The organism is Jiella soli, from assembly GCF_020615385.1.
GTDB lineage: Bacteria > Pseudomonadota > Alphaproteobacteria > Rhizobiales > Rhizobiaceae > VKMB-3413.
Genome location: NZ_JAJAVB010000002.1, coordinates 577,164 through 634,622 on the forward strand (window position 1 = coordinate 577,164; position 57,459 = coordinate 634,622).

The following is a 57,459-nucleotide window of genomic DNA, read 5'->3' on the forward strand; positions in this document are numbered from 1 at the left end:
GCATCACCATGACCATGGCGGCCCCGGCGGCCTCGGCCGCCTTGCAGCGCGCGACGCAGATGTCGGTCGAGAAATGGCTCGTCGTGACGATGACGGGGACGCGGCCCGCGACATGCTCCAGCGCCATGCGCATCTGCTCGTCGCGCTCGGCGTCAGACAGAAGGAATTGCTCGGAGAAGTTTGCGAGGATGCACAGGCCGGTCGAGCCGGCATCGATCATGAAGTCGAGCGCGCGCTTCTGGCCGGCGAGATCGGGCGTTCCATTCTGTTCGAAGATCGTCGGCACGACCGGGAAGACGCCCCGATACGGGCGGACGGGCGATGAAGACGTCATGGTCGTTGGACCTCCCAGGCAGTGACGCGGTCGACATGGCGACCCACGCGATAGCCGATAGGACGCCATGCGAAAAGCGCTTCGCGGCTTACGTTCGCCGAAATAAGCGCGGCCGCGGAGAAGAGGGAGCGGGTGAGTGTCGGACGAGCCCGCTGCTCCACCAGGTTGCGGAGCCTTCTGCCGGCTTCGGGGCGCCGCAGCACGCCGGCCGCAGCTCACGCATGAACAACCGGCGTTGGCGACTCCGCTCAGTCACTCGACGTACCGCGCAGGGCGTCGACATAGCGGCGTATGCCCTCATCGAAGAGGACGAGGCGCTCGAAGCCGAGTTCGCTCTCCGCCCGCCTCCGGTCGAAGCCGCAGGGCCCGTTCTCCTCCCATTCGGATTTGCCGAAGGTGACGTCGAGCTCGGGCAGAACCGAGCGGACGATCTCGACCATGCGCGCGAGCGAGGCGGTCTTGCCGGTCGCGATGTTGAAGATCCCGGAGGCGGGCCTCGCCGCCGAAACCGCACGCACGACCGCCTGCACCGCGTCGTCGATGAAGAGATAGTGCGTCGGGTCCCTCGGATGACCGTCGAGGACGGTGCCTCGGCCGGCAAGGGCGTTGCGCAGCAGTGATTCCAGAACGGTCGGCGTCCGTCGTCCGGGTCCGTAGATCCGGGCGAAGCGGAGGGCCAGCGCGTCAAGGCCGTGCTCCCTGCGATAGCCGAGAAGCGCCTGTTCGGCAGCGGCCTTGCTGGCACCGTAGATCGTGTCCGGATCGGGTCTCGCGGTCTCGTCGACCATGCCGCGATGGGCGCTGCCATAGACGTCGATGCTCGAACACAAAACGACGCGGGCGACACCGGCGCGGCGCGCCGCCTCCAGGAGATGAACACTCCCTTCCGTATTGACCTGCCAGACCGTCAGCGGCTGGTCGGCAAGGAACACGGGTCCTGCCACGGCGCCGCAATGGACGATCGTGGCGAAGCTGCCCTCGCTGACCAGCGCGTTCACGGCGGAAATGTCGCAGACGTCGAGCCTGACGATCGGCCCGACCCCCTCGCAATGGGTGACGATGTCGGCACCGACGGCAGTCTGCCCCCGCGCCTTGAAGCGCTTCATCAGTTCGGAGCCGAGGAAACCGGCCGCGCCGGTGACGAGAATGCGTCCGGGATCGCGCTGCGCAACGGGCATCAACGGCCTCCCGCGGAGGCGGCCTCGGCGCCGGCAGTCGCGCAGCCGGAGCGGCCGCCGGCCGTAACGGCGAGGCGACCCGTCCTGACGATCCGCTCAAGCATCCGGCATCGCTCCGACCTTCTCCTCGAGGTGCCGCAGATAGGCATCCGTCCGCAGCCCGTCGCCGGTCACCCGGACCAGCGTGTCCTCCGGCAGGGACGAGCGGCCGTGACGATGGACGTTCTCGTTCAGCCAGGTCTTCAGCGGATCGTAGGCGCCCCGATCCAGCCCCTCGGCGACCCCTGGGGCCTCGAGCGCGGCCTCGAACAGCTGCGCCGCCATCACGTTGCCCAGCGTATAGGTCGGGAAGGAGCCGATCATGCCGGACGACCAGTGCACGTCCTGCAGGACGCCGAGCGTATCCGTCGGCACGTCGAGGCCGAGCGTCGCCTTCACCTTTTCCGCCCAGAGCGCCCGGACGTCCTTCACCGAAACCTCGCCGGCGATCAGCGCCGCCTCGATCTCCGAGCGCAGGATGATGTGGAGGTCGTAGGTCATCTCGTCGGCCTCGACGCGGATGAGGCTCGGCTTCACCCGGTTCACCGCGCGCCAGAACTCCTCGGCAGAGACGTCGGCGAGCTGATCGGGAAACACCGCGCGCAGCTCGTCGAAATGGAGTTCCCAGAACCGCCGCGACCGGCCGACCCGGTTCTCCCAGAGCCGCGACTGCGATTCGTGCATGCCGAAGCTCGCGCCGCCCACCGCGTAGAGATTGACGAAATCCGTCGTGAAGGCCGAGCGCGTGAAGGCCGGATCGATCCCCTGCTCGTACATGCCGTGGCCGACCTCGTGCCAGACGGCAAACAACCCGCCAGGCAGCCAGCGCTCCTGGAACCGGCTGGTGATGCGCACATCGCCGCGGGTGAAGGAAATCTCGAAGGGATGCACGGTGTCGTCGAGGCGGCCGCGCGAGAAATCATAGCCCATGCGCTCGGCGATCATCCTGGCGAAGCGCTTCTGGCTCTCGACCGGATAGGCTCGTTCGAGGAAGTCCGTGCGCGGCTGCGGTTTTGCCAGGGCCCGCTCGATCAGCGGCAGCAGGCCCGACTTGATCTCCGCATAGAGGCCCTGGAGGCGCCGCCAGGTCATGCCGGGCTCGTATGTGCCGACCAACGCGTCGTAGGGGTGGTCGTCATAGCCGATCGCCTCGGCGACCTGCCGCTGGATCTCGACCGTGCGTTCGAGGGTCGGCGCGAAGGCGTCGAAGTCGTTGGCGGCGCGGGCTCTCGCCCAGACCGCCTGGCCTTCCGTCTTCAACGTCGCGGCCTCGGAGAGGAGCGCCGGCGGGATGCGGCTGAGAACGCCGATGCCGGCCGAAGCGGCGCGGACGGCCCTCACCCGCGGATCGTTCGGCGAAACGCCGTCCAGCTCGCGCTCCGCCCCCTCGATCGCCCGGCGCATGGCGTCGCCCGTGGCAAGCTCGCGGGCACAGTCGGTGACCGTGGCGAACTGCTGGCCGCGCGCCGTGACCCCGCCCGGCGGCATCATCACCCGCGCGTCCCAGGACAGGAGATTGGCCGTGCAAAGCAGGTCGTTGATCCGTTCGACCTCGCGGGTGAAGGCGGCGTAGCTCAATCTGTGACTCCAACAGGACGTGGCGGGATAGGCGGAGAGGCCACCGGCGGTCCTCCGCAAAGGGGGCATACCCGAGCACCGCCATGCCGAAGGTCAGCAGAGCGACGGCCGTTCCGAAGATCTCTGGAACTCTCCGTCAGCAGCAAACGCTCGGCACACGGCGTCCAGGCATGCGGACCAGCGCATTGAACCGACAGCCCCGCGGCCGGTCAATGGGCTGCGCCGGCCGCCCACGACCAAGCGCGAGGAGCGACCGCTCGGCCGACGTCTACAAAAGCCACCCTGAAAACCGAATGGATACATTTTTCTCAGCGGCGGCGTCATCACTGTCAGGAATCTCCGCCGATTTTGCCAATATCAGCACGCACGACGCGTGACCGCTACTTTTGAACACTTTCAGATTTATGATTTGCATACATTTTTGTCGCCCTGTATACGATGTGGAGATTGGGAGATCGGCTGCCGCGACGAATCCGTCGCGCACGGCCACATCAAAGGCCTGACGGGAGGAGGCTTTCAATGGCAATGTCCGAGCCTGGCCTCAGCCGCTCGCCGCTGCAGTCGCACAATGCTGCGATGGAGCTGCGAGACCTCATCCTCGGTGGCGGTTTCGCCGCCGGTGAGCGGCTTTTGGAAGTGCAGCTCGCCGAGCGGCTCGGCGTGTCGCGGACTCCGTTGCGCAGCGCGCTCGCGCAGCTCGAGCAGGAGGGCCTCGTCGAACGCAAGTCGACGACCGGCTTCGTGGTGCGCCAGTTCACCTTCAACGACGTCGTCGACGCGATCGAACTGCGCGGCGTCCTCGAAGGCACGGCCGCGCGGCTTGCCGCCGAACGCGGCATCTCCGAGGTCCAGCGCGCCGAGATGGGCCAGATCCTGGACCGGCTCGACCAGTCGCTGGGCGAAGGCCCTGACGACATGGATCTCGACCGCTACGTCGACGCCAACGGCACGTTTCACGAGATGATCCTGGTTCTGTCTCAGAGCGCGATCGTGCGCCGCGAGGTGGAGCGCGCCGTACGCCTGCCCTTCGCCTCGCCGAACTCGTTTCTCGAGCGGCAGCGGGAGGTGCCGGCCTTCCGCCGGTCCATCGGCAGCGGCCAGATCCACCATCGCGCCGTGGCCGACGCCATCTGGCGCCGCGAGGGCGCCAGGGCCGAGGCCGTCATGCGCGAGCATGCGCGTCTCGCCCGCACCAACCTCGAATATGTCATGACCCGCGACCGGAGCCTGATGAACAAGGTGCCGGGGCTCTCGCTGGTCGTCACCTGAGCCAATGGGAGGCCCATCATGCTGAAGACGCTCGAACGCGTTCCGCTGGACGACGCCATCACCTTCGATCAGCTGACGCTCGATCCCTATCCGATCTACAAGCGGCTGCGTGCGGAGGCGCCGGTTCTCAAGGTCGAGCAGATCGGACGGATCTTCCTGACCAAGGCGGACGACACCAAGCTGGTGAAGGACAATCCCGTCCTGTTCTCCTCGGATGATCCGAAGACGCCGATGGAGCCGGCCTTTCGCGCCCACACGCTGATGCGCAAGGACGGGCCGGAGCACATGGCCGAGCGCATGGCGATGGCCAGATCCCTGTCACCGAAGACGATCACGCAGGTCTGGGCGCCGCTCTACCGGCAGCTCGCCGAGGACTATGTCGGCCGCCTGCCGCGCGGCGAGACGGTTGACCTCTTCTCCGAACTCTGCGGCCCCATCGCTGCCCGCATCCTCGCGCATATCCTCGGCATTCCCGATGCGAGCGACGAGGAGATGCAGCGCTGGTCGCAGACGCTGATCGACGGCGCCGGCAATTTCGCCTGGCGCCCGGAGCCCTTCGAGCGCACCGACATCGCCAATGCCGAGATGAACGCGCATATCGAGGCGATGGCCGGGACGCTGAAGGCCGAGCCTGACGCCTCCGCCCTCTCGGTAATGGTCAATGCCGAGAACCCGATCCCCTGGAGCCAGATCGTCGCCAACATCAAGATCGCGATCGGCGGCGGCATCAACGAGCCGCGCGACGCGCTGGCGACGATCGTCTACGGCCTCCTGACCGAGCCCGAGCAGTTCGAGGAGGTCAAGCGCCAGGAAAACTGGGGCGCCGTCTTCGAGGAGGGCGTGCGCTGGGTGGCGCCGATCCAGGCGAGTTCCCGCCTCGTCACCGAGGACACGGAGATCCGCGGTTTCGCCATCCCGAAGGGTGAGACGGTGATGACCATCCAGGCCTCGGCGAACCACGACGAGGAGGTGTTCGACCACGGCGAGCGCTTCGACGTCTTCCGCAAGAAGAACCCGCACCAGGCCTTTGGCAGCGGCCCCCACCATTGCGCCGGCGCCCATATCGCGCGCCGCACCGTCGGCCAGATCATGCTGCCGGTGCTGTTCGACCGCTTCCCGAACATGACCCTGCCCGACCCCTCGGTGGTCAAGTGGCGCGGCTTCGGCTTCCGCGGCCCGATCAACATGCCGGTTACGCTGAACTGACCTGCGCCCGCCTTACCGGAGCGATCGGCTCGGCCTGATAACCTCCGATCGCAGCAGGGCGCGCTCCCCATCATCAGAAGAAGAGACTGTGGAATGACCAAGATCGTCTACGTCGCCGCCGACGGAACCCGCACCGAGATCGAGGCCGAGGACGGCTCGAGCGTTATGCAGACTGCCGTATCCAACGATGTCGACGGCATCGTCGGCGAGTGCGGCGGCTCGATGGCCTGCGCCACCTGCCACGTCTATGTGGACGAGGCCTGGGCCGATCGCGTCGGGCCGCGCAATCCCGGCGAGGAGGACATGCTGGACTGCGCCGCCTCCGAAATGAAGCCGACAAGCCGGCTCTCCTGCCAGATCAAGATCTCCCCGGAGCTCGAGGGCCTCGTCGTCCACATGCCCGAAGCGCAGTTCTGAGCGACTGGCGCGGCGCCCGCAGCCTGCGGCGCAGTCGACATCGCACAGAGACCGAAGACCGAGAAGGCATCAATCCTCATGCTGAAGACGCTCGAACACGCGCCGCTCGACGAGACCATCACCTTCGACCAGCTCGTCCTCGACCCCTATCCGATCTACAAGCGCCTCAGGGCCGAAGCGCCGGTGCTGCGGGTAAAGGCAGTCGGGCGCACCTTCCTCACCAAGGCAGCCGACACCAAGCGGGTGAAGGACGATCCGGTCCTGTTCTCCTCGAACGACCCCGACACGCCGATGCAGCCGGCCTACCGGGCGCATACGCTGATGCGCAAGGACGGGCCCGAGCATCTCGCCGAGCGCATGGCGATGGCGCCCGCCTATTCGCCGAAGACGATCAGCCAGGTCTGGGCGCCGCTCTACCGGCAGCTCGCGGAAGAATACGTCAGCCGGTTGCCGCGCGGCGAGACGGTCGATCTCTATGCCGACCTCTGCGGCCCGATCGCCGCGCGCATCCTCGCCCATATCCTCGGTATCCCCGAGGCCACGGACAAGGAGATGCAGGACTGGTCGCAGATCCTGATCGACGGCGCCGGCAATTTCGCCTGGCGGCCGGAGCCGTTCGCCCGCACCGACGCGATCAACGACATCATCGACCGGCATGTCGACAGGATGGCGGAACGGCTGAGGGCAGAGCCGGACTCCTCGGCGCTTTCCTTCATGATCAATGCCGACAATCCGATCCCGATGAGCCAGGTCTATTCCAACATCAAGATCGCCATCGGCGGCGGCATCAACGAGCCGCGCGACGCGCTGGCGACGATCGTCTACGGTCTTTTGACGGACCGCGAACAGTTCGAGGAGGTCAAGCGCCAGGAGGCCTGGGGGCCGGCCTTCGAGGAAGGCGTGCGCTGGGTGGCGCCGATCCAGGCGAGTTCCCGGCTCGTGACGGAAGACACGGAGATCCGCGGCTTCGCCATTCCGAAGGGCGACGTCGTGATGACCATCCAGGCCTCGGCCAATCACGACGAGGAAGTCTTCGATCACGGCGAGCGCTACGTCGTGTTCCGCAAGAAGAACCCGCACCAGGCCTTCGGCAGCGGCCCGCACCATTGCGCGGGCGCACACATCGCGCGCCGGACCGTCGGCCAGATCATGCTGCCGCTCCTGTTCGACCGCTTCCCGAACATGACCCTGCCCGATCCTTCGGGGGTGAAGTGGCGTGGCTTCGGCTTCCGCGGTCCGATCAATTTGCCGGTGACGCTGAACTGATGCCATGAACGGGCCGCGTCCCCCGACCGGGGTCGGCCTGCCAAGTTCGAGAAGAAGAAGAAGAGAAGACGACATGACGACGATCACCTATGTCGCTGCCGACGGAACCCGCACCGATGTCGAGGCCGAGGACGGCTCCAGCGTGATGCAGACCGCGGTCTCCAACGATGTCGACGGCATCGTCGGCGAGTGCGGCGGCGCCATGGCCTGTGCCACCTGCCACGTCTATGTGGACGAGGCCTGGGCCGACAAGGTCGGCGCCCGCCAGTCGGGCGAGGAGGACATGCTGGACTTCGCCGCTTCCGAGATGAAGCCGACGAGCCGGCTCTCCTGCCAGATCAAGATCTCGCCGGAGCTCGACGGCCTCGTCGTCCATCTGCCCGAGTCGCAGATCTGAGCTGACGCGAAGGGCGGCGGCCCGGCCTCACTAACCGGGCTGAGGTCGCGAGCGAGACGCATCGCCGACGCGGCCCGCCGGTCCGACGGCTGAGGAAGGGCATGGGAGGAGACGCATGGAACAGAACACGATGACCGATCGCCTGGCGATCCGCGATCTCGTGGAGAACTGGGTTGTCTGGCGAGACGCCGGCGACTGGGAGCGGTTCAGGACGGTCTGGCACGCTGACGGCCGGATGATGGCAACCTGGTTCCAGGGAAGCGCCGACGAATTCATCGCCGTCAGCCGCGCCGGCTTCGAGAAGGGCGTGCGGATCCTGCACTTCCTCGGCGGCACCGCGATCGATCTTGCCGGGACCCGCGCGATCGCCCAGACCAAGATGACGATCAACCAGCGGGCCCCAGTGGAGGGCGTCCTCTGCGACGTCGTCTGCACCGGCCGGTTCTACGACTTCCTGGAAAAGCGCAACGGGCAATGGGGCCTCGTGCTGCGCCAGCCGATCTACGAGAAGGACCGGCTCGATCCCGTCGATCCCGCCCAGGTCCCGGATCTCGATCGCGCGCTGCTCGAAAGCCTGCCGGAGGGCTACCGGCACCTCGCCTATCTGCAGATCGGGATCGGCTACGACGTCAAGCGCGACATGCCCGGCCTCGTCGGGCCCGAGGTCGAAGCGCTCTATGCGCGTGGCGCGGAGTGGCTGGCGGGCAACTGAGAGAACCCGGCCACTTCCAGCCCGCCGATCGTGCGTCGGGCCGGGCTGGGAAGGTAACGAAGCGGCCGCCGCCCACCAGAGGGCGACAGCCTGACAGCTGCAATGAAGCCGCGCCGGTTTAGACCTTCGCCATCACCGCCTCGACAGCGTCCTTGGCGCGGCTGACGACGATGTCTGCCTCCTCCTTCGTCAGGCAGAACGGCGGGGCGAAGCCGAGGATGTCGCCTTCCGGCATCGCCCGTCCGATGACGCCGCGCTCGGCCAGCGCCGCGGCGATCTGCGGCCCGACCTTGCGGGCAGGATCGAAGAACTTGCGGTCGTCCCGATCCTCGACGAACTCCACGGCCGCCAGCATGCCGTCGCCGCGCACTTCGCCGACATGGGCGTGGCTGCCGAGCGCCTCCTGGAGATTGGCGCGGAAATAGGTGCCGACGGACTTCACATTCTCGATCAGGCCGAGATCGTCGATCAGCTTGAGGTTGGCGACACCCGCCGCCGCGCAAAGCGGATGGGCCGAATAGGTCCAGCCATGGCCGATCGCGCCGAGCTTGTCCGACCCCTCGACCAGCACCTTCCAGACCTTGTCGCAGACGATCGTGCCGGACAGCGGCAGATAGGCGGAGGTCAGGCCCTTGGCGATGGTGATGAGGTCCGGCTTGATGCCGTAGTGATCGGAGCCGAACATGGTGCCGAGCCGGCCGAAACCGGTCACCACCTCGTCGGCGACGAGCAGGATGTCGTACTTGTTCAGGACAGCCTGGATCCTCTCCCAATAGCCGGCCGGCGGCGGCACGATGCCGCCCGTGCCGAGCAGCGGCTCGCCGATGAAGGCGGCGACGGTCTCGGGTCCCTCGGCGAGGATCATCTCCTCGAGCTTCTCCGCGCACCAGGTGGAGAACTCCTCCTCGCTCTGCTCGCGGTTCGGCCGGCGGAAATAATAGGGCGCCTCGGTGTGCATGACCGGCGCGCGCGGCAGGTCGAACTGGTTGTGGAAGAGCGCGAGGCCGGTCATCGAGCCGGTCATGATGCCGGAGCCGTGATAGCCGCGCCAGCGCGAGATGATCTTCTTCTTCTCAGGCCGGCCGAGCACGTTGTTGTAGTACCAGATCAGCTTGATGTTGGTCTCGTTGGCGTCGGAGCCGGAGAGGCCGAAATAGACCCGGCTCATATGCTCGGGCGCCCGGTCGATGATCATCTTGGCGAGCTGGATCGAGGGCTCGGAACCGTGGCCGACATAGGCGTGATAATAGGGCAGCTTGTGCGCCTGTTCGGCGATCGCGTCGGCGATCTCCGTGCGCCCGTACCCGACATTCACGCAGTAGAGGCCCGCGAAGGCGTCGAGGCTTTCCTTGCCGTTGCGATCGACGATCGTCGCGCCCTTCCCGCCGGTGATGACGCGGGTCGGAGTCTCGCCGCGGGCATGGGTGCCCATATGTGTCGAGGGATGGAAGAAATGGTCGCGGTCGAAGGCATTGAGTTCGTTGTCGCGGTCGAGCATTGAAGGCTCCTTCTTCTGGTTCTGGCTTTAGTGTTCGGAAAGGGTCAGACCGCGTCGCGGCAGACATATTTGATGTCGGTAAAGGCTTCGAGGCCATGGCGCGAGCCCTCGCGGCCGAGGCCCGACTGCTTGACGCCGCCAAAGGGGACCGGCGCGCCGGTGATCTTCACCCGGTTGACCGCCACCATGCCGTATTCGAGCTCGGCGGTCATGCGGGAGATCCGGGCGGCGTCTTTGGTCACGAGATAGGCGACGAGGCCGTATTCGGTGTCGTTGGCGCGGGCAAGCACCTCATCCTCCGTATCGAAGGGCGTCACGGCGGCGACCGGCCCGAAGGTCTCCTCGCGCATGATCAGCGCGTCGTCGGACACGTCCGCGAGAAGCGTCGGCTGGTAGAACAGCGCTCCTGCGGGATGGCGCGAGCCGCCGACGAGGCAGCGGGCGCCGCGCGACGTCGCGTCATGGACCTGAATCTCGACCTTCTCGATCGCCCGCTCGTGCATCAGCGGGCCGATCTCGGTGCCGTCATCGAGGCCGGCACCGACCTTCAGCGCAGCGATCCTCGCGGTATAGGCGGCGAGGAAGGCCTCGTAGATCGGGCGCTGGACATAGATGCGGTTGGCCGCAAGGCAGTCTTGGCCGGAGGTCGCGAATTTGGCGGCCACCGCGATGTCGACCGCCTTGTCGAGATCGGCGTCGGCGAAGACCATCAGCGGCGCATGGCCGCCGAGTTCCATGATCAGGCGCTTGACGGTAGGGGCGCACTGCCTGGCGATCAGCCGGCCGATCTCGGTCGAGCCGGTGAAGCTCATCGCCCTGACGCGGCGGTCTTCGCACATCCGCCCGACGATGGTCGCGGCATCGCCGGTCACGACGTTGAAGACGCCGGCCGGCATGCCGGCGCGCTCGGCGAGTTCGGCAAGCGCCAATGCCGAGAACGGCGTCTCGGCCGAGGGGTGGGCGACCACCGTACATCCGGCGGCAAGCGCCGCGGCGGCCTTGCGCGTCAGCATGGCCGAGGGAAAGTTCCAGGGCGTGACCAGGCCGACCACGCCGACCGGCACGCGTGTCAGCGTCATCTCCGCGTCCGGCAGATGGCTCGCGACGCTCTCGACGGACACGCGCTTGGCCTCCTCGGCATAATATTCGACGAAGGAGGCGGCATACTCGATCTCGCCGGCGGATTCGGCGAGCGGCTTGCCCTGTTCGAGGGTCATGATCAGCGCGAGATCGTCCTTGGCGGCGAGGATCAGATCGTGCCAGCGTTTCAGGACTGCCGTGCGCTCCTGCGGCAGGAGCCGGCGCCAGGGGCCGAGCGCCGCATCGGCCGCATCGATCGCGCGTGCGGTCTCGGCGGCGCCGAGCGAGGCGAGGAAGGCGAGCGTCAGCCCGCTCGCGGGATCGGTGACCGGAAAGGTCGCCCGGTTGCCCGCGGCGATCCAGCGGCCATCGACGAAGGCCTGCTCGCGCAGCAGCCTGACGTCGCGAAGCCCGTCGAGGGCGGGATGGAATTCGGGGCGGGCGAAGACGGCGGCGCGGGACGGCATGGCGAGACTCCTGTCGGAGAGGGGCGACAGGCGCGAGGATAGGGGCGGAGCCTGCGAGACATGGTCCGTTCTGGTCCGCCGGGCCGGACGAAGTCTCCAAAGTGCGGGCGGCTGCGAGAGAAAGTCTCTTTCGGGGCCGATCCGCTCACACCGTCGGGGCCAGCGCCTCCACCGGCGGGTCGACCGCCTCCTTCACCGTGCGGGTCACGATGTAGGTGAAATAGCGGGCGATGCCGATCTCGCGCTCGAGCCAGCCGTCCATCAGCCGCTGATAGGCGTCGACATCGGGCGCGGCGACCTTGAGGATATAGTCGACGCCGCCGCCGACGGCCCAGCAGGCAACCACGGCCGGGCTGTCGCGCACCGCCCGTTCGAACCGCTCGAAATCGCCCTGCCGATGATGACCGAGCGTCACCTCCACCATGACCGTCGTCACCTTCGCCACCAGCCGCAAATCGAGGCGCGCGGTGTAACCGGTGACGATCCCCGCCGTTTCGAGCTTCTTCAGGCGGACCCAGCAGGGCGTCGGCGACAGGCCCACCTTCTCGGCGAGGGCGAGCTTGGTGATCCGCCCTTCCCGCTGGATGGCGGCCAGGATCTTCAGGTCGAGTGCGTCGAGCTTCATGGATGACATGTTCGGTCCGTCGGGCAAGTTTGTCCGCCGGCGCGGAACAAACCCTTGATCCTGTATTGTGGATTGACATGATTTCAGGAAAACTGGTGTCATGACAATGTGGTTTCTGAACCGGGACGCTTTGAAGCGTCCGGTCTATCTCTCACTCGCCGACCAGATCGCCCGCGCGGTCCTGGATGGCAAGCTGGCGGTCGGTGCCCGGCTGCCCCCGCATCGCACGCTGGCCGACGATCTCCACGTCTCCGTGCAGACCGTCAGCCGCGCCTATGAGGAGCTGATCCGGCGCGGGCTCCTCTCCGGCGAGACCGGCCGCGGCACCTTCGTGCGGCCGCAGCGCAGCGAGGCCGCCCTGCCCTATCTGCCCGAGCGGCTCGGCGAACTCGTCGACCTGTCGATCCTGAAGCCGATCTGCGAGGACATGCATCTCGACAGGATGCGCAAGGCGCTGGTCTCGCTGGCCGAGAGCCTGCCGCCCTCGACGGTCCTGTCGTTTCGGCCGAACGTGATCTTCCCGCGCCACCGCTCGGTCGCGAGCGAATGGCTTAAGCTGTGCGGGCTCACCGTCCCGCCCTCCAACATCTGCCTGACCAACGGCGCGACCGGCGGCATGACCACGGCGCTCCTCGCCGTCGCGACGTCCGGCTCGACGATCGCCACCGAAGGCATCGGCTGCCACACGCTGATCCCGCTGGCGAGCTATCTCGGCCTGGAACTTGCCGGCCTCGAACTCGACGACGACGGCATCGTGCCGGAAGCCCTCGCCGAGGCCTGCGAGAAGAGCATCGTGCGGGCGCTCTTCGTCCAGCCCAACGTGATCAACCCCACGGCGACGCTGATGAGCCTGAAGCGCCGCGAGGCGCTGGTCGAGATCGCGCGGAAATACGATATCGCGATCATCGAGGACGACGTGCTCGGCCCGCTGGTCGAGAAGCGGCCGCCGCCGATCGCTGCGCTGGCGCCCGAGCGCACGATCTACATCACCTCCTTCACCAAGACCGTCATGCCCGGGCTTCGCACCGGCTATCTCGCCGTTCCCGATCGCATGCTGTCGGCGGTCGTCAACCGGCATCTCGTGACCAACTGGATCGCGACGCCGATGGTCGCCGAGATCGCGACGCGCTGGGTCGCCAACGGCACCGCGATGGAGCTCGTGAAGTGGCAGCGCCAGGCGATCCGCAAGCGCCAGGCGATCGCCCGCGAGCTGCTTTCCGGGATCGAGTTCAAGGCCCATCCGGAAGCGCTTCACGTCTGGCTGCCGCTGAGCGGCGGGCGCGAGGAAAGCCTGTTCATCGCGCAGGCGCGCCTGCGCGGCGTCGCCATCGCCCCCGGCAGTTCGTTCCGCACGGGCGAGGTCCGCCAGACGGCGGTCCGCATCTCGGTCGGCTCGACCAGCGAGGAGGAATTTCGCACCGGAATGGGGGTGATCTCCAGCCTGATCCGGTCCGATCCCGAGCCGTTGCTGCTGGCGATCTGAGCAGGACCCGCTCAGGAAACCGGCAGGCCCACCGAAATCGTCATGATTTTATTTTCCACATTGACATGATTTGAAGCCCGCTAGATCGTAAGGTCACGCAGCTTCGATCAACCGGAACCACGCCGTGGCGGATCCCATCATCCAGCTCGACCATGTCGTCAAACGCTTCGGCGAACTCGTCGTGCTGGACAATCTCACCTTCGACGTCCAGCCGGGCGAGAAGATTGCCCTGATCGGGCCCTCAGGCTCGGGCAAGACGACGATCCTGCGCCTGTTGATGACGCTGGAGACGCTGTCGGGCGGACACATCATCGTCGACGGTGAACAGCTCTTCCACATGAAGAAGCGCGATGCGCTGGTTCCCGCCGACGAGGCGCATCTCCACCGCATGCGCGCCAAGATCGGCATGGTCTTCCAGCACTTCAACCTCTTTCCGCACAAGTCGGTCCTCGACAATGTCACGCTGGCGCCGATGCTGACGCAGAAGGTGAAGCGCGCCGACGCCGAAAAGCGGGCGATGGAACTCCTCGACATGGTCGGCATGGCCGAAAAGGCCAAGGCGATGCCGGCGCAGCTTTCCGGCGGCCAGAAGCAGCGCGTCGCGATTGCCCGCGCGCTGGCACTCCAGCCGGAGATCATGCTGTTCGACGAGGTGACCTCGGCGCTCGATCCCGAGCTTGTCGAGGAGGTGCTGAACGTCATGCGGCTGCTCGCCAGCGAGACCGACATGACCATGCTCCTCGTCACCCACGAGATGAACTTCGCCCGCGACTTCGCCGACCGCGTCCTGTTCTTCGATCGCGGCCGGATCGTCGAGCAGGGTCCGCCCGGCGAGATCTTCACCAACCCGCGAGAGGAACGCACGCAGGGCTTCCTGCGCAAGGTCCTCGCGGCGCATTGAGCCGTCCCCGACGGGACACGACCAGACCAAGCACTGGAGCAATTATGACAGCATCGACCCGACTGATCCGTAGCGCCCTTCTCGGCGTCTCCTTCGCAGCCGCGGCCCTCGCGGGCGCCACCGGCGCCTCCGCACAGGATGCGCTCCAGGCTCTGAAGGAGAAGGGCGAGGTCCGGATCGCCATCGGCAACGAGCCGCCCTATACCGAGCTGAAATCCGACGGCACGGTGTCGGGCGCGGCCCCGGACGTCGCCCGGGCGGTATTCAAGAAGCTCGGCATCGACAAGCTGGACCCCGTCGTCTCCGAATATGGCGCGATGATCCCCGGCCTGCAGGCCGGCCGCTTCGACGCGGTGACCGCCGGCCTCTTCATGAAGCCGCAGCGCTGCAACGCGGTCGCCTATTCCGAGCCGGTGCTGTGCGATGCCGAGGCCTTCCTGGTGAAGAAGGGCAATCCGAAGAACCTCACCAGCTTCAAGTCGATCGCCGACAGCCCCGACGCCACCATCGGCGCGCCGGGTGGCGGCACCGAGGAGCGGCTCTCGCTCGAGGCCGGCGTGCCGCGCAGCCGCGTCATCGTCGTCCCTGACACCCAGAGCGGCCTGACCATGCTGCAGCAGGGGCGCATCGACGCCTATTCGCTGCCCGTCCTGTCGATCAATTCGCTCGCCGAAAAGGGCGGCGACGGCGTCGAGGTGATCGCGCCGGTCGAGGATTCTCCGATCGCCTGCGACGGTGCGGCCTTCCCCAAGGGCGAGACGGCGCTCCGGGACGCCTTCGACGAGAAGCTCGCCGAGCTGAAGGAATCGGGCGAGTTCGCCAAGATCATCGAGCCCTACGGCTTCTCGGCCAAGGCCGCGATGGCGACCTCGCGCGAAAAGCTCTGCGCCGCAGCAGAGTAAGGGGCGGAGGGAGAGCGCCGATGGGGACGTCCTCCCGTCGGCGCGACGCTTCGATAGCAAGCCGATGCCAAGGAGCATCTACGGGGACGGATAGCCGCGGATTTTGAGGCTTCGTCATTCTCGGCACCGTCCCGGGAATCCATGGGTGGCAGTTCAAGCGCCTGATCGAAGCCGCGAAATGCACGGCCTCCGACGTCCGACTGGATTCTCGGGACGGGGCCCGAGAATGACGACGCGTTGAGGCTGGCGCCTCCACTGTCTTGGCCGGGCTCGCCGTACGGCCCACCATCGTGCATCAGCACATCAACCCGCAAGGACCAACCGCTTCCATGGACATGTGGCTCGGCTATCTGACGCTGATCCTGGAGGGTGCCTGGATCACCATCCAGCTGACGATCTATGGCTGCGTCTTCGCGCTTGTGGTCGCGATCGTGGCGGGGCTCGGCCGTATCTCGCGGTTCGCGCCGGTGCGCTGGCTCTCCGTCGCCTATGTCGAGTTCTTCCGCGGCACCTCGATCTTCGTCCAGCTGTTCTGGGCCTATTACGTCCTGCCGCTCGCCGGCTTCACCCTGTCGCCGATGCAGGCGGGCGTGCTCGCCCTCGGCCTCAATGTCGGCGCCTACGGCGCGGAGGTCGTGCGCAGCGCGATTCAGTCGGTCGATCGCGGTCAGCGCGAGGCCGGCATCGCGCTCAACCTCACCCGCGGCCAGCGCATGCGCCACGTGATCTTCCCGCAGGCCTTTGCGGTGATGCTGCCGACCTTCGGCAACAACGCGATCGAACTCTTGAAGGGCACCGCCATCGTCTCCCTGATCTCGCTCTCCGACATGACCTTCCAGGCGCAGGTCGTGCGGGCGCAGACCGGCAACACGGCCATCCCCTTCGTCACCATTCTGATCCTCTATTTCGCGATCTCGTCGGTCATCTCCTTCGGCGTCAGGAAAGCCGAGAAGCGCGTCTCGCGCGGTCTCGAAGGCGTGAGGGGCTAAGCCGATGGATTGGGACTGGGGATTCGCCTGGCAGATCCTGCCGACCCTGCTCGAAGGCGCGAAGATCACCATCATCGCGACGCTGCTCGGCTTCGTCCTTGCGGCCGTGGCCGGCCTGATCCTCGCGGTGCTCCGCCGTTCGAAGACCCAGATGGTCTGCGTCCCGGCAAAGGCCTTCGTCGAGTTCGTGCGCGGCACGCCGCTGCTCGTGCAGCTCTACTTCCTGTTCTACATCCTGCCCGATGCCGGGCTGACGCTTCCGCCGCTCGTCGCCGGCGTCATCGGCCTCGGCCTGCACTATGCGACCTACACGTCCGAGGTCTATCGCGCCGGCATCGAGAACGTGCCGCGCGGCCAGTGGGAGGCTGCCAAGGCCTGCAATCTCACGGTCCGGCAGACCTGGCTCCACGTGATCTTCCCGCAGGCGATCCTTCCGATGATCCCGGCGCTGGCGAACTATCTCATCGCCATGTTCAAGGAAACGCCGCTGCTTTCGGCGATCACCGTCCTCGAACTGATGAACCAGGCGCGCTCGATCGCCAACTACAATTATCGCTATCTCGAGCCGATCACCCTCGTCGGCGTCTTCTTCCTGGTGATCAGCCTGATCTCGGTGATCGGCATCAAATATCTCGAACGGCGCTTCGGGGCCGGCGCCGGCCGCGGACGGGCCCTGTCATGACCCCCGACATCGTCACGGCGAAGGCCCCCCTCACCTTCGATCCCCGCGCGATCGAGAAGCGCGTCGGCCTGATCCTGCTTGCCACCGACCACTCGACCGAGGCCGATTTCTCGCGTCTCGTCGCTTCGGCGCGCGTCGGCCTGTTCGCAACGCGCATCGCCTACGCGAACCCGGTGACACCCGAGAACCTTCGCGCCATGCAGCCGCGGCTGGCGGAGGCGGCGGCGCTGATCCTACCGGAGGAAGACCTCGACGTCGTCTGCTTCTCCTGCACCTCGGCCTCGGTGGTGATCGGCGACAAGGCCGTCGCGGCGGCGATCCGCTCCGCCAAGCCAAATGTTCCGGTCGTCACGCCGGCCGACGCCGCCGCAAGGGGACTGCGAACGCTCGGGGCCAACCGCATCAGCGTGCTGACCCCCTATACGCCCGAGACCAGCGCTCCGATGGCGCGCTACTTCACCGAGGCGGGCTTTTCGATCGCGAGCTTCACCTGCCTCGGTCTCGAGGACGACCGCGAGATGGCCCGGATCGCCGAGGCGTCACTGGTGGAGGCCGCCGTGGCGGCGACGGCGCCGGACGCCGAAGCGCTGTTCATCTCCTGCACGGCTCTCCGTTCGGCGAGCGTCGCCGCCGAGATCGAGGAGCGGATCGGGCGTCCGGTGGTGACGTCCAACCAGGCGAGCGCCTGGGCCTGCCTCGCCCATTGCGGCATCCTGCCGGACCGCCCCGATGCCGGCCGGCTGTTCGCCAACGCCCTTGCGGTCACGGTCTGATCCGATGCCCATCGTCGCCCTGCCAGAGATCCAGGAGGCGGCCAGCCGCATCGCCGGGAACGTGAGGCGCACGCCGGTGGAGCTGTCGCACAGCCTGTCGGACCGGGCAGGCGTGCCGGTATACCTGAAGCTCGAACACCGGCAGATCACCGGCGCCTTCAAGCTGCGCGGCGCCACCAATGCCGTCCTCAGCCTCTCCGCAGCCGACCGGGCGCGCGGCGTCGCCTGCGCCTCCACCGGCAATCACGGCCGGGCCCTTGCCCATGCTGCCTCGAATCTCGGCATACGCTGCATCGTCTGCATGTCGAAGCTGGTGCCCGAGAACAAGCGCGACGCGATCGCCGCGCTCGGGGCCGAGGCGCGCATCGTCGGCAAGAGCCAGGACGAGGCGCAGCGCGAGGTCGACCGCCTCGTGGCGGAGGAAGGCTTCACCGACATCCCGCCCTTCGACCACCGCGCCATCGTCGCCGGCCAGGGCACGATCGGGCTGGAGATGCTGGACGACGTGCCGGAAGCCGAGACGATCCTCGTGCCGCTCTCCGGCGGCGGCCTGATCGCCGGCATCGCCGCGGCGGTGAAGGGCCGCAAGCCCGACGCCCGGGTGATCGGCATTTCGATGGAACGGGGTGCGGCGATGCAGGCAAGTCTTTCCGCCGGCCGCCCGGTCGAAGTCGAGGAACTGCCGACGCTTGCCGATTCTCTCGGCGGCGGCATCGGCCTTGCCAATTCATGGACCTTCGAAGCGGTGCGCGATCTCGTCGACGAAGTCGTGCTCCTCTCCGAAGCCGAGATCGCGGCGGGCATCCGCCACGCCTATTTCGAGGAGCGCGAGATCGTCGAGGGGGGCGCCGCCGTCGGCATCGCCGCGCTTCTCGCCGGCAAGGTGAGGCCGCAGGGACCCGTGGTGACGCTCCTGTCCGGCCGCAACATCGCCATGGACCTCCACCGTTCGGTGGTGAACGGCGCCGACAGCTTGGAGGCGCCTCGCTGATGCCCGATATTCGCATTCTCACCGAAGCCGAGCTTCGGCAGTTCGTCACACTCGACCTCGATGTCGTCGCCGCCATCGAGGACGCCTTCGCGGCGCTGGCGACGAAGCCGGTCGCGATGCCGCCGATCATGCGCCTCGACATTCCCGAACATCGCGGCGAGGTCGACGTGAAGACCGCCTACGTGCCGGGTCTTTCCGGCTTCGCGATCAAGGTCAGTCCCGGCTTCTTCGACAATCCCAAGCTCGGCCTCCCGAGCGTCAACGGACTGATGATGCTCCTGTCCTCGACCACCGGGCTCGTCGAGGCACTGTTCCTCGACAACGGCTATCTCACCGACGTGCGGACCGCCGCCGCTGGCGCCGTCGCCGCAAGACACCTTGCCCGGCCCGATGCCGCGGTCGCGGCGATCCTCGGGGCCGGCGTGCAGGCGAAGCTGCAGCTGAAGGCGCTGACCCTGGTGCGCCCGATCGCCGAGGCGCGGATCTGGGCGCGCGATCCAGCCAGGGCGGAAGCGGCCGCCCGCGAGGCTTCGCAGGAACTCGGCATCGCCGTGACAGCCTCGCCCGACGCCCGCATGGCCGTGAAAGGCGCTGATATCGTCGTCACCACGACGCCCTGCGACACGCCTCTCCTTCTCGCCGACTGGCTGGAGCCCGGCCAGCACGTCACCGCCATGGGCTCTGACGCCGAGCACAAGAACGAGCTCGACCCGGCGGCGCTCTTGAGGGCCGACCTCTATGTCGCCGACAGCCTCGCCCAGACCCGGCGGCTCGGCGAACTCCACCATGCGATCGCCGCCGGCCTCGTCTCTGCGGACAAGGTCTTTCCGGAACTCGGCGCGATCGTCGCGGGTCGTGTCCCCGGCCGCCCCTCCTCCGACGCCGTGACCATCGCCGACCTCACCGGCACCGGCGTCCAGGACACGGCGATCGCGACCCTTGCCCATTCCCGCGCGCTCGCAGGCGACCGCGGCACCCGTTTCGCAACCTGACAGGAAAGACGGCCCGATGACCGGCCCGCAACTGAACTTCTCCCGCGAAGAATACGCCGCCCGGCTGGATAAGACGCGCCGCGCCATGGCCGCGCAGGGCGTGGACGCGCTCTGGGTCTCCGATCCCTCGAACATGGCCTGGCTCACCGGTTACGACGGCTGGTCCTTTTACGTCCATCAGGGCGTTCTCGTCCTGCCGGAGGGCGAGCCGGTCTGGTTCGGCCGCGGCCAGGACGCGAACGGTGCGAAGCGCACCGCCTATCTCGCCCACGACAACATCGTCGGCTATGCCGACCACTACGTCCAGTCGACCGTCCGCCACCCGATGGAGGTCCTCTCGCAGATGATCGCCGATCGCGGCGCGGACAGGCTGACCATCGGCGTCGAGATGGACAATTACTGGTTCTCGGCCAAGGCCTTCGCGGTCATGCAGGCGGGCCTGCCTAACGCCCGCTTCGTCGACGCGACGGCGCTGGTGAACTGGCAGCGCGCCGAAAAGAGCCCACGCGAACTCGACTACATGCGGATCGCCGGCCGGATCGTTGGCGCCATGCACCAGCGCATCGTCGAGAAGATCGAGCCCGGCATGCGCAAATGCGATCTCGTCGCCGAGATCTACGACGCCGGCACCAGGGGCGTCGACGGCCATGGCGGCGACTACCCGGCGATCGTGCCGCTGCTTCCCTCGGGTGCCGACGCCTCGGCGCCGCATCTCACCTGGGACGACAGGCCGATGCAGCTCGGCGAAGGCACGTTCTTCGAGATCGCCGGCTGCTACAAGCGCTATCACTGCCCGCTGTCGCGGACCGTTTTCCTCGGCAAGCCGAGCCAGGCCTTCCTCGACGCGGAGAAGGCGACGCTCGAAGGCATGGAAGCGGGCCTCGCAGCGGCGAGGCCTGGCAATCTGACCGAGGACATCGCCAACGCCTTCTTCGGCGTCCTGAAGAGATACGGGATCGCCAAGGACAACCGCACCGGCTATCCGATCGGCCTTTCCTATCCGCCGGACTGGGGCGAGCGCACGATGAGCCTGCGTCCCGGCGACAAGACCGAGTTGAAGCCGGGCATGACCTTCCACTTCATGACTGGCCTCTGGCTGGAGGACATGGGCCTGGAGATCACCGAGAGCCTCGCCATCACCGAGACCGGCTACGAACTCCTCGCCGATGTTCCGCGCCAGCTCTTCGTGAAGGACTGACGCTCATGTTCGGACCGGCCGCTATCGAGAACCTGCCGCCCTCGCCGATGGTGGCGAAGGTCGAATTCGACAGGGACGGAATCCATCACGGTTTCCTGCGCATGCCCTACAGTCGGGACGATTCCGCCTGGGGCTCGATCCTCATCCCGATCGCCGTCGCCAAGAACGGCGACGGTCCGACGGCGCTTCTGACCGGCGGCAATCACGGCGACGAATACGAAGGGCCGATCGCGCTGTTCGACCTCGCGCGATCGCTGAAGCTGGACCAGGTCTCCGGCCGGATCATCATCGTGCCGGCCCTGAACTATCCCGCGTTCCGGGCCGGCACGCGGACCTCGCCGATCGACAAGGGCAATCTCAACCGGTCCTTCCCGGGCCGGCCCTTCGGCAATCCGACGGAGAAGATCGCCGACTTCGTCACCCGCGACCTCCTGCCGATGGCCGACATCGTGCTCGACTATCATTCCGGCGGCAGGACTCTCGACTTCCTGCCCTTCGCCGCCGCGCACATCCTTGACGACAAGCGCCAGGAAGCGGCCTGCTTCGCCGCGGTCGAGGCGTTCGGCGCGCCCTATTCGGTGAAGATGCTGGAGATCGACGCGGTCGGCATGTTCGACACGACGGCCGAGACGATGGGCAAGGTGTTCGTCACCACCGAGCTCGGCGGCGGCGGCACGGCCTCGGCCCGCACGGCGCAAATCGCAAAGCGCGGTGCGCTGGGCGTCCTCAGGCATGCCGGCATCCTCAAGGGCGCGCCCGAGAAGCGGCCGACGAAATGGCTCGACATGCCGGGCGACGACTGCTTCACCTTCTCCGAGATCGACGGGCTGATCGAGCCGCTGGTCGACCTCGGGGACGCGGTGGTGAAGGGGCAGCCGATCGCCTGCGCCCACCCGATCGATCGCACCGGCGTCGAGCCCTTCACCTACACCGCCAAGATGGACGGCGTGCTTGCCGCCCGGCACTTCCCCGGCCTCGTCAAGGCCGGCGACTGTATCGCCGTCCTCGGCGTCCTGGAGACCTGAGGCTGGCGATCGCGCCGAGGCCAAGCCCTCGGCCCGGGCCTCAGCGCAGGCTGGCGATATAGGCGACGAGTTCGCGGATCTCGCGCTGGGTCAGGTTGATATCGGCCATGACCGGATGCGGGTTCGCCAGGAAGGCCGCGAGGGAATCGACGTTATTCCCCGTCTTCTTCGCGATGGCCATGAAGGTGAGGACGTCTGCGGTTCCCGTCTTCTGCTCCGGCCCGACGATGTGGCAGCCGGCGCACCAGCGTTCGGCGATCTTGCGACCGGCGGCTGCGTCGAGCGCCGTCTGCGCGTTTGCCGGAGCGAGGAACATGAACCCGGCGAGGAGTGCTGATATCGAGCGCTGCATGGCTTCGTCCAGGATGTCAGGCGTTACGGAAAAGGGGCTTCCACCCCCTCAGGCGTTGCGGATGGCGTTGACGACGTCCTCCACCGGATGGGTAGTGAGGTCCTTCGCCAATTCCCCGACGATCCTCTCGGAGAGCTTCGCGTGGAAATGCCGGCGCAGCTCGCCGAGGGTCCTCGGATCGGCGATCACCATGAGGTGCTCCAGCCCGCCCGAGAGAGCCCAGCGGTTCAGATAGTCCGCAGTCGCCGCCGCAAAGCCGTCCTCGCCACCACGATCGGAGTCCGGATTGGCCGAGCTGTGGCGGTGCCTCGCTCCCGATCCCGGATTGGACGCGGCGAGATGGGGATCGTGCAGGGCGACGAGATCGACATGCGGCTCGGCGGCCCGGTTGCGGAAAAGCTTGAGGGTCGCGCCATCGGCGACCGCGACGACGGTACCAGTGGGAAGGATCATGAATCGCTGCTCCGGTTCGGCGGTAAAATCCGCCCGTGCCCTGACAACACCACGGCGGAGCGGCCGCCGCCTTGCGTCAGATCAAGACGATCCGCGCCGCGGCACGGCATGATACCTGCGACGAGGCATGAACGGGGAAACCTAATGAGCGAGACGCGCGTGGTCTGCACACGGTGCGGCGGCGTCAACAGGCTGCCGCCGGCGCGGCCGGCCGAAGGCGCCAAATGCGGCAAGTGCGGTGCCCGGCTGTTCGCCGATCACCCGGACGATGTCGACGGGGCCAATCTGGACCGCCAGATCGCCAAGGGGACGATCCCCGTCCTCGTCGACGTCTGGGCGCCCTGGTGCGGCCCCTGCCGCATGATGACCCCGGCCTTCGAGGCCGCTTCACAGCGTTTCGGCCCGAGGGTCCGCGCGGTGAAGCTCAATTCCGAGACCGAGCAGGCCGCCGCCGCGCGGCTCACCATCCGCAGCATTCCGACGATGATCCTGTTCCTCGGAGGGCGCGAGATCGGCCGGTCCTCCGGAGCCATGACGACCGGGCAGATCGTCGAATGGGTGAGCGCGCGACTGCCTGCAGCGGCAGCCTGATTCAGCCGAGACGCGGCGGTCAGTCGCCGGCGATCGCCTTCAGGCAGTGCCGGGCGATCACCGTCTCCTCGTCGGTCGCGACGACGAGAACGGCAACCCTGCTCTCCGGCGCCGCGATCCGCTCGGCGCCGGCCGCATTGGCGGCCGGGTCGATCGCAACGCCGAGCCAGCTGAGCCGCTCGCAGATCGCCGCCCGCACGGAGGGCGAATGCTCGCCGATGCCGCCGCTGAAGACGAGGGCGTCGAGCCCCCTCAGGCTGTTCGCCATCGCCGCGGTCTCGCGCGAAGCCCGGAAGGCGAAGAGATCCAGCGCCTCCCTGGCGCGCGGATCCCCGCTTTCGGAGAGCTTGCGCACGTCGCCTGAAATCTCCGAGACGCCGAGAAGGCCGGACTGGTGATAGAGAAGGTCCTCCAGATCGTCCGTATCCAATCCGTGGACGCTCTGGAGGTAAAGGAGGACGCCCGGATCGATCGCACCGCAGCGCGTGCCCATGACGAGGCCGTCCAACGCGGAAAATCCCATCGTCGTGTCGACGCTCCGGCCGTTCCGCATGGCGCAGAGGCTGGCGCCGTTGCCGAGATGGGCGACCACGATCCGGCCGCCCGCAAGCTCGGGCGCCGCCGCGGCGATCCGCCCGGCGATATACTCGTAGGAAAGGCCGTGGAAGCCGTATTTGCGCAGGCCCTCCGCCTCGAAGCGCCGCGGGATGGCGTAGCGGCTGACCGGCGGCTCCAGATGGTGGTGAAAGGCCGTATCGAAGCAGGCGACCTGGCTGAGGTCCGGCCTTTGCCGCCGCATCTCGTGGATCGGCTCCAGCCCGCGCGGCTGATGCAGCGGCGCGAGCGGCGTCAGCTTCCCGAGCGCTGCGAGCACATCGTCGTCGATCAGGAGCGGCTCGCTGAAGTCCGGTCCGCCATGGACGATGCGGTGCCCTACGGCAAGGAGTGTGCGCCCGTCCAGCCGCGCCTCGATCGCCGAAAACAGGGCGGCGAAGAGCTGTTCGAGCCGCCGCTCCTCGGATGCGCCGGCATCGAGCCGAATCGGCTCCTCCTCTCCGGAGACCGACAGCGAGGGAGCCTCGCCGGTATCGTCGATCAGTCCCTTGGCGACGAGGCTCGGCTCGCCCTCTCCCTTCACCTCGAAGAGGGCGAACTTGATGCTCGATGAGCCGGCATTGATGGTCAGGACGGCGAACGTCATCGCGCTTCCTTCAAGAGCGGGACCCTTCAAGAACGGCCCGGACCCGTTTCAGTCGCCGGCCCTTGCCGCCGTGCCGTAGGGCCAGCTCCACTCGCGGATCTCCGGCAGGTCCTCGCCGTGCTCGCAGATATAGGTCCGGTGGCCGGCAAGGCGCCTGCGCAGTTCCGCCACGGCCGCACGCCCGGCCTCGCCCTGGTCCGGAAGCCGGTTGATCGCCTCCAGCGCCAGATGGAAACGGTCGAGCTCGTTCATGACCACCATGTCGAAGGGCGTCGTCGTCGTCCCCTCCTCCTGATAGCCGCGGACATGGATGTTGCGGTGGTTGGTCCGCTTGTAGGTCAGGCGGTGGATGAGCATCGGATAGCCGTGATAGGCGAAGACCACGGGCTTGTCGGTGGTGAACAGCGCATCGAACCGGTCGTCCGGCAGGCCGTGCGGATGCTGCTCCGGCGCCTGCAGCGCCATCAGGTCGACGACGTTGACGAGCCGCGTCTTCACCTCCGGCAGAAGCTCGCGCAGGAGCCCTGCCGCGGCGACCGCTTCAAGCGTCGGCACGTCGCCGGCGCAGGCCAGCACCAAGTCCGGCTCCTCGCTGCTGTCGGCCGTCCCAGCCCAGTCCCAGATGCCGGCACCGGCCGCGCAATGGGACTTCGCCTCCTCCATAGTCAGCCATTGCGGCGCCGGCTGCTTGCCGGCGACGATGACGTTGATGCGGTCGTAGGTCGCCAGGCAATGGTCGGCGACATAGAGCAGCGAATTGGCGTCGGGCGGGAAGTAGATCCGCACCACGTCGGCCTTCTTGTTGGCGACGTGGTCTACGAAGCCCGGATCCTGATGGCTGAAGCCGTTGTGGTCCTGCCGCCAGACATGCGAGGTCAGGAGGTAGTTCAGCGAGGACACCGGCGCCCGCCACTCCAGCTGCCGCGTCACCTTCAGCCATTTGGCGTGCTGGTTGAACATCGAATCGATGATGTGGATGAAGGCCTCGTAGCAGGAGAAGAGGCCGTGGCGGCCGGTGAGGAGATACCCCTCCAGCCAGCCCTGGCAGAGATGCTCGCTGAGGATCTCCATCACCCGCCCGTCCTGGGAAAGCGACACGTCATAGGGCTCGATACCCGCCATCCACACGCGATCAGTCGTCCCGAAGACCGGGTCGAGGCGGTTGGAGGCGGTCTCGTCGGGTCCGACCAGCCGGAAGTTCTTCGTTTCGGCGTTGAGCTTGAAGACGTCTTCCAGATAGCGGCCGAGGGTGCGCGTCGCCTCGGCGACCGTCCTGCCCGGCTCCGGCACGTCGATGGCGTGCGCGTCGATCGACGGCTGCTGCAGTTCCTTCCGCAACATGCCGCCATTGGCATGAGGATTGGCACCCATCCGGCGCTCGCCACTCGGCGCGAGCGCGGCGAGTTCGGGCCTCAACCGCCCGGTCTCGTCGAACAGCGCCTCCGGCTCATAGCTCTTCATCCAGTCTTCGAGGATGATGCGATGATCCGCATCGCCCCGGGCATTGGCGACCGGCACCTGATGGGCGCGCCAGAAGCCCTCGACCTTCTTGCCGTCGACCTCCTTTGGGCCGGTCCAGCCCTTGGGGCTCCTGAGGATGATCATCGGCCAGCGCGGCCGGTCGCTCGCGCCGCCCGTGCGGTGCGTCTCCTGGATCGCCGCGATCCGGTCGAAGGCCTGGTCGAGTGCGGCCGCCATCTTGCGGTGCATCGGCCGGGGATCCTCGCCCTCGACGAAGATCGGCTCGTAGCCATAGCCGACGAAGAGGTCCTTCAGCTCCTCCTCGCTGATCCGCGCGAGCACGGTCGGATTGGCGATCTTGTAGCCGTTGAGATGGAGGATCGGCAGGACGGCGCCGTCGCGGGCGGGATTGAGGAACTTGTTGGAATGCCAGGAGGCGGCCAGCGCGCCGGTCTCCGCCTCGCCGTCGCCGACGACGCAGGCGACGACGAGGTCCGGATTGTCGAACGCCGCGCCATAGGCATGGACGAGCGCATAGCCGAGTTCGCCGCCCTCATGGATCGAGCCCGGCGTCTCCGGCGCCGCATGGCTCGGAATGCCGCCAGGGAAGGAGAACTGGCGGAACAGCTTCCTCATCCCCTCGGCATCTTCGGAGATCTCGGGATAGATCTCGCTATAGGTGCCTTCGAGCCAGGTGTTCGCGACCATTCCGGGGCCGCCATGGCCGGGGCCGCAGATATAGAGGACAGACGCGTCGCGGGCTTTGATCACCCGGTTGAGGTGGGCATAGATGAAGTTCAGCCCCGGCGTCGTGCCCCAGTGGCCGAGCAGCCGCGGCTTGACGTGCTCCGCCTTGAGCGGCTCGCGCAGCAGCGGATTGTCGAGCAGGTAGATCTGTCCGACAGAGAGATAGTTCGCCGCGCGCCAGTAGCGGTCGAGAAGCTGCAGCTCCTCATCGCCGAGCGCCTGCGCCGTCGCTTCGGACACGGAACCAGTTCGCGTCATGCCGTTCTCCTCGTTTCCTTGCGCGGTTGAAACACCGGCCGCGCCCGGCGACCTTGATCGCGGTCAACGTTCACCCGGCTCACTCTGAAGTTCGCGTGGGGGCGACGTATCGTCGCCGGCCTCGCATCGTGCGGCTCGCTCGGCAAGGACGGCGCCAGCGCGTGCAGCCACCGCCTCCGGATCACCCTCGCCCGGCACGATCGTCCAGTCGAGCGAGCCGTGGTCGCGCGCCAGCTGACGGCGGACCACCGCCTCGGTCGCGTCGGAGGGATCGCCCCTGCGCTTTCCGACGCGGCGCAAAAGCTCCTCGGCAGGCACGTCGAGCCAGAGCCCGTGGAAGGACGTGGCGGCTGTCCGCGCGACGGCGGCCATGCGGTCGCGATCGTCCTTGCGCTCGAAGGTCGCGTCGGCAACGACGGCATGCCCAAAGCCTAGGATGGCGGCGCTCGCCTCGGCGAGCCGATCGTAAACCCGCGCGGTGACCTCCGGCGCATAGGCTTCGGCCGCAAGCCGCGTGTCTGGCGACACGCCGAACAAACGCTTGCGCAGCCTGTCGCTCGACACCGTCCGGGCGCCGGGAACGGGTCCGATGCCGGCGGCGAGCCTGGCCGCGACCGTCGACTTGCCGGAACCGGACAGGCCGCCCACGGCGACGAGCCGCGCCTCCCGCGGGCGAAGGAGATCGACGGCGAGGTCGAAATAGCTCCGCGCCGCCGCAGCAAGCTCCTCGCCGTTCTCGTCCGCCCCTTCCGCCGCCGTCGCGCCGACATGCGCCCGCACGGCAGCACGCACCGCCATGAAGAAGGGCAGCGCCGGCAGCCCGGCCTCGTCGCCCGTCAGGTCAAGATAGCGGTTCAAGACGAGATTGGCGAAGTCCGGCAGGTCGCGATGCCACAGATCCATCAGGAGGAAGGCGAGATCGTAGAGGACGTCCGTTGTCCCGAGGGTCTCGTCGAATTCCAGGCAGTCGAACAGCACCGGCTCGCCGTTCACAAGACAGATGTTGCGAAGATGGAGATCGCCATGGCCGCGCCGGACTAGGCCTTCCCCGGCGCGACGATCCAGGAGAGGCGCAAAACGGGCGAGTTCGGCCCGAAAGGCGGCGTTGAAACGGCGGGTCTCCGCCTCGCCGAAAAGCTCGGTAGTCGCCAGCGCCGCCTCGTTGACGTCGAGGACGACCGCCATCCGCCGGGCTCCGCCGCTCCGGTCCTGCGGCGGCAGGGACGCATGGAAGGACGCGATGGAGGCGCCGAGCCGCGCCATCAGCGGCTCCGTCAGCGCGCCATCTTCCGCCATGCGATCAAGAAGCGTCGTCTCGTCGAATCGATGCATGACGACGACCGCGTCCACGAGCTTTCCCGCACCGTCGAGCTTCAGGGCGCCGTCATCCTCCAGCGTGACACGGTGGACGCCGCGATAGAGCTGCGGAGCGGTGCGGCGATTGAGTTCCAGTTCGCGTTCGCAGGCGGCCAGCCGCAGTTCCGGCGTCGAGAAGTCGACATAGGGGAGACGGACCGGCCGCTTCAGCTTGAGTGCCGTTTCGCCGCCGAGAAGCAGCAGCGAGATATGCGTCGTGACCGTCTCGATCGCCTGGCGATCGTCTCCTTCGAAGCAGGACGTCTTCAAGAGGCGGACGACCCCCTGGTCGGGCATGTCGGTCATGGTGCGCTCCCATAGGGTCACCGTCGTCAACGCGGCTCCCTGCCTCTGGTTCGCACCGCCGGGACGCTTTTCCGAGCGCATCCTATGCGTGACTGACGATATCGCCTTGATCGGCATCAAGGTCGAAGGCGGCCCCCCGGCTATCCTGTTGAACAAACGCAAGGGGGGACCGGAATGCGCATGCCGATAGTTTCGATGAGCCTGCGACTGGCGGCCGTCACCGCCTGTCTGGCCTTCCCAGGCTCGCCCGGCCACGCGCAGCAGGCATTCGCCGGGGACGCCGGCCACGCGCTCATCGAGAGGCATTGCGCGCGGTGCCACGCCGTCGGTTCCACCGGGGAGAGCCCGCATCCCGACGCGCCGCCCTTCCGCACCCTGTCGCGGCGATATCCCGTCTCACAACTCAGCGAGGCGCTGGTCGAGGGCTTGCTGACCGGCCATCCGGACATGCCGGAATTCGTCTTCTCGCCCACCGAGGCCGCGTCGATCATCGCCTATCTGCAGAGCATTCAGGAGTGATCGGCACGGGCGAAGCGTATTGACGGCGGGCGCAGGCATCCCGGCATCACTCGACGAGCCTCTTCGGACCTGCATACGAACTCGCCCCTGGGAAGGCCGGTGCTGTGGCAGGGCTGCACCGCAGCGCCACAATCGCCAAACGGAAATGAAGAAGCGGATGGTTGGACCAGGCCGGCCGATTGACTCTCGACCGGCCGCAACGGATGCATTGTCCAACGTCTTCTGCATCACCGTCACAAATGCTTCGGATTGCACGCTTATCGGCAGTTTCCCTTGCGGCCGTCCTGTCCCTGTCCGCCGCAAGGGCTGATCCCGTGCCGCGCAACGCGCCTGCCGCCGGCTCGGTCATCTCGACCCGGCTCGGCGAGGAGATAGAATTCGTCGAAACGCCGCAGTGGCGCGGGCTCGAAGTCCTGCAGGACGTCAAGTCCGGCGACGTCATCCGCACCAATCCCAGCGGCCAGATCGCGATCCTCTTTTCCGACCAGACGCAGATCCGGGTCGGCCGCAATTCGACGCTGGTGGTGAAGGAACGCGTCGCCAACGGCGATACGCGGCTCGTCCTCCAGTCCGGCCAGATCTTCGCGCGCGCCGCCAGGGGTGGAACCGGCGTCTATGTCGAGACGGCGGCGGCGACGGCGGCCATCCGCGGCACGGACTGGACGATGCGCGTCGACGGCGACCGGACTTCGCTGACCGTCCTCGACGGGGCGGTCGAGTTCAGCAATCCGCAGGGCTCGCTCACCGTGCGCCAGGGCGAGGCGGCGGCCGCGACGCTCGGCTCGGCGCCGCAGAAGATCGTCATCGTCGCCAGCGATCTGCGCGAGCAGATGCTGGTCAATCTGTCGCTGCGGGAGGTGCTGTCCGAGTTTCCGACGCTGCTTATCCGCAATGCCGAGGTCCAGAGGCAGCGGCAGCGCCTCGAAACCATCGCGCCGGCGATGCGGTCGGCGGAAGACCGGGTCCTTGCCGCCGAGATCGCGATCGATCGCGACGGACGCGAGGCGGCAATCGCAGCGCTCGCGGAAGCCCGCCGGGCAAAGCTGACGGTCTCGCAGGACGCGCGGCTGACGCGGATCGAGGCGATGATCGCGGGTTCGGCGGGAAGGTATGACGAGGCGGTCCGTCTGTTCGAAAAAGCATTGCCGCATCTTCAGGGCGAGCAGAGGACGGCCACCGCCTACCAGATCTATTTCTCGCGTTCGCTCGCCGAGCCTCAGCATGCCATCGCGCCGCCGCGTCCCGAGCAGGAAAACCGGATGTCGGTGATCGGCGAGGCCGTCACCGCCGCCTTCCTACAATCGCCCAAGGAAGCGGTCGCGCTGATGAAGCGGGCCGAGCCGCGCTTCCACGACAGCGCGCTGTACCAGTCCCTGCTGTCGCAGCTGGCATTCGCCGCGAGCGATTTCCGCACGGCCGAAACCGCGATGCAAAGGGCGATGGCGCTCGAGCCGGACAGCCCCTACGCGCTTGCGGCGCGGGCGACCTACCGGGCGAACGTCGTCTGGGACAGCGCCGGCGCGCTCGCTGACATCGAGGCCGCCCTGAAGCTTGCCCCCGGCGATGCCGACCTGTGGAACGAACTTGGCCTCATCCAGAGCGATCGGGGCGCGGATCGCGAAGCCGAATTCGCCTTGAAGAGGGCGATCGCGCTCGATCCGGAAGATCCGGTCGCCAAGGCGAACTACGCCATCATGCTGCTCGACCAGGGCCGCGTCGCGGAAGCGCGGGCCGTCGTCGAGGCCGCCTTCGCCGCCGATCCCTCCTTCGAGATCGGCTATTTCGCCCGCGGCCGGGAGCAGATTCTTTCCGGCGACGACGACAAGGCGCTCGAAAGCTTTCTCAGGGCGACGACCGCCAATCCCGCCTTCGCCAACGGCCTTCTCGCGCTCGGCGTCGCCCATGCGGCGCGCGGCGAGATCGACCTCGCCAAGCAGGCTTTCGGAAACGCCGACCGGATCGATCCGAACGACCCGGTGACCGCGCAGTACCGGGCCGCCCTCGCGATCGACCAGTACGAAGCGGACGAGGCGATCCGCTTCGCGCAGGAATCGGTGAAGCGCACGCGAGCCCGGGGCGGCGACTATGCCTCGATCCAGTCGACCCGCGAATACGGCTCCGTCCTCGGCAGCGTCTACCGCTTCCTGTCGCTCGACGCCTGGGGCCGGTACTGGAGCGACGTCGTCTTCGATCCCTTCGATTCAGGTGGGTATTTCGACCAGGCGATCACCGGCAGCGCGCCGCAGATCCTCGTCGATCGCGCCGACCAGGTTCCCAATGTCGAGACCGAGGCGAATGCGACGGTGTTCTCGCTGCTCGCCCGGGGTCTGCTTCTCGATCCGATGTCGCTGGCGAGCTCCGACCTGCGCCCGGCCTTCGTCCAGACGCCTTTCACCGAGGCGACGCTGACCGGCGGCGCGTCGTTCATGGATGGCGACTGGGGCGGAATCGGCGGGGCCTCCTTCCAGTCGCTCGGCTACGATCCGCTGCCCTATTCGCTGCTGGCGTCCGTCGATATCGACTTCCGCTCGCCGCACTATGCCGACCAGATGGAACGCACGCTCACGGCGACGCTCGGCTTCGGCTTCCAGCCGACCGCCTATGACCGCATCGTCGGCTTCGGCGTCGGCAATTGGGGGATCGGCGACCTCGCCGTCGAGCCGCAGTCCGAGACCTATTTCGATCGCGCGGAGAATCGCAGCTTCACCGGCTTCGTCGGCTGGAGCCACACCTTCGCCTATCACAACGTCCTCAACGCAGCCGTCTTCGGCGCTATCGGCAGGTCGTCGACGGATGCCGAGCGGACGGACCCGATCTTCGGCGTCTTTCCGGCCAGCTATTCGAACGACGGCGATGTGGACCATCTGAAGCTCAGCGTCGCCCATACGGTCGGATGGGGACCGCTCACCCTCGACTATGGCGGCGAGTTCGGCCGCACCTGGCAGACCGCGACCCAGAGCGTCGTCGCCGACGTCTTCGGCGAACCGTCGGTCCTTCTCGACGAGACCGCCACCACCCGAAGCGATGTCGGGCGCGCCTGGATCGACGGGCTTTACGAGGTCTCGCCCTCCCTGAAGTTCGAGGGCGCCGTCTTCGCCACCCGGTCGAACGTTCCCGGCGACGAGGAAACCCATTTCGATCCGCGGGTCGGGGCCGCAATCATGCCGGTCGACGGCCAATGGCTGCGCGCCGCCTTCCTGCGCCAGCGGCCGGGCGAGGACAGCGATACGCTGGCGCCCGTCGGCGTGGTCGGCCTCAGGGCGAACGCCCTGCCGCAGGGTACCGACCGGGTCGACACGGCCATCCTCCATTGGGACAGCGAATGGACGCCCTTCCTGTTCTCGGCGGTCGACTACCAGCATCAGGACGTGCGCGGCCTGTCGCTGGCCGTGCCGACTTACATCGACACGGTCGACATTTCCGAGGCGACGCTCGACCGCCTGGCCTTCACCGCGAACCTTTGGATCGGCGGCGGGCTCGGCGCCTCGGCGACGGTGGCGCGGACCTGGTCGAGCGGTAATGAGGCCGGGACCGAGGGCGCCCTGCCCTTCGTGCCGGACTACACCGGCCGGCTGGCACTGACCTATGTCGATCCAAGCCGGCTGCGATTGACCGCGGCCGAGACCTATCTCGGCGAGCGGTCTTCCAATATCGACGGCGTCAGGCTGGACGCGGCATTTGTCACCGACGTCTTCGGCGGCTGGGAGACGCCGGACCGGCGGCTGGCTGTCGACTTCGGCGTCTACAACGTCTTCGACGAAGCGGTCGAGGCGGCGCCGCTGGTGCCGATCGCCCAGCGCACGGTCCGCGCGACGTTCACGGCGCGCTTCTGATGGCCGGCAAATGGCGGCGGCGGCTTGCCGAAACGGCGGGGCTTGTCCTTCTCGCCGCTTGCCTCGGCATCGCCTTGAGCGTCTGGCCCGCCTTCCGGCTCGCCGAGACGCGGATCTTCGACGCCTTCGTCACCCTGTCCCCGCCCGAGCTCGCCGAAATCGGCGCGGACGACGTCGTGATCGTCGCGATCGACGAGCCGTCCTTTGCCGAACTCGGGCTGCAATGGCCCTGGCCGCGCGACCTGCACGCCGGGCTCGTCCGCTCCCTGCGCGCGGCGGGGGCAAAGGCGATCGGCCTCGACCTCGTCTTCGCCGAGGCCTCCACGCCGGACGCGGACGCCGCGCTCGCCGAAGCGCTCGGTCCCGACACCGTGCTCGCCGCCGACCAGAGCGTCATCGAGACGCCGCAGGCGCTGCAGATGGTGCGCACCGATCCGCTGCCCGCCTTCGTGGAACGCGGGGCCGGCGTCGGCCTCGCCTCGGTGGTTCTCGACGGCGACAACGTGCTGCGCCGGATCCCGCCATGGGAGGATGGGTTCGCGGCGCAGGTGCTGAAGACGGCCGAGCCGGCGACCGACCTGTCCGGCCTGACCCGAAACCTCCTGATCCAGCCCTTCGGCCCGGCCCGCAGCTATCGCACCATTTCCTACTATCAGGCGCTTGAACCGGACGCCTTCCTGCCGCCGGACTTCCTCAAGGACAAGATCGTCTTCGTCGGCCGCAGCCTGCAGATGGCGGTGAGTGCGCAGACCGGCGGCGCCGACAGCTTCGCCACCTCCTTCACCTCGCGCACGGGCATGCTCGTGCCGGGTGTCGAGATGCAGGCGACGATCCTCGACAATCTGCGCCACCATCTCTTCATCGTCTGGTCCGGCCCGTGGGCGACGGGCCTTCTCGCATGCGCCTCTGCCATCCTTGCCGGGCTCGCGGCGTGGCGGCCGGCCGGGCTCGGCACCCTCATCGCCGGGATCGGCCTCGTCCTCGCCGTCTTCGTGCTCAGCCTCGTCGCGCTCGACCTGTTCAAGGTCTTCCTGCCGCCGCTCGCGCCCGCGATCGCCATTGCGGCCGTGCTCGCGCCGCTCGGCGCCCGCGACATCACCGAGGAGCGGCGGATGCGGCGCGAGGTGACCCGCGCCTTCGGCCATTATCTGGCACCCGCCCTGGTGGCGCGCCTCGCGCAGGACCCGTCGGCCCTGAAGCTCGGCGGCGAGAAGCGCGAGCTGACCATCCTGTTCAGCGACATCCGCAACTTCACCGCGCTCGCCGAATCGATGAAGGACGAGCCGGAGCGCCTGACGGCGCTGATCAACCGCCTGCTCACGCCGCTCTCCGAAGCCGTTCTCGAGCGCGGCGGCACGATCGACAAGTTCATCGGCGACTGCATCATGGCCTTCTGGAACGCGCCGCTCGACGATCCCGACCATGCCGTCCACGCGGTCGAGGCCGGGCTCGACATGCTCGCTGCGCTCGACCGGCTCAACGCGGAGCTTGCCGCGGAGATGGGGGACGCCGCGCCGAAGCTCGCGATCGGCGTCGGGATCAACACCGGCGTCTGCGTCGTCGGAAACATGGGTTCGGCGCGGCGGTTCGACTATTCGGTGCTCGGCGATGCGGTGAACTACGCTTCCCGGCTGGAATCGGCGTCCAAGCCCTGCGGCGTCCCGCTGCTGCTCGGGGCAACCACCGCCGAGATCGTGCGGGCGCGATTCGACCCGGTTCTGGTCGACCGGATCGCCGTGAAGGGCCGCAGCGGCACGGAGCCGGTCTATACGGTGACGGCCGGAGATGCAGCGCCGCCGCGTGTCGCGGCGCGAGCGAAGGCATAGGCACCCTCCGGCTTCGGCCCATTCAACGTCGGATCCGCTCCGCTGCGGATCCGCGGCGCGCGCGCGGCCCTTGCCGCCAGCCGAACGCGATGGTCGTCGGCCCTTCCCCTTCGGGTGAAAACTTGATTGTATCTGTTCCATTCAACAGACGGGGGACGCCGCCATGTCGCGCTTCATCAGGAATTTCGGACGCATCCGGCTCGGCCGCAGCGATCTCGAGAACCACGTGATCGACGAACTCCTGGCCGGCCGGCTCGGCCGTCGCGATTTCCTGCGGCACGGCGCCCGGGTCGGCCTGTCGCTGTCGGTCATGGCCGGCGCGCTGAAATACGCCGGCTTCGACCCGATCGGCAGCGCGATGGCGCAGGGTGGCACGCCCGGCGGCACCATCCGCATCGCGCTGATCGCCCCTCCCGGCAAGATCGATCCGGTGACGGTGGCCGATCAATACGGTCTTCTCGTGCTGCAGCAGGTCGGCGACTTCCTGGTCCTGGACGGCCCGGACCTGACGTTGAAGCCGATGCTCGCCACCGAATGGTCGCCCAATGAGGACGGCACGGTCTGGACCTTCAAGCTGCGCGACGACGTCAAGTTCCACGACGGCCGCACCATGACGGCGGACGACGTCGTCGCCTCGATCGAGCGCCTCGCCGACCCCGCCAACGGCTCCAACGCGCTCTCGGCCTTCAAGGGCGTCCTGTCGAAGGGCGGAACGAAGAAGGTCGACGACCACACGGTCGCCTTCCATCTCGACGCGCCGAACGGCAATTTCCCCTATTATCTCTCCTCGGACAATTACAACGCGATCATCGTGCCGGCCGACTATTCCGGCGACTTCGAGGCGGAGATGAACGGCACAGGTCCGTTCAAGCTGGAGAAGTACACGCCGAAGGTCGGCGCGACCTTCGTGAAGAACCCGGACTATTGGGGCGGCGCGCCAAAGCTCGACCGGATCGAGATGAGCTTCTACGCCGATCAGCAGCCGCAGGTGCTCGCCCTTCTCGGCGGCCAGGTCGACGTCATCCAGCAGGTGACGGTGCAGGGCTCGCAGAGCCTGTTCAACAATCCGGCGGTGAAGATCCTGGAGCTGCGCTCCAACGCGCATCGCCAGATCCACATGAAGTGCCAGTCCGGCCCCTTCGCCGACAAGCGCGTGCGCCAGGCCATGGCGCTGACGCTCGATCGTCCGCGCCTGATCCAGGGCCTGTTCCGCGGCATGGCCGACATCGGCAATGATTCGCCCTTCGCGCCGGTCTTCCCGTCCACCGATCCGACGGTCGAGCAGCGCGCCAAGAACATCGAGAAGGCCAAGCAGCTGATGGCGGATGCCGGCACGTCCGGCTTCGACACCACCTTCACCACGATGCAGATCCAGGAACTGCCGGCGCTGGCGAGCCTGATCAAGAACGCCGCCGCCGAGATCGGCATCAACGTCTCGCTGAAGATCGAGGATCCCGGCGCCTATTACGGCGATGCCGTCCCCGGCAAGTCGGACTGGCTGGATTCCGAGTTCGGCATGACCGACTACGGCCATCGCGGCATTCCCAACGTCTTCCTGACCGCGCCCCTGAAGAGCGACGGCACTTGGAACGCGGCCAACTTCCAGAACGTCGAATACGACAAACTGGTCGAGACCTACGTCGCCGCCCTCGATCTCGATGCGCAGAAGGACGCGGCCGGCAAGATCCAGCGCCTCCTCCTCGACGAGACGCCAATCATCTTCCCCTATTTCTACAACTGGCTGACCGCCACCGCCCCGAACGTCTCCGGCGTCCAGCCGACGGCGATGGGCCAGCTCTTCCTCAAGGATGCGACGGTCGGCTGACGCTGGTGCAGTCGGCATTCCTACGCTTCCTGCTGCGTCGGCTGGGCCTCAGCCTCCTCACCTTGTGGCTGGTCAGCATCGTCGTCTTCTTGGGAGCACAGGTCCTGCCCGGTGATCCGGGCCGGGCCATCCTCGGTCCGCTCGCCGATGCGCGAGCGGTCGCCGCACTCAATGCCGAACTCGGCGCCGACAGACCGCCGGTCGAGGTCTATTTCTCCTGGGTCGGCGGCATGCTGCAGGGGGACATGGGAGAATCCTATGCCTACCGGGCGCCGGTCGCGCCCTTCGTCGGCGACGCGCTCCTCCGCTCGCTGAAGCTCGTCGGGGTGATCTTCCTGATCGTCGTGCCGCTCGGCGTCGGCGCCGGCGTGATCGCCGCGCTCAACGCCGGCAAACCGCTCGACCGCGTCCTCTCGGTGGCGAGCCTCTCCCTGACGGTAATTCCCGAATTCGTCTCGGCCATCGCGCTGATCCTCGTCTTCGCCGTCATCCTGCGCTGGCTGCCGCTCTCGGCGACCTGGCCGGAGGGCGCCGGCCCGCTCGTCCAGCTGAAATACCTGATCCTGCCGGCACTGCCGCTGGTCATCGTTCTCTTCGGCTACATCGCCCGCATGGCACGCGCCGGCACGGTCGAGGCGCTGTCCTCCGACTACACCCGCACGGCGATCCTCAAGGGCCTGCCGTGGCGGACCGTGCTGACGCGCCATGTCCTGCGCAACGCGCTGGTGCCGACCATCACCGTCATCGCCGCCCAGACCGGCTATGCGCTGGGCGGTCTCGTCGTCGTCGAGACGCTGTTCCGCTACCAGGGCATCGGCAATCTCGTGCTGGGTGCCGCCAAGGCCAAGGACTTCGCCATGCTGCAGGCCGGTATCCTGACCATCGGCGCCTTCTTCATCCTGGCGACGCTCGTGGCGGACCTCATCACGGTCATGCTCAATCCGCGTCTCAGGGCGGAGCTCGGCCAATGAGCGCCGCCGCCGAGACCAAAGAGCCCGCCGAGGGCGCGGCGCCCGCCCCCCCAATCCGCAAGGAGCGCTCGACCCTCGGGATCCTCCTGCGCAGCCCGGCCTTCCTGGTCGGCCTCGCGATCGTCGCCTTCTGGGCGTTCTGCGCGGCCTTCGCGCCCGCCTTCGTGCCCTACAATCCGCTCGCCGACGATCTCCTCAACACGCTTGCGCCGCCCTCGGCCGAGCACTGGTTCGGCACCGACCAGATCGGCCGCGACGTCTTCTCCCGCGTCCTCGTCGGCGCGCGCGACATTCTCACCATCGCGCCACTCGCGACGCTGCTCGGGACCACGCTCGGCACGGTTGTCGGCCTCGTCATGGGCTATTTCGGCGGCTGGGTCGACGCGGTCATCGGCCGCCTGATCGAGGTGCTCCTGTCGCTACCCCTGATCATCGTCGCCCTGCTCGTCCTCGTCGCGCTCGGGCCCTCGACACCGACGGTCGTCGTCGTCGTCGGCCTCGTCTTCACCCCGCTCGTCGCCCGCACCGTGCGTGCCGCGGTCCTGTCGGAGCGCCATCTCGACTATGTGCCGGCGGCCGCCGTCCGGGGCGAAGGCGCCATCCACATCATGTTCGTCGAGATCCTGCCGAACATCTGGCCGCCGATCATCGTCGAGGCGACGGTTAGGCTCGGCTATGCCATCTTCACCATCGCCTCGCTCTCCTTCCTCGGCTTCGGCGTGCAGCCGCCCTCGCCCGACTGGGGCCTCGCCATCGCCGAGAATTACGGCGTCCTCGTCGGCGGCTTCTGGTGGACGGTGGTGCCGGCGACCGTCGCCACCGCCTCGCTCGTCGTCGGGGTCAATCTCGTCGCCGAAGGCCTGCAGAGGGCGGTTGCCGAATGACCGACACGAAGCGCGCCGTCTCCGACGCCGTCCTCGAGCTCGACGATCTCAGCGTCTCCTACACCGTCCGGGGCCGCGACCTGCCGGTCCTGTCCGACGTCAACCTCAAGATCGCCCGCGGCGAAGCCTATGGTCTCGTCGGGGAATCGGGCTCCGGCAAGTCGACGGTCGCGCTGGCGCTTCAGCGCGTCCTGCCGCCAAACGGCCGGATCTCCGGCGGCCATGTCCGCGTCGCCGGCAAGGACGTGATGGAACTCGGCGCCACGGCACTGCGGCAGATGCGCTCCAAGGACGTCGCCATGGTCTTCCAGGACCCGGGCAAGGCGCTCAACCCCTCGCTCACCGTCGGCCGGCAGATGGCGGAGGTCTTCGAGGTTCTGGGCGCCTCGCGCGCCGAGGCGAAGGAGCGCGGCGAAGCGATGCTCGGGCGGGTCCGCATTTCCGATCCTGCCCGCGTCATGGCGAGCTTTCCGCACGAATTGTCCGGCGGCATGCAGCAGCGCGTCGTCATCGCCATGGCGCTGGCGAAGGACCCGGCCCTGCTCATCCTCGACGAGCCGACGACCGGCCTCGACGCGACGATCGAGGCCGAGGTGCTCGACCTCGTCGACACGCTGCGCCAGGAGTTCGGCGCCTCGATCCTGTTCATCAGCCACAATCTCGCCGCCGTCGCCTCGCTGTGCAGCCGCGTCGGCGTGCTCTATGCCGGCAAGCTGGTCGAGGAAGGCCCGGCACGGGAGCTCTTCGCCGACCCGCGCCATCCCTATACTGCGGGGCTCCTGCGCTGCCTGCCACGGGCGGGCTTCAAGGGCGGCGCCGCGCTCGACAACATACCGGGCTTCCCCCCGGTGCCGGGTTCGATCCGGCAGGGCTGCGTCTTCGCGCCGCGCTGCGGCCTCGTAGAGGAGCGCTGCCGCGTGGATGCGCCGCCGCTCTACGATGTCGGCGCAGGCCGCGGCAGCCGCTGCCACTTCCACGACCGGGTCGACGAGCTCCCACGCATGAGCGAGGTGCCGCCGGTCAACACGCCGGAGCGGGGCCCGAACGTCGAACCGGTGCTGAGGCTCGAATCCCTCTCGAAGACCTACGACCTGCCGGGCAACCGGCATGTCTACGCCCTGCGCGATGTTTCCCTCACCCTTGCCCCCGGCGAGACGCTCGGCCTCGTCGGCGAATCCGGCTCCGGCAAGTCGACGCTCGCCAATGTCGTGCTCGGCCTCGTCGAGCATGACAAGGGCGGCCGGATCGCACTCGACGGGACGGAGATTGCGGCAAGCGTCCACGATCGGCCGCGCGAGGCGGTGAAGGCGATCCAGATCGTCTTCCAGAACCCCGATTCGGCGCTCAACCGCGCCCACACGGTCAAGCATCTCATCGGCCGGGCGGTGGAACGGCTGGCCGGCATTTCCGGAAAAGCCCGCGACAGCCAAGTGAAGAAGCTCCTGGAGGCCGTGCGTCTCACCCCGCGCCAACTGCCGGCCAAGCCCCGGCAGCTCTCCGGCGGCATGAAGCAGCGCGTCGCCGTCGCAAGGGCCTTTGCCGCCGATCCCCGCGTCATCGTCTGCGACGAGCCGACCTCGGCGCTCGACGTATCCGTGCAGTCGGCGATCCTCAACCTCCTGACCGAGCTCCAGGCCGAGCGGCAGGTGAGCTACATCCTGATCTCGCACGATCTCGGCGTCGTCAGGCATCTGTCGGACCGGATCGCGGTGATGTATCTCGGCCGTCTGATGGAGATCGGGCCGGCAATGAGCGTCCTCAAGGGCCCGCATCACCCCTATACCGAAGCGCTCCTGTCGGCGGCGCCGACGGTCACCGGCGAGCGCGGCGAGCGGATCCGTCTCGAAGGCCAGATCCCGAGCCCGGTCGACCCCCCGTCCGGCTGCGTCTTCAACACCCGCTGCCCCAGGAAGTTCGGCCCGGTCTGCGAGACCGAGGAGCCGCCGCTGGCGAGCGACGAGTTCGGCCACGCCATCCGCTGCCATTTGCCGCGGGAGAAGCTCGGGCGGGGACGCGAGGCGGAGCGTGCCGCGCCGCAGGAGAGCCTCTCATCATGACATCGGCAGAAGCCGGCAGCGCCGGGTCCGGGGCGGGCGGGTTCGCCGAACGCATCCGCGAGATCACACTCCGTCTCGTCGCCTGGCCGAGCGTTACGGGGAGCTCGGACGAAGCTGCCTTCGGGCCCCTTTTGCTTGAGTTCCTGGCCGAGCTGCCATGCTTCCGCGACCGGACTGACCGGCTCCGGCTGATCCCCGCCACCGGCCTTCCCGGCTGCTCCAGCGTGGCCGCGCTGGTGCGTGGGCGCGGCCGGCGGACGCTGGTCCTCGCAGGTCACTTCGACACGGTCGGCATCGAGAACTACGGAGCGCTCGCCCCGCTCGCCTGCGATCCACTTTCGCTCCGGGAGGCCCTGCGCGCAGAACTCGCAGGCACCGAAACCGACGCCGAGCGCCTCGCTGCACAGGATCTTGCCGGCGAAGACTTCCTGCCCGGCCGCGGCATCCTCGACATGAAGAGCGGCATCGCCGCCGGCATCGCCGTGCTCGAAGCCTTCGCCAAGAATGGCGTGGCGGACGGCAACCTCCTCCTGATCGCGACGCCCGACGAGGAGAACCGCTCGCGCGGCATGCGCTCCGTCCGCGATGCCCTTCCGGCGCTGGCGCGGGACTGGGATCTCGACATCGTCGGCGCGATCAACCTCGACGCGACGAGCGATCTTCACGACGGCTCGGCCGGCCGCGCGATCTTCCTCGGATCGGTCGGCAAGCTCCTGCCCTTCGCCTATGTCGTCGGCCGTCCGGCACATGCCGGCTATCCCTTCGAAGGCCTCAGCGCCAGCCTGATCGCGGCGGAGATCCTCCGCGAGATCGAGGCGAACGTCGCCATGGCGGAGAGCGTCGAGGGCGAATGGAGCGCGCCGCCGGTCTGCCTCAGCCTCGCCGACTTTCGCGAGCGCTACGACGTGACCATGCCGGACCGGCTCTGGCTCGCCTTCAACATCCTCTCCCAGCGCCGCACGCCGGCCGAGGTCTTCGCCCTGTTCGAGACCGCGGTCGCGGCGGCGATGGAGCGCGCGATCGCGCGATATGCCGCCCTCGCCGCCGCCTTTCCGGATGCGCCTCCCGCCGTCTACCCGCCGAAGGTCCTGACCTTCGCGGCGCTGCGCGACCTCGCGGCGGCACGGCCCGACACGGCTGCCGGCGGACCGATGCCGCCGGACGGGGACGACGACAACCCTTTCGCGGCGACGCCACCGCTCGTCGACGCGCTTGCGCGCCGGACCGGCATCGAGGGCCCGGTGGTGGTGATCGGTTTTGCGGGCCTGCATTATCCCGCCGTGCATCTCGACCCGGACGTTCTGGAAGATCGACGACTACAGGCCGCAGCCCGGGCCGCTGCCGACGAAATCGGCGCGGAATACGGCTGCTCGATCGGCCTCCGCCACTATTTCTCCGGCATTTCTGACATGAGCTTCCTCGGCCACCGCGCGGCGGGCCTGGACCTCATTGCCGCGAACACGCCCTCGCCGGCCTTCGTCGACCGGCCGGCCGCCGATCTCCTGACCTTCCCGGTGATCAACATCGGACCATGGGGGCGCGAGTTTCACCAGAAGCTCGAGCGGCTGCACACAGGCTACGGCTTCTCGGTGCTGCCGGCGCTCATCGAGCGCACCGTGCATCACCTCTTCCAGACGAATGACGACGGCTGACGCACAGCCGCACTCTCGTCGGTGAGCGCGCGATCGACGAGAGATCCAACCCTCAGGAAAGATTGGGATATCCGGCCGCCGCCGCTTCGCGCTCGTAACGCAGCACGACGGCATAGTCTTCCACCGTCACCGGCTCCACGCCCGTAAGCCCCAGCGCCGTGACCGCCTGGGCAAGTTCGGGATCGGCGATCGCTACAGCCAGCGCATGTCTCAGCGCCGCGCTCTTCGATGCCGGCGCCCCCGCGCGCGTCACGAAGGGCAGCGCCGGGCTCCTGGCCGTCTCCGCAAGCGCACGCACGCCCGCGACCAGATCCGGCCGGTGCTGCCGGACGAGAGCGAAGGTGACGCAGTCGATCGCTGCGACATCCGCCTCCCCCCGCGAAACATGGTCGAGGCTCGAAAGATGGCTGCCGGTCTCGATGACGTCACCGAAGAAGCGTCCGTCCCGAGCCAGCGGCGCGACGGTGAGGCGCAACAGGTTCATGCCGGAATTGGAGTCCCGTCCGTTCATCGCAACGCGGCTGCCACGCAACTCCTCGAGCGCGTCGTAAGCCGATCCGGCCGCGACGACGATCACGCTGCAATGCGTGGCTCCCTCGCAGCCGGGCCAAGCATAGGCCGGAGCGGCGACCGGCTCCACGACGCCCTGAAGCGCGGTCGTCAGAGGATAGCCGCAGGTCTGGGCAAGAAGCAGCGCCGGATCGCGCCAGATCTCCAGCAGCGGCCGCGTGCGGTCGAGCGCGGAGGGAACATCCGGCATCTCGCCATCCGAAAGCCGCCGCGCGATGCCGGTCCACAGCGCGTCGTTCGCCCAGCCAAGCCAGGGCATGTCGTACATTCCTAGACTGGCGACGCGCGTCATGTCACAGGCTCACTGCAGCTGGCCGGCCGTTCAGCCCGGCGGGTCGATGATCGCCGAGCCTCTGCGACGCCCGCGCCGGACGCACGTCCGTCAGGCCGGAGCCTCGCCGCCGCCGGGCGCGCTGTCCGGCGCGCGTCCGAGTGGATGCGCCGGCCGGTCGTGCGGGGCGAGGAAGAAGCGGCGGAAGACGTCGCGATAGCCCTTGTAGAGCAGCCCGCCATTGGCGCCGATGAGCGCCGTCCGGTTCTCGCGATACCAGTCCGGCAGGCGGTACCAGGGCAGCGTCGGATGCGCGTGATGGGCGGCGTGGAGATTGTTGTTGAGGAAGAGGAGCGCCAGAACGGGCGAATCCTCGACCACGGCCGTCCGCTTGGCGACATCGCCCTCGGCCTTGTGCTCGGCGAAGGAGCGGATCAGGAGCAGCGCGGTGCCCGGATAGACGAAGATCGCGAAATAGGCGAGCGGCGAGAGGCCGCAGACGCTCCACAGCCAGACGAGGACCACGGCCACGCCGAGGAGATGCCGCGCCCAGATCGACCGCGCGACACGGTCGCCCGACCAGACCGCTTGGGCTTCGGTCCAGAGAAACCGCGAGATCGACCAGGCCGGGCCGATCACCAGCCGCCCGGCGAGGCAGGTCTGAGCCCGCACCAGCGCTTGGCCGAGAGGGCCGAGCCGGGCCCAGTCCGCCTCGGTCCAATAGTAGGATTCGGGGTCGTCGAGCGGATCGGTCAGCCGCTCGTCGCGGTGATGGCAAAGGTGAAGCGTGCGGTAGCGCGCAAACGGGATCCACAGCGAAAGGGGGACGAAGCCGAGCGCCCGGTTGAGGCTGCGCCAGACTGTGGGATGTCCGTGGATGATCTCGTGCTGCAGCGAGCCATGCCAAGCGATGACCCAGGCCGCGGCAGGGATCAGGACGACCAGCGGGATCAAATGATGGAAGAATGTCAGCGCGGCCCAGCCGCCGTAGATGGCGACGGCCAGGGCAAGGGTCGGCCATTCGACGGTCCGACGTTCACGACGAAGGGGTTCTGCTGCGATTCGGGGCGATGCGCTCATGCGCCCAAGAATCCAGCAAAGGTAGCCGGCTGACAATTCCGCACTTCAACAAGCCGTGATGGAGTTTGTCGACGGAACTCCCTTTCTGATGATTAAAATCATCCAATGTGGAAATATTCGCTTGCGGTGGAATTGAGGAAGGAGGCTGGCCGGCCGCATTGACGTGGAGGCCCATGGTTGGCCCGCCGGTGCCGACAGTCTCTTTCTCGCCCTGGTCGTCTCCGCCAATCACGCGAAAGGCGGAGGGAGTGCCTGCTTCCATTGCCGGGAACGAGGGAGACGATTTGAGCGGTCATCGATGTGCGCCACGACGGAGGCCGAAGCCGCACGACCCTCGCCCAGCCGACTTGCACGCCGCCGGCCTGCGGCCGATTGTCGGAGTTCGGCCGCCCTCACGCCCACGCCGGCTAAAGCGCACGCGCCTCGTCAAGGCTCATCCGGCCGGCGGCCAGCCGCACCGTGTCCCCGTCCGAGCGCTCTCCGGCAATTGCCGCGGCGACGCCGTCGCCGATCAGCGGGCCGAGCTTGAAGCCATGGCCGGAACAGGCGCTGACCACCCAGGCCTTCCGCCCCCAGGGCTTGACCTGGAACTCCTCGCTGGGGTCGCGGGTCACGGTGTAGAAGCAGATCTTCTTCTCCAGCACCTGGTAGCGGTCGAAATACCGATAGGCGAGCCGCGCGGCACGGTTCAGCCTGGCGACGTCGGCCTCGGTCGCGATGCGGTCGCCGTCGGCATCGCCCGACCGGGTGAAGACGTGATCACCGACCTTCAGCCGCGTGCCCATCCTCGGCGGCAGCGTATAGGTGCCGCTCTCGGTGCCGAGATCGATCAGCACCGGCACGCTCTTCCATGCCTCCACATATTCCGCCGGCGGCGACAGATACATCACCGCCTGCCGCGACGGGATCACCGCGTCGGCGACCACAGGCGTGATCTTGTTCACCCAGGCCCCGGCGGCGATTACGATCCGGTCGGCGCGGTGGATCTCGCCGTTCGCCACCAGCGTGCCGGCCTCCGGATCGACGTCGCTCACCCGCGCATCGGCGTGGAAGGAGACGCCGGCATTGCCGAGAAAGACGGTGAGGTCCGTCAGGATGCGGATCGGGAAGAGCATGCCGCCCTCCTCCGTCTCGACGCAGCGGGCGAGGCTCTTCGTCTCGATCATCGGGAAGCGATCCGGCACCGCGCCGAGCGGAATCTCGTGCATGCCCTTGCCCAGCGCCGCCATCGAGCGCGACACCGGCTCGAACCAGTCGACGTCGTCGCGCAGGAAGTAGACGACGCTGCCCGGCGCGAAATGCCGCGCGCCGATGTCCTTGAACATCTCTTCATACAGCGCGAAGGCGCGGGGCATCAGATAGGCGTAGCCCTCGAGCGTGCCGTAGGCATGCCGGGTGATGCGGTGCTCGTCATAGGAGGTAGCGCGCGGATTGGGGATCGGCCCCTGTTCGAAGACCGAGACCTTGAAGCCGCGGCGCATCAGCGCCCAGGCGGTGGAGAGGCCTGCTATGCCGGCACCGACGACGATGACGTGACCGCGGGAATGGGACATGGGCGGGTGCTTTCTGCTTTCGGATGGGATCGCGGGATCGGCGTTCGGCCGTCTGGCCGCATTCAGATTATCGCAACGCCCACTGCAGCAGAGGGCGACACTGTCGCTACTTCGTCTTCTTCCCAGGGGAGAAGACGGGCGCCCTTTTGCCCGGTCGCGTCAAAGCGGCGGGATTGCGACCGTGGCGGAGGGCTGCGGCGGCAGCCAGTTCAGGTGCTCGCGCCAGTCCGCGCGCAGGCCCGCGAACCGCTTCAGCGACAGCTTGGACAGATCCGCGAAGCTGCAAGTCCCGTCGATCACGAGGTCCCGGATCGCATGGCCCGAGGCCGGCGAGAGGCCGAAGCCGACGCTGGACATGGTCGCGACCGTGACATTGTCGGGCGAGGCCAGCCGTTCGATCACCGGCCGGCCGTCCGGCGTGTTCTCGATCACGCCGGCCCAGGAGCGGATGACGCGCGCATGAGCCGCCTTGGGCAGGAGTTCGGCGACGCGGCGTGCAAGGTTTCGGGTGACGCTGCCGGACGGACGCGGCGGCTCGCGATCGAAGGGCACCTCGTCCATCCATTCGTGCGGGCCGCCGCCATAGGCGAGATTGCCGCGCAGGGTCTGGCGGCCATAGAGCCCGTGGCCGTCGACGCCGGTGAATGGCATCATCGCCAGAGGCTCGGTGACGATCATCTCGGCCCTCGCCGGCGCCATCGGCAGGTCGTGGCCGAGCATGCCGAGGAGCTTGCCCGTCTGCGGGCCGGCGGCGACGACAAGCGCGTCGCAGCCGATCGTCCCTTGCGCGGTCTCGACGCCCGTCACGCGGCCGCCGGCGGTCGCGATGCCGGAGACGGCGGTGTGCTGCAGGATCTTCACGCCGAGGTCCTGCGCCGCCCAGGCATAGGCCTGGCTGGTGCGCTGCGGATTGGCGTGGCCACCGAAATGGAGGCGCACGCCCGAGACGACGTTGTCGCCGGCCAGCGGCACGAGGTCGCGCACCTGCCGGGGATCCAGAACCTCCCAGTCGTAGCCTTTCGGCAGGCGCAGGCCGAGCCCTTCGTGGAAGCGTTCCTTGCGCGGGTCGACCTGGAAGATGATGCGGCCGCGCCGATACTCCGTCGGATAGCCGAGGAGTTCATCCATCTGCGGCCACAGCCGCTGCTCCTCGTGGAACAGCGGGCTCTGGTAATGCGTGCAGCCGCCGCCGTTGCGCCCCGAAGCCTCGAAGCCGACGATGCCCTTTTCGACGACGGTGACGTCGACCCCGGAGCGCGCCAGCCACCAGGCCGCGGAAAGCCCGGTGACGCCGCCGCCGACGATGACGACCGAAGTTCCCGTCTCGCTCATCACCCGCTCCTCAATAGGGCATGCCGGCGCGAAGCTGCTCGGCCTCGCGTTCGGTGCCGATGTCCTCATAGCCGATCCACTGGGTCGCGATGCCGAACCAGACGTTCCAGCCGGCATCCATCTCGGCGCCCTCCTCCCAATCGGCGAGGACCGACAGCGGCAGCGGGCGCACCGGTGCACGGTAGCCGGCGAGCGGCACCGTCTCCGGCGCGACATCCGCGCCGATCGCCATCACCAGCGCCACCTGCTCGCGGCAGCGCCGGGCCTGGCAGGCGCCCATGCAGACGCGGGTGAGCCGCTTCATCTGGTCGGGATTGACGGGACCCTCCCCGGCGAGCGTCGTCAAATCGCGCCTTGCGATCGAATTGGAGCGCCAGTCGAGATATCGCGGCGGCCTGACGCCGAGGAGATCGCCGCGGGTCACGTCCTCGCAGATGCAGGCGAGGACATCCTCGCCACCGGTCTGGAGCAGCGCGCGGGCCCAGTCGAGCGGATAGACGAGGCCCTCGCTTTCCGCCGGCCGCCCGGCCGCCGCCGGCGGACATCCGACCGCATCCATCTCGCCCCCCTGCCCCAGGGAGCGAAGCGCCGCCTGCCCTGCCCGCCTGCCCGAGGTCTCGGCGTCGCCGCCGAGCCCGGCGCAATCGCCGGCAACGAAGACCTCGGCGAGCGAGGTCGCGCCATGTTCGTCCACCACAGGAACATGACCGCCACGCTCCGGCGCCATCTCGCGCCTGGCACCGAGAACGTCGAGAAGCTCGATCGCCGGCACGGTGCCGACCGCCATGACCACCGTGTCGCAGGCGATTTCGCGCCGCCGATCGGCATCGTCCCGGTCGGCAACGACGAGGCTTGCGACGCCGTCGGCATTCCCTTTCGCCGCGAGCGGCACATGGCCGGTGAGGATCTCGACGCCGCCCTCCCGCAGCACCGCGACCCGTTCGGCCGGACCTTGCGGTTCGTCCCGGACCTCGACCAGCGCCGCGACGTCCAGCCCGCGCGACCGCGCAAATTCGGCCGTGCCCAGCGCCAGACCGCCCGAGCCGACGATGACGAGGCGGCGCCCGGCGAAGGCGTTGTAGCGCGCGGCAAGCGCATGAAAGCCCTGCGCTCCCATCACACCCGGCTGATCGGAGCCGGCGAAGGTGAAATTGAGATCGCGCGCGCCGGTGGCAATGATCAGCCGGTCGAAGCCGACCATCCAGCTCTTCGTCTCGTCCGCCAGCCCGGCAAGGCCGGACGAGAGGCCGTTGAGGCCGGGCCCCTTCACCCAGGTCCCCCAGACGCTGGTCGACAGCCTGACGTCGACGCCCGCCTCGAAGGCCTCGGCCAGCCCCGCGTTCGTCTCGAGAACCTGCTCCACCAGGCGCTCCGGCGCCTGAACCGCATTGGTCGCGCGCCCGCCGAAATAGAACGGCACGTCCATGCCGACGAGGCCGGCCGAGACCGGGTTCTCGTCGACCAGCATGACCGAGACGCCCGCCCTGGCCGCCTCGATGGAAGCCGCGCAGCCGGCGGCGCCGGCCCCGACGACGAGCAGGGCGACATGTTCGGCCGGAGGCTGGAGCTTTCCCGCGATCGAGAACCGGTCCGGGGGCGGCAGTGTCACGTCGGTCATGTCAGAATGCGTCCAGGGCCTGAGCGAGGTCGGCGACGAGATCGTCGGGATGCTCGATGCCGACGGAGATCCTCAGCGAGGAATCGTCGACACCGACCTCCCGGCGGATGTCCGGCGGAACCAGATAATGCGTGGTCGTGGCCGAATGGCAAATCAGGCTCTCGGTCCCGCCGAGGCTGACCGCCATGCGGAACACCTTCAGCCGGTCGAGCATGGCGAAGGCCTGCCGCTCGCCGCCACGGATCCGGAAGGAGAAGGTCGAGCCCGCCCCGCCGCACTGGCGATCGTAGACGGCCCTTGCCGGCGATCCCTCTGCCAGGAAGCCGAGATAGGTGACCGCCTCCACCTTCGGATGATCGCGCAGGAAAGCGGCGATCGTCGCCGCGTTCGCGTTGGCGCGGGCGTTGCGCAGCGGGAAGGTTTCGAGCGAACGGAGGAGGAGCCAGGACGTGAACGGGTCCATATGCGTGCCGAGCAGCGTCCGCAGCATCCGGATCGGCCCGACGCGTGCGACGGAGCCGGTGAGCGCACCGCCGAGAAGGTCCGAATGCCCGCCGGCATATTTGGTCAGCGAGGTGATGCAGAGATCGGCGCCGTGCTTCAGGGGCTTTTGCAGGAGCGAGCCGAGGAAAGTGTTGTCGACGGAGACGACCGGCCGCTTGTCCTGGCGCTTGCCCACCTCGCCGGCGAAGGCCGCGAGCATCGCGATGTCGGCGATGCCGGCCGTCGGATTGGCGGGCGATTCGATATGGATCAGTCCGATCGGGCCGTGCTTCAGCGCGGTCTCCGCCGCCGCCTCGACGCTCTTCTCACTGAGCGCGTCGGCGATCGGAAAGGCCCTTATGCCCAGTCCGGCGAGCGGGCCATAGAGGAGGCCGTGCGTGCCGCCATAGAGCGGCGTCGTGTGGAGGACGCTGTCGCCCGGCTTCAGATGGGCAAGCATCACCGCCGAGATCGCCGCCATGCCGGAGGAGAAGGCGGCCGCGTCCTCGGCCCCGTCGAGCACCGCCAGCCGCGCCTGCAGGAGCTTCAGATTCGGATGGTCGAGCCTTGCATAGATGTAAGGCGCGTCGCGCTCCGGCGACGGACCGTCGAAATACGCCTGATGGACCTCCTTCGCCGCCTGCGCGGACGGGTAGGCGAAGGTCGAGGATAGGACGATCGGCGGCTTCACCGCGCCATAGGCGGATGCGGGATCGTAGCCGAAACCGACCGCGAGCGTGTCGGGATGGAGGCCTGTGCCTTCATGCCCCTCCAAAGGATTGTCGCTCACAACGCGTCCGGGCGCTGTTCGAGGGGAGCGACGTCGGCGAGCGCCAGGGCGGAGACGGCGGTCTCGGCCATCGTCGGCGAATCCGAGACGAAGGGAATGACGTTTGAGAATGTCTCCGCCAAGCTCGGCACCTCATTGATCGCCCTCGGCCGAAGATCGAGGCCGGTGCGCGCCGCGATGAAGTCCTGCGCCTTGTCGCAATACCAGTCGGTGAAGCGCATGACGTAGGATTCTGAGTCTTCGCAATAGGGCCCGGGCTCATAGCCCAGCGAATTGACGCCGCGCTGGTTGAGCTCGACGAGATCGCGGTCCTGCCGGTTGGTGATGTTCCACAGATCGGTCAGCCGCTCGACATCGTAGTCGACGCCTTCCACCGCGTCCTGATGGACCAGCCATTTGCAGGTGACGAGCGTCTCGTTCCTCGCCGTCGGCATCGCGCTGAAATAGACGGTCGTGTCCGCCGTCGAATGGCAGAACGAGTGCGGCTCGATCGCCCAGCGCAGCGAGCCGACATCCGGCTCCTCGCCGGCGATCATCAGCTTCTTTACCGCCGGCTGTCCGTCCATTGTCAGGGACACCTGGCCCTCGCGCAGGGGGAAGCGCTCGACCTGCCACCACGGCCCGTCATAGGGCCCCTTCTGAAGGCCGCAGGCGGCGAGCCGCGCTTCGTAGGCCGCGTGGCGGGGATCACCCTCCTTGGCGAAGTGGTCGCCCCTCGCCTCGCCCACCGGGAAGGTGAGTGCGAGTTCGGGATGGCCGACCGCGCAGTGATAGCACTCGCGGGCGTTCTCCATCACGAGCTTCCAGTTGCCCTTCTCGACCAGCGTGTTCTGGTGGGCGAGCTTGGCCTCGTTCAGCCGGTGCGGGGCGAGCAGCGGCTCCAGATGCGCGCGGAACCGGTCGAAGGCAGGCGCGCGATCCGCCATGCAGACGAAGATCGCGCCGGCGACCTCCTCCAGATGAATCGGCTTCAGCCCATGCTGGGAGGGATCGAAGCTCTCCTGCATGTTCTTGGCGTGGACGAGCTTGCCGTCGAGGCCGTAGACCCACTGATGATAGGGGCAGGTCAGGCGGGCCCGGGCCGAGGCGCCGTCGGCGCAGACCTGGGCGCCGCGATGCCGGCAGGAATTGTGGAAGGCCTTCAGTTCGCCGTCACGATCCCTGGTGATCACCACCGGAGACGCGCCCACCGTCAGCGCCAGCGTGCCGCGCGGCCGCGGGATCTCGCAGGTGAAGCCGGCGAGGATCCAGGACTGGCCGAAGATCGCCTCGAGATCGAAGGCGAGGACGTCGGGGCTGTTGTAGAGAGCCTGAGGCAGCGCGTGACCCGGCTTGCGCTGGGCGAAGACTGCCGCGATGTTGGACAGGTCGAGCATCGTGCCTCCTCTGGATGCACGAAGCTTGGCAGCCGCCCATGCGGCTATCAAATATCATTTTTGCATTGCCCTATCGAATTGAGGCAAACCATGGCGGTCCGAGCATTCGAGCCGGTCGACGATGCCCGCGGAAAGCCGAAGCTCCAGCCGGGCGAGGCAGGCGAAGGGGCGGCGCGGCTTTGGCTGCCACTCAACGCGCTGCGCGCCTTCGAAGCGGTCGCGGAACGCCTGAGCTTCACCGGTGCGGCGGCCGCGCTCCACATCTCGCAGAGCGCGCTCAGCCGCCATGTCGGCCGGCTGGAGGAACTCATCGGCTGCAAGCTTCTGGAGCGCCGGCCGCAGGGCCTCGTCCTGACCCAGGCGGGCGCGGCCCTGCTGCCGGTCGTCTCCAAGTCCTTCGACCGTATCGAGGCGACGATGGAAACGCTGCGCCGCAAGGCGGGCAGCGGTCCGCGCATGCTGCGCGTCCACATGCCGCCGACCTTCATGAACGTCTCGGGCCTGTCGCTGCTGCGCGAGTTCCGCCTGTCCTTCCCGGAAGTCGCGATCGACCTGTTTTCCTCGAACGGAATCGGCCTGCCGCCGGCGCGGGGCTCGGACATCGCCGTGGTGTTCGACCGGCCGAAGCTCGACGACGTCGTGCGCGACCCGCTGTGGATGATCAGCCAGACGCCCGCCTGCGCCCCGGAAGTCGCCGAGCGATGCAAGGGCATGGACCTTGCCGCCTTCCTGAAAAGCAACGAGCTCCTGCACACGCGGCTCGAGGGCGAGCCCTTTGGCGCGCTGTGGTCAGCCTATGCAAGGCATTTTTCCGTCGACATACCGCCGAGAAGCGGCCTCGCCTTCGATTCCGAGGCCCTGGCGGTCCAGTGGGCGCTCGCCGGCAATGGCATCGTCCTCGTCGACATCAACATGTTCGCCAAGGAGATCGCCGAAGGCCGCCTGGTGACGCCGTTCGACGCCACCCGCCTGAGCGGCTTCGGCTATTATCTGGCGGTCCATCCCGACGACATGTCGGACCCGGCAATCGCGCTGTTCCGTTCCTGGGTGATCCAGCGCTTCGCCCGCGTCTCGTCATCGAGCCCGGCCGCCGGCACGAATCTGCGGCCTTGACCGAGGCTCAGAAGAGCATGGCCGAGATGTCGTCGTCCGCGTCCCCGCCGCCGGCAGGCGCAGCATCGGCCGGCGCGGGGGTCCCGAGAAGACCGTCGTGGATCTGGCGTTCGACCTCCATCGTATAGGAGGCGCGAAGCCGGGCGAAGAGGGCCTGCTCCTCCTCGGAGAGGGCCGGAACGCCGGCCGTCTCGTCGGCAACGTCGCCCGCCAGATCGGCCTCGATGGCGTCCAGTTCCTCGACCAGCCCGTCCAGGCGGCCGAGCGCGGCGCCGGCATCGGATGTGAGCGACGCGACGCGGTCGCCGAGTTCGCCGAGAACCGTCCCCACCGTCTGCAGCTTTCCGTCTGCCGTCTGGAGGAGACCGAGGCTGCGCTCGGCATCGGCGATCAGCTTCGCCATGCTCGACTCTTCCGACGCCGCTCGCAGTTCGGCGAGTTCTGCCGCACCGGTGCCGAGTTCGGAGAGCGCCTCGGCTACCGATTCCGACCGCGTCACCATCTCGCCGACCAGATCGCGCATCTGCAGGGAGACGACGCCGAGCGCCTTGCCCTCCTGCCCGAGCTTGGAACAGGTGACGGCGGTGTTCAGGCTGACGAGGCGCATCTCGAATTCCAACGTGCGCATCTCGCTGGAGCAGGCGCTGAACATCTCGACATCGTCGCTGACCGTCTGGGCCAGAGCCTCGACATGGCGATGCTCCGTCTCCGAGACAGTCAGTTCCTCGGCCGCCCGGGAGATGTCCGCGGCGAGGCGCTTGGTGCCGGGGCCCTCGGAGCCGCTCCCCTGCTTGAGTTCGTTCTTCAGGGTCTTGAAGGAGCGATCGATCCGGCGCGACAGGACGAGGATCGCGTCACGGATGCGGCCGGTCTCCTCGACGAGATGGTCGCGCGTGTTCTCGAGCTGCGCCAGCTGCAGGCGAAGGATCGTCGGCGCCGCCGCCGGTTCGTCGTCGACCACAGCGAGGCCGGCGGAGACATGCTCCAGACGCTGGCGGGTGTTGTCGCCGATCTGCATCGAGGCGACGATGGTCGAGACCTCCTGCGCGACCGCCTTGGAGATGCTCGCGGCGGACGAGCCGACATTGGCGGCCTGATCGCGCTCGCCGACCGCGCCGGCAAGGTCGGCCTCGATCCGTTCCCGGAGGTGTTCCGTCGCATTGCGGAAGTTCTGCTCGAAGGCCTCGCTCCTGGCGGCGGCATTCACGAGAAGCGTCCGCAGCCGGCTCTGCCCCTTCTGCAACTCGCCCACCACGGACGAAGCGCGCTGCGCCAGTTCGAGGACATCGTCGGTGAAGACGGCCAGCTCGGAATTGCCCTCGTTGCGCATGCCGGCCGCGGTGACCCTGGCATTGATCGCGATCGCGGAGATCATCGCCACCGTCTGGCGCAGATCGTCGATCCGGGGAGCGGCGGTCCGCAGCGCCCGGGTCAGCCGCTGGATCAGCATGCGCTCCTGGTGCAGCCGATCGACGAGATGGAGGCATTCGCCGACGAGGTTGCGGATGGCGGCTTCCGCCGAGGCGACTTCGGGGCTGGCGTGAGCCTCGGTGACGGCCGCAAAGGCGGACTGCATCTCGCCGAGAACGCCGAGGCATGTGAGGAGGCGCTCGCCGAGACCGAGGAAGATCTGCTCGATCGCGGCGATCGTCCCGCTCAGCCCTTCGCGCTGCCTGCGGAGCGAATTGGTCGGCCCGCCCGAGAGGGACAATGGCATCGCCTCGTCGTCGAACATGTCGGGACGGACGGCGGCAAGTGCACTCATGAGGCAATCCTGGAAGTCTGGGCGGTTCCGGGGCAATGTCGTAGGATCTCGTCGGCCATCTTCTGCAGCGGCAGGACCTTGCAGGCCGCATCCAGCTCGATCGCCTCGCGCGGCATGCCGAACACGATGCTGGTTTCCTCGTCCTGCGCGACCGTGTGGCATCCCATCGTCCTGAGCTCCTTGAGTCCCCGGGCGCCGTCGTCCCCCATGCCAGTGAGGAGGACACCCATCGCGTTCGCACCCGCATTCTGCGCGGCGGAGCGAAAGAGGACGTCGACCGACGGGCGATGGCGGCAGACATAGGGCCCGTCCTGGATCGCGACGGTGTAGCGGCTGCCGGTCCGGCGCAGCAGCATGTGCCGGTTGCCCGGCGCGATCAGGACGCGGCCGGCGATCACCAGATCACCGTCCTCGGCCTCCTTCACCGCCACCTGGCAGATGCCGTCGAGCCTGCGGGCGAAGGCCATGGTGAACTTTTCCGGCATGTGCTGGACGATCAGGATGGCCGGGCTCGCCGCCGGCAATTTGGTCAGCACCGCCGCCAGGGCCTCGGTACCTCCGGTCGAGGCGCCGATGCAGACGATCGGATCGGTCTTCGGGATCGATCGCTTGAGCGAGGCCGCCCGCGCGTCCGACACCGGCGGGAGCACGACATCGGCGAGATGCTTCGCCTCGACCACCAGCTTGGGCTGGCGCTGCAGGCCGGCGCGCACCTTGGCATGAGCCGCGGCCTTGGCGACGTCGCAGATCAGCATGCGGGAATCGTTGAGGTACTGCGCCGTGTCCACCCGCGGCTTGGTGATCACGTCGACGGCGCCGGCGGCCAAGGCCTCCATCATCACGTCGGACCGGTCGCTGGCAAGACTGGAGCAGATGACGACAGGGATCGGACGCTGGCCCATGATCTTCTTCAGGAAGGTCAGGCCGTCCATGCGCGGCATCTCGATGTCGAGGAACAGGACGTCGGGAATTTCGCGGCGGATCTTCTCGGCGGCGAGATAGGGATCGGCGGCCGTCCCCATCACCTCGATCTCGGGATCATCCGAGAGAATGGCGCTGAGCGTCGTGCGAACGGAGGCGGAATCGTCGACGATCAGGACCCGGATCTTCTCGCCACTGTTCCTTGAGGCTTGGCTCGCCATCGATCGCTCCCTAGGATTTCTGGAAGATGGTCGGTCCGACCTGCCGCACATTCGCCTCCACGACGACCATCGACTCGGAATGACCGACGACGAGGTAGCCGCCCGGGCGCAAATGCCCGACAAGACGGGAGACGACTGCTTCCTGATCGGCTTTCTCGAAATAGATCAAAACGTTGCGCAGAAAGATGATGTCCACGTCCCGATCATAGGGGTAATTTGTATCCATCAGGTTCATGCGATCGAAGCGTGCACAGCGACGCAGTTCCGGGACGATCCGGACCTCGCCGCGAAGCTCCGGCGTGCGGCTGTCCATCACGTATCGCTGACGCTTGTCGCGAGGGACCGGATCCATGACCTCGGCCGGATAGATCGCGCGCCGGGCCTGTGCGAGCACGATGGTCGAGATGTCCGTCCCGAGGATCGCATAGCTGAAATCGCGGCGCCTGCGCAGGACATCCTCCAGCACCATCGCGATCGACCAGGCTTCCGCTCCATTGGAACTGGCCGCGCTCCAGACCTTCAGGAGCGGGCGCCGGCGCGGCTGCGCGAGCAGCGCATCCACCATGTGGTTCTCCATGAAGTGGAGATGCTCGGGTTCGCGGAAGAAGTCGGTCTTGTTGGTCGTCACCACGTCGATGAGATGCGTGATCTCACTGTCGAGCCCGCCCTCGTCGAACAGGAAACGGCAATAGGCGGTGAGGTTCGGCTTGTTCACGGCGCGCATCCGCTTGCGCAGCCGACCCTCGATCATCAGCCGCTTGGCGGGCGGAAGCTTGATGCCCGTCTGCCGCGTCACCAGGCTGGCCAGCCGTGTGAAATCCTCCGGCGCGATCTGGTCGAGCGTGGAGACGTCGGGCACGAACCTGGCCCCCACGCGTGCGGTCTGGAGTTGCATCAATTGTTCCTTCGGCAAAAGGCCGCGAGCCGGCCCGGGCAGCGCAGGGCGGGAGAGGCGGAGGCGGCGCTGGCGGCGGCCCCGCCCCGATCCTGCGGTGCAGCGCAGGCTGGCGAGATTTCAGCGATCGACCGGCCCGGCCCTCAGGCCGCGACGTCCGGTTCGGGCGCGCTTTCTTCCGAGAAGAGGCGGTCGAGGTCGAAGACGGTGACGAAGGCGTCGTTGCGCCGGCCGACCCCAGCGACGCCGTCAGCCTGCCACCGGGTCCCCATTCGGGCGGGAGGCTCGAGCGGGCCGTCGAGCGACGCCACTTCGAAGACGCGGTCGGCTCTCAGCGCCACCTTGCGCTGCGTCCCGTCGATCGCGACCTCGAGCACGATGATCCGCGTGTCGAGCGTGTCCTCCGCCGGCGGCATGGCGAGCCGAAGGCGCAGGTCGGTGACCGGAACGCTCTGGCCGCGCACGTCGATGACACCGAGGAAATCGGCGGGCGCGCGGGGCATCTTCGCAAGCGGCTGCGGCTCCAGGATCTCCTGCACCTGGGCAACCGGGACCGCGAAAAGGGAATCGGCGACTCCCAAGGTCACATACTGCGTCTGGTCGGCCATCTCGATTTCCTCGCATCAGATTGGGCGTCGCCTGCGGCTGGCGCCGCAGGCGGATTTGGGCGCGGACGCTATGCGGCGTGGCCATTGCGGGTGAAGCGGCTGTCTAGCTCGTCGCCGCCATCGTTCATGTCGATCTCGAAGCCGCCGCCCTGGACCTTCCCGCCGCGCCTTGCCGCGGGCATGGACGGCACCGCCGCCCGGATGGTCTCCTGCATGTCCGCGACACCGAGGCCGGCCTTCCTCTTGGCGGCAGTCGACTTGCGCGGCGCTGGGCTCTCCGCAAGCTCGCCGTCGACGGTTCCGTCGATTCGGAAGTAGGCGATCGCCTGCTGCAGCTGGTCGGCCTGGCTCGCCAGCTCCTCCGAGGTCGAGGCCATTTCCTCGGCCGCGGAGGTGTTCTGCTGGGTCACCTTGTCGAGCTGCTGGATCGCCGTGTTGATCTGGGCGGCACCGGCATTCTGTTCGCGGCTTGCATTGGAGATCTCCGCCACCAGTTCGGCCGTGCGCTGGATGTCCGGCACAAGCCGCGCCAGCATCTCGCCTGCCTCCTGAGCGGCCTTGACCGTATC

General features: G+C 67.8%; 49 protein-coding genes (2 of these 49 running past the window's edge). 26 read left to right on the top strand and 23 right to left on the bottom strand.

What is annotated here, in order from left to right:
• The 3 genes from LH400_RS03015 to LH400_RS03025 form a co-directional block, all read right to left on the bottom strand.
• Window positions 1–334, bottom strand: the 5' portion of a protein-coding gene (locus tag LH400_RS03015) for a dihydrodipicolinate synthase family protein (RefSeq protein WP_229151153.1). It extends 599 nt beyond the left edge of the window; the window shows 334 of its 933 coding nt (coding positions 1–334); it begins with the start codon at window positions 332–334; the stop codon falls past the left edge of the window.
• A gap of 248 nt (window positions 335–582) precedes the next feature.
• On the bottom strand, window positions 583–1,512 hold the full coding sequence (locus LH400_RS03020; protein ID WP_229151154.1) for an NAD-dependent epimerase/dehydratase family protein: 930 nt from the start codon (window positions 1,510–1,512) through the stop codon (window positions 583–585).
• Between the two features lie 96 nt (window positions 1,513–1,608).
• Entirely contained in the window at window positions 1,609–3,129 is a 1,521-nt protein-coding gene (locus tag LH400_RS03025; RefSeq protein WP_229151155.1) for a carboxypeptidase M32, read from the bottom strand.
• A gap of 519 nt (window positions 3,130–3,648) precedes the next feature.
• On the opposite strand from LH400_RS03025, the gene LH400_RS03030 reads away from it, so the two are divergent.
• The 6 genes from LH400_RS03030 to LH400_RS03055 all read left to right on the top strand — a co-directional run bounded on the left by LH400_RS03030 (window position 3,649) and on the right by LH400_RS03055 (window position 8,396).
• On the top strand, window positions 3,649–4,398 hold the full coding sequence (locus LH400_RS03030) for a GntR family transcriptional regulator (protein ID WP_229151156.1): 750 nt from the start codon (window positions 3,649–3,651) through the stop codon (window positions 4,396–4,398).
• Window positions 4,399–4,416: 18 nt separating this feature from the next.
• Window positions 4,417–5,604 carry a cytochrome P450 gene (locus LH400_RS03035; RefSeq protein WP_229151157.1) on the top strand — a complete coding sequence of 396 codons (1,188 nt, stop codon included), beginning with the start codon at window positions 4,417–4,419 and terminating at the stop codon, window positions 5,602–5,604.
• 93 nt (window positions 5,605–5,697) lie between these two features.
• The gene (locus LH400_RS03040) at window positions 5,698–6,021 is read left to right on the top strand and encodes a 2Fe-2S iron-sulfur cluster-binding protein (RefSeq protein ID WP_229151158.1); all 324 of its coding nucleotides are present in this window, start codon (window positions 5,698–5,700) and stop codon (window positions 6,019–6,021) included.
• Window positions 6,022–6,099: 78 nt separating this feature from the next.
• Window positions 6,100–7,287: a cytochrome P450 gene (locus tag LH400_RS03045; RefSeq protein ID WP_229151159.1), complete on the top strand. Its 1,188-nt coding sequence runs from the start codon at window positions 6,100–6,102 to the stop codon at window positions 7,285–7,287.
• Between the two features lie 73 nt (window positions 7,288–7,360).
• Window positions 7,361–7,684: a 2Fe-2S iron-sulfur cluster-binding protein gene (locus LH400_RS03050; RefSeq protein ID WP_229151160.1), complete on the top strand. Its 324-nt coding sequence runs from the start codon at window positions 7,361–7,363 to the stop codon at window positions 7,682–7,684.
• A 115-nt stretch (window positions 7,685–7,799) separates the two neighbouring features.
• On the top strand, window positions 7,800–8,396 hold the full coding sequence (locus LH400_RS03055; RefSeq protein ID WP_229151161.1) for a nuclear transport factor 2 family protein: 597 nt from the start codon (window positions 7,800–7,802) through the stop codon (window positions 8,394–8,396).
• 118 nt (window positions 8,397–8,514) lie between these two features.
• On the opposite strand, the gene LH400_RS03060 is transcribed toward LH400_RS03055, so the two are convergent.
• The 3 genes from LH400_RS03060 to LH400_RS03070 all read right to left on the bottom strand — a co-directional run bounded on the left by LH400_RS03060 (window position 8,515) and on the right by LH400_RS03070 (window position 12,066).
• Window positions 8,515–9,894 (bottom strand): aspartate aminotransferase family protein, encoded by a 1,380-nt coding sequence (locus tag LH400_RS03060; RefSeq protein ID WP_229151162.1) that lies wholly within the window; start codon window positions 9,892–9,894, stop codon window positions 8,515–8,517.
• A 44-nt stretch (window positions 9,895–9,938) separates the two neighbouring features.
• On the bottom strand, window positions 9,939–11,441 hold the full coding sequence (locus LH400_RS03065; RefSeq protein ID WP_229151163.1) for an NAD-dependent succinate-semialdehyde dehydrogenase: 1,503 nt from the start codon (window positions 11,439–11,441) through the stop codon (window positions 9,939–9,941).
• Window positions 11,442–11,586: 145 nt separating this feature from the next.
• On the bottom strand, window positions 11,587–12,066 hold the full coding sequence (locus LH400_RS03070) for an Lrp/AsnC family transcriptional regulator (RefSeq protein ID WP_229151252.1): 480 nt from the start codon (window positions 12,064–12,066) through the stop codon (window positions 11,587–11,589).
• Between the two features lie 100 nt (window positions 12,067–12,166).
• Here LH400_RS03070 and ehuR point away from each other — a divergent pair, with 100 nt between their 5' ends.
• The 10 genes from ehuR (at window position 12,167) to doeB (ending at window position 22,002) form a co-directional block, all read left to right on the top strand.
• Window positions 12,167–13,549, top strand: a complete 1,383-nt coding sequence (gene ehuR, locus LH400_RS03075) for a MocR-like ectoine utilization transcription factor EhuR (protein WP_229151164.1) — start codon at window positions 12,167–12,169, stop codon at window positions 13,547–13,549.
• Between the two features lie 124 nt (window positions 13,550–13,673).
• A complete protein-coding gene (gene ehuA, locus LH400_RS03080; protein WP_370638315.1) occupies window positions 13,674–14,450 on the top strand; it encodes an ectoine/hydroxyectoine ABC transporter ATP-binding protein EhuA in 777 nt (258 codons plus the stop codon).
• 44 nt (window positions 14,451–14,494) lie between these two features.
• On the top strand, window positions 14,495–15,352 hold the full coding sequence (gene ehuB / locus LH400_RS03085) for an ectoine/hydroxyectoine ABC transporter substrate-binding protein EhuB (RefSeq protein ID WP_229151165.1): 858 nt from the start codon (window positions 14,495–14,497) through the stop codon (window positions 15,350–15,352).
• 329 nt (window positions 15,353–15,681) lie between these two features.
• Window positions 15,682–16,341, top strand: a complete 660-nt coding sequence (gene ehuC, locus LH400_RS03090) for an ectoine/hydroxyectoine ABC transporter permease subunit EhuC (protein WP_229151166.1) — start codon at window positions 15,682–15,684, stop codon at window positions 16,339–16,341.
• 4 nt (window positions 16,342–16,345) lie between these two features.
• Window positions 16,346–17,023: an ectoine/hydroxyectoine ABC transporter permease subunit EhuD gene (gene ehuD, locus LH400_RS03095; protein WP_229151167.1), complete on the top strand. Its 678-nt coding sequence runs from the start codon at window positions 16,346–16,348 to the stop codon at window positions 17,021–17,023.
• A complete protein-coding gene (gene eutA / locus LH400_RS03100) occupies window positions 17,020–17,796 on the top strand; it encodes an ectoine utilization protein EutA (RefSeq protein ID WP_229151168.1) in 777 nt (258 codons plus the stop codon). Before ehuD ends, eutA begins: the two co-directional genes overlap by 4 nt.
• Before the next feature lie 4 nt (window positions 17,797–17,800).
• Window positions 17,801–18,787, top strand: a complete 987-nt coding sequence (gene eutB, locus LH400_RS03105) for a hydroxyectoine utilization dehydratase EutB (RefSeq protein ID WP_229151169.1) — start codon at window positions 17,801–17,803, stop codon at window positions 18,785–18,787.
• The gene (gene eutC / locus LH400_RS03110) at window positions 18,787–19,779 is read left to right on the top strand and encodes an ectoine utilization protein EutC (RefSeq protein ID WP_229151170.1); all 993 of its coding nucleotides are present in this window, start codon (window positions 18,787–18,789) and stop codon (window positions 19,777–19,779) included. The genes eutB and eutC overlap by 1 nt, the downstream gene beginning before the upstream one ends.
• 16 nt (window positions 19,780–19,795) lie before the next feature.
• On the top strand, window positions 19,796–20,977 hold the full coding sequence (doeA, locus tag LH400_RS03115; protein WP_229151171.1) for an ectoine hydrolase DoeA: 1,182 nt from the start codon (window positions 19,796–19,798) through the stop codon (window positions 20,975–20,977).
• 5 nt (window positions 20,978–20,982) lie between these two features.
• Window positions 20,983–22,002: a N(2)-acetyl-L-2,4-diaminobutanoate deacetylase DoeB gene (doeB, locus tag LH400_RS03120; RefSeq protein WP_229151172.1), complete on the top strand. Its 1,020-nt coding sequence runs from the start codon at window positions 20,983–20,985 to the stop codon at window positions 22,000–22,002.
• Window positions 22,003–22,042: 40 nt separating this feature from the next.
• Here doeB and LH400_RS03125 read toward each other — a convergent pair whose 3' ends face one another.
• Together LH400_RS03125 and LH400_RS03130 are read right to left on the bottom strand one after the other, a co-directional pair.
• Complete coding sequence (locus LH400_RS03125) at window positions 22,043–22,354, bottom strand: c-type cytochrome (RefSeq protein ID WP_229151173.1); 312 nt, start codon at window positions 22,352–22,354, stop codon at window positions 22,043–22,045.
• A 48-nt stretch (window positions 22,355–22,402) separates the two neighbouring features.
• Window positions 22,403–22,807 (bottom strand): host attachment family protein, encoded by a 405-nt coding sequence (locus LH400_RS03130; RefSeq protein ID WP_229151174.1) that lies wholly within the window; start codon window positions 22,805–22,807, stop codon window positions 22,403–22,405.
• 144 nt (window positions 22,808–22,951) lie between these two features.
• Between LH400_RS03130 and trxC the strand changes: the two genes are divergently transcribed.
• Window positions 22,952–23,398 (top strand): thioredoxin TrxC, encoded by a 447-nt coding sequence (gene trxC, locus LH400_RS03135; RefSeq protein ID WP_229151175.1) that lies wholly within the window; start codon window positions 22,952–22,954, stop codon window positions 23,396–23,398.
• A 19-nt stretch (window positions 23,399–23,417) separates the two neighbouring features.
• On the opposite strand, the gene LH400_RS03140 is transcribed toward trxC, so the two are convergent.
• The 3 genes from LH400_RS03140 to LH400_RS03150 form a co-directional block, all read right to left on the bottom strand.
• Window positions 23,418–24,599 carry an acetate/propionate family kinase gene (locus LH400_RS03140; RefSeq protein ID WP_229151176.1) on the bottom strand — a complete coding sequence of 394 codons (1,182 nt, stop codon included), beginning with the start codon at window positions 24,597–24,599 and terminating at the stop codon, window positions 23,418–23,420.
• Window positions 24,600–24,647: 48 nt separating this feature from the next.
• The gene (locus LH400_RS03145) at window positions 24,648–27,065 is read right to left on the bottom strand and encodes a phosphoketolase family protein (protein ID WP_229151177.1); all 2,418 of its coding nucleotides are present in this window, start codon (window positions 27,063–27,065) and stop codon (window positions 24,648–24,650) included.
• A gap of 63 nt (window positions 27,066–27,128) precedes the next feature.
• A complete protein-coding gene (locus LH400_RS03150; protein ID WP_229151178.1) occupies window positions 27,129–28,727 on the bottom strand; it encodes a bifunctional aminoglycoside phosphotransferase/ATP-binding protein in 1,599 nt (532 codons plus the stop codon).
• Window positions 28,728–28,907: 180 nt separating this feature from the next.
• On the opposite strand from LH400_RS03150, the gene LH400_RS03155 reads away from it, so the two are divergent.
• The 8 genes from LH400_RS03155 (at window position 28,908) to LH400_RS03190 (ending at window position 42,294) form a co-directional block, all read left to right on the top strand.
• The gene (locus LH400_RS03155) at window positions 28,908–29,246 is read left to right on the top strand and encodes a c-type cytochrome (RefSeq protein ID WP_229151179.1); all 339 of its coding nucleotides are present in this window, start codon (window positions 28,908–28,910) and stop codon (window positions 29,244–29,246) included.
• Window positions 29,247–29,560: 314 nt separating this feature from the next.
• Complete coding sequence (locus LH400_RS03160) at window positions 29,561–33,079, top strand: FecR domain-containing protein (RefSeq protein ID WP_229151180.1); 3,519 nt, start codon at window positions 29,561–29,563, stop codon at window positions 33,077–33,079.
• Window positions 33,079–34,905, top strand: coding sequence for a CHASE2 domain-containing protein (locus LH400_RS03165; RefSeq protein ID WP_229151181.1), 1,827 nt, complete (start codon window positions 33,079–33,081; stop codon window positions 34,903–34,905). Before LH400_RS03160 ends, LH400_RS03165 begins: the two co-directional genes overlap by 1 nt.
• A 163-nt stretch (window positions 34,906–35,068) precedes the next feature.
• On the top strand, window positions 35,069–36,730 hold the full coding sequence (locus tag LH400_RS03170; RefSeq protein ID WP_229151182.1) for an ABC transporter substrate-binding protein: 1,662 nt from the start codon (window positions 35,069–35,071) through the stop codon (window positions 36,728–36,730).
• Window positions 36,731–36,735: 5 nt separating this feature from the next.
• Window positions 36,736–37,701 (top strand): ABC transporter permease, encoded by a 966-nt coding sequence (locus LH400_RS03175; RefSeq protein WP_370638316.1) that lies wholly within the window; start codon window positions 36,736–36,738, stop codon window positions 37,699–37,701.
• Entirely contained in the window at window positions 37,698–38,585 is an 888-nt protein-coding gene (locus LH400_RS03180; protein WP_229151183.1) for an ABC transporter permease, read from the top strand. The genes LH400_RS03175 and LH400_RS03180 overlap by 4 nt, the downstream gene beginning before the upstream one ends.
• Entirely contained in the window at window positions 38,582–40,642 is a 2,061-nt protein-coding gene (locus LH400_RS03185) for an ABC transporter ATP-binding protein (RefSeq protein ID WP_229151184.1), read from the top strand. Before LH400_RS03180 ends, LH400_RS03185 begins: the two co-directional genes overlap by 4 nt.
• Complete coding sequence (locus LH400_RS03190; protein ID WP_229151185.1) at window positions 40,639–42,294, top strand: M20/M25/M40 family metallo-hydrolase; 1,656 nt, start codon at window positions 40,639–40,641, stop codon at window positions 42,292–42,294. The genes LH400_RS03185 and LH400_RS03190 overlap by 4 nt, the downstream gene beginning before the upstream one ends.
• A gap of 52 nt (window positions 42,295–42,346) precedes the next feature.
• Here the strand turns inward: LH400_RS03190 and LH400_RS03195 are convergent, their stop codons facing one another.
• The 7 genes from LH400_RS03195 to LH400_RS03225 form a co-directional block, all read right to left on the bottom strand.
• Window positions 42,347–43,123, bottom strand: coding sequence for a phosphate/phosphite/phosphonate ABC transporter substrate-binding protein (locus LH400_RS03195; protein WP_229151186.1), 777 nt, complete (start codon window positions 43,121–43,123; stop codon window positions 42,347–42,349).
• A gap of 123 nt (window positions 43,124–43,246) precedes the next feature.
• A complete protein-coding gene (locus LH400_RS03200; protein ID WP_229151187.1) occupies window positions 43,247–44,215 on the bottom strand; it encodes a fatty acid desaturase in 969 nt (322 codons plus the stop codon).
• A gap of 407 nt (window positions 44,216–44,622) precedes the next feature.
• Window positions 44,623–45,768 carry an NAD(P)/FAD-dependent oxidoreductase gene (locus LH400_RS03205; RefSeq protein WP_229151188.1) on the bottom strand — a complete coding sequence of 382 codons (1,146 nt, stop codon included), beginning with the start codon at window positions 45,766–45,768 and terminating at the stop codon, window positions 44,623–44,625.
• Between the two features lie 159 nt (window positions 45,769–45,927).
• Window positions 45,928–47,100, bottom strand: a complete 1,173-nt coding sequence (locus LH400_RS03210; protein WP_229151189.1) for an NAD(P)/FAD-dependent oxidoreductase — start codon at window positions 47,098–47,100, stop codon at window positions 45,928–45,930.
• Between the two features lie 10 nt (window positions 47,101–47,110).
• On the bottom strand, window positions 47,111–48,718 hold the full coding sequence (locus tag LH400_RS03215; protein ID WP_229151190.1) for an FAD-dependent oxidoreductase: 1,608 nt from the start codon (window positions 48,716–48,718) through the stop codon (window positions 47,111–47,113).
• Between the two features lies 1 nt (window position 48,719).
• Window positions 48,720–49,991 (bottom strand): cystathionine gamma-synthase family protein, encoded by a 1,272-nt coding sequence (locus tag LH400_RS03220; RefSeq protein ID WP_229151191.1) that lies wholly within the window; start codon window positions 49,989–49,991, stop codon window positions 48,720–48,722.
• A complete protein-coding gene (locus LH400_RS03225) occupies window positions 49,988–51,367 on the bottom strand; it encodes an aromatic ring-hydroxylating oxygenase subunit alpha (protein WP_229151192.1) in 1,380 nt (459 codons plus the stop codon). Before LH400_RS03225 ends, LH400_RS03220 begins: the two co-directional genes overlap by 4 nt.
• Window positions 51,368–51,457: 90 nt before the next feature.
• On the opposite strand from LH400_RS03225, the gene LH400_RS03230 reads away from it, so the two are divergent.
• Window positions 51,458–52,480 carry a LysR family transcriptional regulator gene (locus LH400_RS03230; protein ID WP_229151193.1) on the top strand — a complete coding sequence of 341 codons (1,023 nt, stop codon included), beginning with the start codon at window positions 51,458–51,460 and terminating at the stop codon, window positions 52,478–52,480.
• A gap of 7 nt (window positions 52,481–52,487) precedes the next feature.
• Here LH400_RS03230 and LH400_RS03235 read toward each other — a convergent pair whose 3' ends face one another.
• The 5 genes from LH400_RS03235 to LH400_RS03255 all read right to left on the bottom strand — a co-directional run.
• Window positions 52,488–54,245 carry a hypothetical protein gene (locus tag LH400_RS03235; protein WP_229151194.1) on the bottom strand — a complete coding sequence of 586 codons (1,758 nt, stop codon included), beginning with the start codon at window positions 54,243–54,245 and terminating at the stop codon, window positions 52,488–52,490.
• On the bottom strand, window positions 54,242–55,387 hold the full coding sequence (locus tag LH400_RS03240; protein ID WP_229151195.1) for a protein-glutamate methylesterase/protein-glutamine glutaminase: 1,146 nt from the start codon (window positions 55,385–55,387) through the stop codon (window positions 54,242–54,244). Before LH400_RS03240 ends, LH400_RS03235 begins: the two co-directional genes overlap by 4 nt.
• Before the next feature lie 10 nt (window positions 55,388–55,397).
• Complete coding sequence (locus tag LH400_RS03245) at window positions 55,398–56,282, bottom strand: CheR family methyltransferase (protein WP_229151196.1); 885 nt, start codon at window positions 56,280–56,282, stop codon at window positions 55,398–55,400.
• A 143-nt stretch (window positions 56,283–56,425) separates the two neighbouring features.
• On the bottom strand, window positions 56,426–56,890 hold the full coding sequence (locus LH400_RS03250) for a chemotaxis protein CheW (RefSeq protein WP_229151197.1): 465 nt from the start codon (window positions 56,888–56,890) through the stop codon (window positions 56,426–56,428).
• 68 nt (window positions 56,891–56,958) lie between these two features.
• A protein-coding gene (locus tag LH400_RS03255; RefSeq protein ID WP_229151198.1) for a methyl-accepting chemotaxis protein crosses the window boundary here: on the bottom strand, window positions 56,959–57,459 show its final stretch. Its footprint extends 1,464 nt past the window's final position; 501 of the gene's 1,965 nt are visible here — the last part of the coding sequence; its start codon lies beyond the right edge, outside the window; the stop codon is at window positions 56,959–56,961.

Bases quoted from the DNA above. Each gene is read 5' to 3' on its own strand.
- LH400_RS03020 (WP_229151154.1), bottom strand. From the start codon at position 1,512: ATGCCCGTTGCGCAGCGCGATCCCGGACGCATTCTCGTCACCGGCGCG.
- LH400_RS03030 (WP_229151156.1), top strand. From the start codon at position 3,649: ATGGCAATGTCCGAGCCTGGCCTCAGCCGCTCGCCGCTGCAGTCGCAC.
- LH400_RS03035 (WP_229151157.1), top strand. From the start codon at position 4,417: ATGCTGAAGACGCTCGAACGCGTTCCGCTGGACGACGCCATCACCTTC.
- LH400_RS03040 (WP_229151158.1), top strand. From the start codon at position 5,698: ATGACCAAGATCGTCTACGTCGCCGCCGACGGAACCCGCACCGAGATC.
- LH400_RS03045 (WP_229151159.1), top strand. From the start codon at position 6,100: ATGCTGAAGACGCTCGAACACGCGCCGCTCGACGAGACCATCACCTTC.
- LH400_RS03050 (WP_229151160.1), top strand. From the start codon at position 7,361: ATGACGACGATCACCTATGTCGCTGCCGACGGAACCCGCACCGATGTC.
- LH400_RS03055 (WP_229151161.1), top strand. From the start codon at position 7,800: ATGGAACAGAACACGATGACCGATCGCCTGGCGATCCGCGATCTCGTG.
- LH400_RS03060 (WP_229151162.1), bottom strand. From the start codon at position 9,894: ATGCTCGACCGCGACAACGAACTCAATGCCTTCGACCGCGACCATTTC.
- LH400_RS03065 (WP_229151163.1), bottom strand. From the start codon at position 11,441: ATGCCGTCCCGCGCCGCCGTCTTCGCCCGCCCCGAATTCCATCCCGCC.
- LH400_RS03070 (WP_229151252.1), bottom strand. From the start codon at position 12,066: ATGAAGCTCGACGCACTCGACCTGAAGATCCTGGCCGCCATCCAGCGG.
- ehuR (WP_229151164.1), top strand. From the start codon at position 12,167: ATGACAATGTGGTTTCTGAACCGGGACGCTTTGAAGCGTCCGGTCTAT.
- ehuB (WP_229151165.1), top strand. From the start codon at position 14,495: ATGACAGCATCGACCCGACTGATCCGTAGCGCCCTTCTCGGCGTCTCC.
- ehuC (WP_229151166.1), top strand. From the start codon at position 15,682: ATGGACATGTGGCTCGGCTATCTGACGCTGATCCTGGAGGGTGCCTGG.
- ehuD (WP_229151167.1), top strand. From the start codon at position 16,346: ATGGATTGGGACTGGGGATTCGCCTGGCAGATCCTGCCGACCCTGCTC.
- eutA (WP_229151168.1), top strand. From the start codon at position 17,020: ATGACCCCCGACATCGTCACGGCGAAGGCCCCCCTCACCTTCGATCCC.
- eutB (WP_229151169.1), top strand. From the start codon at position 17,801: ATGCCCATCGTCGCCCTGCCAGAGATCCAGGAGGCGGCCAGCCGCATC.
- eutC (WP_229151170.1), top strand. From the start codon at position 18,787: ATGCCCGATATTCGCATTCTCACCGAAGCCGAGCTTCGGCAGTTCGTC.
- doeA (WP_229151171.1), top strand. From the start codon at position 19,796: ATGACCGGCCCGCAACTGAACTTCTCCCGCGAAGAATACGCCGCCCGG.
- doeB (WP_229151172.1), top strand. From the start codon at position 20,983: ATGTTCGGACCGGCCGCTATCGAGAACCTGCCGCCCTCGCCGATGGTG.
- LH400_RS03125 (WP_229151173.1), bottom strand. From the start codon at position 22,354: ATGCAGCGCTCGATATCAGCACTCCTCGCCGGGTTCATGTTCCTCGCT.
- LH400_RS03130 (WP_229151174.1), bottom strand. From the start codon at position 22,807: ATGATCCTTCCCACTGGTACCGTCGTCGCGGTCGCCGATGGCGCGACC.
- trxC (WP_229151175.1), top strand. From the start codon at position 22,952: ATGAGCGAGACGCGCGTGGTCTGCACACGGTGCGGCGGCGTCAACAGG.
- LH400_RS03140 (WP_229151176.1), bottom strand. From the start codon at position 24,599: ATGACGTTCGCCGTCCTGACCATCAATGCCGGCTCATCGAGCATCAAG.
- LH400_RS03145 (WP_229151177.1), bottom strand. From the start codon at position 27,065: ATGACGCGAACTGGTTCCGTGTCCGAAGCGACGGCGCAGGCGCTCGGC.
- LH400_RS03150 (WP_229151178.1), bottom strand. From the start codon at position 28,727: ATGACCGACATGCCCGACCAGGGGGTCGTCCGCCTCTTGAAGACGTCC.
- LH400_RS03155 (WP_229151179.1), top strand. From the start codon at position 28,908: ATGCCGATAGTTTCGATGAGCCTGCGACTGGCGGCCGTCACCGCCTGT.
- LH400_RS03165 (WP_229151181.1), top strand. From the start codon at position 33,079: ATGGCCGGCAAATGGCGGCGGCGGCTTGCCGAAACGGCGGGGCTTGTC.
- LH400_RS03170 (WP_229151182.1), top strand. From the start codon at position 35,069: ATGTCGCGCTTCATCAGGAATTTCGGACGCATCCGGCTCGGCCGCAGC.
- LH400_RS03180 (WP_229151183.1), top strand. From the start codon at position 37,698: ATGAGCGCCGCCGCCGAGACCAAAGAGCCCGCCGAGGGCGCGGCGCCC.
- LH400_RS03185 (WP_229151184.1), top strand. From the start codon at position 38,582: ATGACCGACACGAAGCGCGCCGTCTCCGACGCCGTCCTCGAGCTCGAC.
- LH400_RS03190 (WP_229151185.1), top strand. From the start codon at position 40,639: ATGACATCGGCAGAAGCCGGCAGCGCCGGGTCCGGGGCGGGCGGGTTC.
- LH400_RS03195 (WP_229151186.1), bottom strand. From the start codon at position 43,123: ATGCCCTGGCTTGGCTGGGCGAACGACGCGCTGTGGACCGGCATCGCG.
- LH400_RS03200 (WP_229151187.1), bottom strand. From the start codon at position 44,215: ATGAGCGCATCGCCCCGAATCGCAGCAGAACCCCTTCGTCGTGAACGT.
- LH400_RS03205 (WP_229151188.1), bottom strand. From the start codon at position 45,768: ATGTCCCATTCCCGCGGTCACGTCATCGTCGTCGGTGCCGGCATAGCA.
- LH400_RS03210 (WP_229151189.1), bottom strand. From the start codon at position 47,100: ATGAGCGAGACGGGAACTTCGGTCGTCATCGTCGGCGGCGGCGTCACC.
- LH400_RS03215 (WP_229151190.1), bottom strand. From the start codon at position 48,718: ATGACCGACGTGACACTGCCGCCCCCGGACCGGTTCTCGATCGCGGGA.
- LH400_RS03225 (WP_229151192.1), bottom strand. From the start codon at position 51,367: ATGCTCGACCTGTCCAACATCGCGGCAGTCTTCGCCCAGCGCAAGCCG.
- LH400_RS03230 (WP_229151193.1), top strand. From the start codon at position 51,458: ATGGCGGTCCGAGCATTCGAGCCGGTCGACGATGCCCGCGGAAAGCCG.
- LH400_RS03235 (WP_229151194.1), bottom strand. From the start codon at position 54,245: ATGAGTGCACTTGCCGCCGTCCGTCCCGACATGTTCGACGACGAGGCG.
- LH400_RS03240 (WP_229151195.1), bottom strand. From the start codon at position 55,387: ATGGCGAGCCAAGCCTCAAGGAACAGTGGCGAGAAGATCCGGGTCCTG.
- LH400_RS03245 (WP_229151196.1), bottom strand. From the start codon at position 56,282: ATGCAACTCCAGACCGCACGCGTGGGGGCCAGGTTCGTGCCCGACGTC.
- LH400_RS03250 (WP_229151197.1), bottom strand. From the start codon at position 56,890: ATGGCCGACCAGACGCAGTATGTGACCTTGGGAGTCGCCGATTCCCTT.